Origin of the sequence: Kitasatospora sp. NPDC088391 (genome assembly GCF_044753345.1) — a bacterium.
In the GTDB taxonomy this organism is placed as follows: Bacteria; Actinomycetota; Actinomycetes; order Streptomycetales; family Streptomycetaceae; genus Kitasatospora.
In genome coordinates this window covers 356,348-400,905 of the sequence record NZ_JBIVNB010000007.1, presented here as the reverse complement: position 1 = coordinate 400,905, position 44,558 = coordinate 356,348, and the positions used below count along the sequence as shown (strand labels likewise).

The following is a 44,558-nucleotide window of genomic DNA, read 5'->3' as shown; positions in this document are numbered from 1 at the left end:
TCGGCGGGGGCCCCGCGGGGACCCCCGGCCGGGGCGCCTTTGTGGGGGGGGCCCCCGCGCCCCCCCCCCCCCCGGGGGGTCCCCCCCCCCCGGGGGGGGGGGGGGCGCCCCGGGGGGGGGCCCCCCCCCCACCGTGTTGACGCGGGGTCAGTCCAGCAGGCCGAGGCGGCGGGCGGCCGTCTCGGGGTCGATCGGGACGATCTGCGGCTGCGGGGCGCCGGCCACCGCCCAGTCCGGGTCCTTGAGGCCGTTGCCGGTGACGGTGCAGACGATCCGCTGGCCGGGGTCGACCAGTCCGGCCTCGGCCTTGGCGAGCAGGCCGGCCACCGAGGCGGCCGAGGCGGGCTCGACGAAGACGCCCTCCTGGGCGGCCAACAGCCGGTAGGCGGACAGGATCTGGCGGTCCGTCACCTTGTCGATGAGGCCGCCGGAGTCGTCCCGGGCGGCGAGCGCGTAGTCCCAGGAGGCCGGGTTGCCGATCCGGATCGCGGTGGCGATGGTCTGCGGCTTGAGCACCGGGGCGCCGTCCACGATCGGGGCCGAGCCGGACGCCTGGAAGCCCCACATCCGCGGGGTGCGGGTGGCCAGGCCGTCCGCGGCATACTCGCGGTAGCCCTTCCAGTAGGCGGTGATGTTGCCCGCGTTGCCGACCGGGAGGACGTGGATGTCCGGGGCGTCGCCGAGCATGTCGACGATCTCGAAGGCGGCGGTCTTCTGGCCCTCGATGCGCACCGGGTTGACCGAGTTGACCAGGGCGACCGGGTACTTCTCGGACAGCTCGCGGGCGAGCGTCAGGCAGTCGTCGAAGTTGCCGTCGACCTGGAGGATCTTGGCGCCGTGCACCAGCGCCTGGCCCATCTTGCCGAGGGCGATCTTGCCCTGCGGGACGAGCACGGCGGAGACCATGCCGGCCCGCACCGCGTAGGCGGCGGCGGAGGCGGAGGTGTTGCCGGTGGACGCGCAGATGACGGCCTGCGCGCCGTCCTCCTTGGCCTTGGAGATGGCCATCGTCATCCCGCGGTCCTTGAAGGAGCCGGTCGGGTTGGCGCCCTCGACCTTGAGGTAGACCTCGCAGCCGGTGCGCTCGGAGAGCACCTGGGCGGGGACGAGCGGCGTGCCGCCCTCCAGCAGGGTGACCACCGGCGTGGCGGCGGTGACCGGGAGGCGGTCGCGGTACTCCTCGATGAGGCCGCGCCACTGGTGCGTGTGGGTGCCTCGGGCGGTGCTTTCGGCAAAGGCGTTCATACCGGCTTACTCCCCTTCGACCCGCATGATGCTGGCCACGTCGCGCACGCTGTCCAGTGCGCGGAGCTTGTCGACCGTCGCCGACAGGGCGGCGTCGGCGGCGCGGTGGGTGACCACGACGAGCGCGGCGTCGCCGTCGCGGCCCTGCTGGCGCACGGTGTCGATGGAGACGCCGTGCTCGGCGAAGACCGAGGCGACCTGGGCGAGCACGCCCGCGCGGTCGTCCACGTCGAGGCTGACGTGGTAGCGGGTGACCACCTCGTCCATCGGCTTGGCGGGCAGCGCGGCGTACACCGAGTCGCCGGGGCCGGTGGCGCCGTTGAGCTTGTTGCGGCCGACCGCGACCAGGTCGCCGAGGACCGCGGAGGCGGTGGGCGAGCCGCCCGCGCCGGGGCCGTAGAACATCAGCCGGCCGGCCGCCTCGGCCTCGACGAAGACCGCGTTGTACGCCTCGCGGACCGAGGCCAGCGGGTGGCTGAGCGGGATCATCGCCGGGTGCACCCGGGCGGTGACCGAGGCGCCGTCGGCGGCCCGCTCGCAGATCGCCAGCAGCTTGACCACGCAGCCCATCTGCTTGGCGGAGGCGATGTCGGCGGCGGTGACCTCGGTGATGCCCTCGCGGTAGACGTCCGCGGCGGTGACCTTGGTGTGGAAGGCGATCCCGGCCAGGATGGCGGCCTTGGCGGCGGCGTCGAAGCCCTCCACGTCGGCGGTCGGGTCGGCCTCGGCGTAGCCCAGCGCGGTGGCCTCCTCCAGCGCCTCGGAGTACCCGGCGCCGGTGGAGTCCATCTTGTCGAGGATGAAGTTGGTGGTGCCGTTGACGATGCCGAGCACCCGGTTCACCTTGTCGCCGGCCAGCGACTCGCGCAGCGGGCGGAGCAGCGGGATGGCGCCGGCCACGGCGGCCTCGTAGTAGAGGTCGACGCCGGCCGCGGCGGCCGCGGCGTGCAGCTCGGCGCCGTCCTGGGCGAGCAGCGCCTTGTTGGCGGAGACCACCGAGGCGCCGTTCTCGAAGGCTTTCAGGAGCAGCGATTTGGACGGCTCGATGCCGCCCACCACCTCGATCACCACGTCGATGTCGCCGCGGCCGACCAGCGCCTCGGCGTCGGTGGTGAGCAGGTGCTCGGGCACCCCCGGGCGGGGCCGGCCGGCGCGGCGGACCGCGATGCCGGCCAGCTCGACCGGGGCGCCGATGCGCGCGGCGAGGTCGTCGGCCGTCGTCGTCATGATGCGCGCCACCTCGGAGCCCACCACACCACAGCCCAGCAACGCCACCTTCAGCGGGCGCGTACGCATCATCCGACTCCGCTCTGCATTCTTCGGTCCCCGTCGGGGCGTTCCGTCGTCCCCGGGGGCTTTCCTGTCCGTACCAGTCTCCGGGACTTTCCGCACGGATCTACGGCTGGTCCACGTTCTGAGACGAAAATTTCGTCAGCCGATATCGAGCCGCAGGAGATCCTCCTCCGTCTCGCGGCGGACGATCACCCGGGCGGCACCGTCCGCGACGGCCAGCACGGGGGGCTTGAGGGCGTGGTTGTAGTTGCTCGCCATCGAGCGGCAGTAGGCGCCGGTGGCGGGCACCGCGATCAGGTCGCCGGGGGCCAGGTCGGCGGGCAGGAAGGCGTCCCGGACCACGATGTCGCCGGACTCGCAGTGCTTGCCGACCACCCGGACCAGCATCGGCTCGGCCGTGCTGGTGCGGGAGACCAGCGCCACCGAGTACTCGGCGTCGTACAGCGCGGTGCGGATGTTGTCGGACATCCCGCCGTCCACGCTGACGTAGGTGCGCAGGCCCTCCAGCGGCTTGACGGTGCCGACCTCGTACAGCGTGAACGCGGTCGGGCCGACGATCGCCCGGCCGGGCTCGACCGAGATCCGCGGGGTCGTCAACTCGGCGGCGGCGCACTCGCGTCGGACGATCTCGCGGAGCGAGGCGGCGATCTCGGCGGGCTCGCGCGGGTCGTCCTCGGGGGTGTAGGCGATGCCCAGGCCACCGCCGAGGTCGATCTCCGGCAGCTCCACGCCGTGCTCGTCGCGGACCTCGGCGAGCAGGCCGACCACCCGGCGGGCGGCCACCTCGAAGCCCGCGAAGTCGAAGATCTGCGAGCCGATGTGCGAGTGGATGCCGCGCAGCTCCAGCGACGGCCGGGCCAGCACCCGGCGGACGCCCTCGGCGGCGGCGCCGCCGGTCAGCGAGAGGCCGAACTTCTGGTCCTCGTGCGCGGTGGCGATGAACTCGTGGGTGTGCGCCTCGACGCCGACGGTGATCCGGATCAGCACCTGCTGCCGGACGCCCTGCGCCTCGGCGATCTCCGCCAGCCGCTCGATCTCCTGGTACGAGTCGACCACGATGTGGCCGACCCCGGCCTTCACGGCCTGCTCCAGCTCGTGCACCGACTTGTTGTTGCCGTGCAGCGCGATCCGCCCGGCCGGCATGCCGGCCGCCAGCGCCACGTGCAGCTCGCCGGAGGAGCACACGTCGACGTTGAGGCCCTCCTCGTGCAGCCAGCGCACCACGGCCTTGGAGAGGAACGCCTTGCCCGCGTAGTACACGTCGGCGCTGTCGCCGAAGGCGTCCCGCCAGGCCCGGGCGCGGGCCCGGAAGTCGGCCTCGTCCATGACGTACGCGGGGGTGCCGAACTCGGCGGCCAGGGTGCGCACGTCGACGCCGCCGACGGTGGCGACGCCCTCGGCGTCGCGGCCGACGGTGCACGACCAGACCTTGGGGTCCAGCGCGTTCAGGTCGGCGGGCGGGGCCTGGTAGTGGCCTTCGGGCAGCACGTCGCCGTGCCGGGGACCTGCGGGGTGGGCGGAGCGAGACATCTGCGGTACTTCCTCGACCTATGGCGAGGGGCGGCGACCGGTCTCCGTCGACCGGTCACCGCCCCCTGCTGCGCTGCGCTTCGGGGGTGTGGTGCTTTACATCCGCTCGGGCGCCGAGACGCCCAGCAGGCCGAGGCCGTTGGCCAGCGTCGTTCGCGTGGCGTCGGCCAGCCAGAGGCGGGCGTGCGTGAGGTCGGTGACCTCCTCGTCGCCCTTCGGCAGGATCTGGCAGTTGTCGTAGAACCGGTGGTACGCCCGGGCCAGTTCCTCCAGGTAGGTGGCCACGTGGTGCGGCTCGCGCAGCTCGCCGGCCTTGGCCAGCACCCGCGGGAACTCGCCGAGCTGGCCGAGCAGGTCGTTCTCCCACTCGGAGTCCAGCAGCTCCGGTTTGAAGTCCGCGCTGCGGGTGATGCCCTTCTCCACCGCGTTGCGCTGCACCGAGCACATCCGGGCGTGCGCGTACTGCACGTAGTAGACCGGGTTCTCCCGGGAGGTGCTGGTCACCAGGTCGATGTCGATGGTGATGGTGGAGTCGGTGGACTGCCGGACCAGCATGTAGCGGGCGGCGTCCACGCCGATCCAGTCGATCACGTCGTCGATCGTGATGATGTTGCCCGCGCGCTTGGAGAGCCGGACCTCCTTGCCGTCGCGCAGCATCTTCACGAACTGGCCGATCATCACCTCGATGTTGCGGCCCATGTCGTCGCCGGCGCAGGCCGCGATGGCCTTGAGGCGGTTGACGTAGCCGTGGTGGTCGGCGCCGAGCATGTAGACCGAGACCTCCGCGCCGCGGTCCCGCTTGCTCAGGTAGTAGGCGGCGTCGGCGGCGAAGTAGGTGGTCTCGCCGTCGGCCTTGACCAGGACGCGGTCCTTGTCGTCGCCGAAGTCGGTGGTGCGCAGCCAGATCGCGCCCTCCCGGTCGAAGACGTGGCCCTGCTCGCGGAGCCGTTCGATGGCCTTCTCGACGGCGCCGGAGTCGTGCAGCGTCTGCTCGGAGAACCAGGTGTCGAAGTGCACGCCGAACTCGGCCATCGACCGCTGGATCTCGGCGACCATCAGCTTCAGGCCCTCGGTGCGGAAGGTCTGCAGCTGCTCGTCCGCGGGCAGGTCGAGGATGCCGGGGACGCCGTCGGTGACGGCCTTGGCGATGTCGGTGATGTACTCGCCGACGTAGCCGTCCTCCGGGACCGGCTGCCCGTTGGCGGCGGCCTTCAGCGACTTGGCGAACTTGGTGATCTGCACGCCGGCGTCGTTGAGGTAGTACTCGGTGGACACCTCGGCGCCGGTCGCCTTGAGCACCCGGGCCAGCGAGTCGCCGACGGCGGCCCAGCGGACGCCGCCGATGTGGATCGGGCCGGTCGGGTTCGCCGAGACGAACTCCAGGTTGATCTTCAGGCCCTTGAGCGCCTCGTTGCGGCCGTACGCCTCGCCCGCCCCGACGATGGTGCGCGCCAGCTCGCCCTGGGTGGCGGCGTCCAGCGTGATGTTCAGGAAGCCCGGACCGGCGATGTCGACCTTGGCGACGCCGGCGATCTCTCGCAGCCGCCCGGCCAGGATCTCCGCGACGGCTCGCGGCGGCTTGCCGGCCGGCTTCGCGAGCTGGAGGGCCACGTTGGTGGCGTAGTCGCCGTGGTCCCTGTTCTTGGGCCGCTCGACCGTCACGTGCGCGGGCACGTCGACGGTCAGCTCGCCCGCCGCGACGGCGGTGCTGAGGGCGGCCTGGACTGCCTGGGAGAGTTCTGCGGGTGTCACGGGGCCAAGCCTAGGCGAGACGGGGTACCCGGCCGCCACTCGGTTTGCCGCCGCGCGGGCGCGTCGCGCCCCCGGGCGTGCTTCGTCCCGGCGGACGTCGCCGCTGACGGGCACATCTCACGGGCGGGGCTCCTCCGGCCGGACGAGTTCCTGCGCCTGTTCGCCCAGGGCTGAATCGCGGCCGGTTTGGGCGGGCACCTGGGGCATCGCCCCGAAGTCGTAGGCGAACCGGCGCCGTCCCGGCACCGCCGTCCGGGCCTGCTCGCACAGCCGCCCGACCAGGGCGACCAGGTCCGCCGGGTCGAAGGGCTTCGCCAGGTAGCCGTCCACCCCGACCGACTCGCCGCGCTCCAGGTCGGCCGGCGTGCAGGCGCTGACGATCGCGATCGGCAGGTGCGCGGTGTCGTATGCGGCGCGCAGCCGGGCCGCCGTCCGCAGCCCGTCCAGCCGGGGCATCACCACGTCCAGGGTGATCACGTCCGGGGCGACCCCGCGGACCACCTCCAGGCACTCGGCACCGTCGGCGGCGGTCACCACCTCGAAGCCCTCCAGCTCCAGGTTGACCCTGATCAGCCGGCGGATCACCTCGCTGTCGTCCACCACGAGGACCCGCCCCGACGCCGCCTCCACCCCACCGAGGGTAGTGCGGCCGGGCCGCCCCGTCCGGGCTTTCGGCTACTTGCCGGTCACCTGCTGACGGCGCGTCCGGTCGCCGTCGGAAACCCGTGCACGGACCACGTTGTTTCCCTGGTAGTGTTTTCCCCGCAAGGCCGGGCAGCGCCGCAAGGTTCGCCCAGGCCCCCGTAGCTCAGGGGATAGAGCACCGCCCTCCGGAGGCGGGTGCGTAGGTTCGAATCCTACCGGGGGCACTTCGCGAGAAGTGCGTGAATGAGGCTCAGGTCCCTTGGATCTGGGCCTTCTTCGTCTGTTCGGGATCGTCCGTCCGTGGGGGGCCGACCGTGCCGCTTGTCTGGGAACCGCCGTCGGGGCTGACCGTGCGGGCCGCCGCCTTCCTCCGCGCGCACGGGCGCGCGGGCGTGGTGCCGGTCGCGTACGAGCACGACGACATGGAGCTGCGCCGACGGCTGCTGGAGGTGTTCGGGGCCGTCCCGGGCGACCCGGTGGCCCGGCTGCACGAGCTGCGGGAGCGGTACGCGGGGCTGAGCTGGCCGAGCCCGTTCTTCGGCGAGCAGGTCTTCCTCGACCCGGTGCTGGACCCGGAGCCGGGCGACCCGCGGATCGAGTTCCGGTCCGCGGTGCACCCGACCACGGACGACGTCCCGGGCGCGCGCCTGCTGCTGGACGGCACCGTGGTGATCGGCCGGGACGGCGAGCCCGAGGTGTCGGCCTTCCCCTCCCTGGACCACCTGATCGAGACCGACGCGCTGCTGCACGCGCTGCGCGGCGCGCCGGAGCTGGACCCGGCGGAGGTCGGCGGCCCGGCGGCCCGGCCGATCCCGGAGGCGTCCGGACCGACCTCGCGCTGGTGGACCGACGGCCGGGCGGTCCGGCACCTGGACACCACCTGGGTCGAGCTGGGCGACAGCCCGCTGCCCACCGACCGGGCCTGGGCCGCCCCCGCCGGGCTGCTGGCGGCGGCGTCGGCGGACTCCGGCAGGATGCCCGCATGATGATCTCGCACGAACAGGTGCGCTACGTGTCGGGGGCGTCCGCGCCGATCCTGCTGCTGGCCGGGGCCCCGGTGCACGAGGCGCTGCCGGTGCTGCGCACCGTCGACGGCGCGGTGCCCGCGCTGGACGGCTGGCAGCTGACGGCCCGGCTGACGCTCTGCCTGCTGGACGGGCCCGGCGAGGCGGGCTGCGTGCTGCCGACCCTGGGCAGCGAGGCCGAGCTGGACGCGGTCGCCGCCTGGTGCGCGCAGGTCGAGCGGACCGGCGGCGCGCTGGTGGTCTCGCTCCCCCGGCGGTCCGCCCTGGCCGGCCCGCTGGACTGGGCCGCCCTGCTGGACGGCGGCTCGCACGGCGGCTTCGCCCCCGCCACCGCGCCCTGACGGGCCGTCAGCGCGGCGGGTGCCGCCGGTGCTCGCCGCGCAGGACCAGGGCCGGGGTGCCCGGGTCGTAGGCGCCGCAGGCGGTGGTGGACCACGGGGACCACTGGCGCGGGACGCTGTAGTACGGGACCAGCGCGGGCCCGGTGCGGCCCGGGACGGCCTTGGCGGGGAGCAGCGCGGGCAGCACGTCCGGCTGCTGGTCGGCCAGGATCGCCCGGCGGCAGGACGGGCAGGCGGGGCGGCGGTCGGCGGCGGCCTCCCGGGCGGCGGTCCGGTGGGCCTTCTTGCCGGGGCGGGCGGGGGCGGCGGGGGCCGCGGGGCCGTGCAGCGGGTTGTAGTAGCAGCGGACGGCGAGCGGGTCGGGGCGCTGCCCGGCGTGCAGCAGGTGGGCGGCGGCGAGCCGTTCGACGGCCTGCTCGGCGAGCACCACGGCGGCGGCCAGGTCCGGCAGGTCGGTGTCGTCCCGGTCGGCGGTGTCGAGCAGCCGGCCGGCCGCCTCGTACGCCTCCAGGGCCCACTGGTAGGCCCGGCGGGCGGCCGACTCCTCGGTGAGCAGTTGGAGTTCGGCGGCCCGGAAGACGGTGCCGGCGGTGGCGACCCGTTCGGCGGCGAGTCGGCGCAGCCGGGTGCGCAGGGCCTCCCACTCGCCGAGCACCAGGGCGTTGCGCTCCCGGATCTCGCGGCGGCCGGGGCGCGGGGCGGCGTCCTTCGGATCGGCGGGGCGTAGGGCGTCGAGGAACCACCAGCGGCGGAACACCTGGCCTGCCTCCTGTTCGTGTGCGGCGACGCCCCATTGTGGGAGACGGGACCGACGGACGGGAGGGCGGGGCGGGTTCCTGACGGGCCGTCAGCCCGCCTTGGCGAGCAGGTCGCCGACGGTGTGGTCGAAGGCGGCGCTGTAGGAGGTGTCGTCGGTGTCGCCGCCCTGCTGGTAGCCGCCGATGACGCCGATCACCTCGCCGGTGGAGACCTCCAGGAACGGTCCGCCGCTGGTGCCGCCGGGGAAGGACGGGCAGTCGATCCGGCGCTGGTAGGTGTCCTGCCGGCTGGTGTCGTTGGTGCAGGTGATCGGCTGCTCGCTGCCGGCGGGGTAGCCGTAGAGCCGGCTGCGCGCCGTCCAGCCGGCGTCGGTGCCGATCGGGTTGCCGCCGAGCACGTCCTCGATCTGCCGGCCGTCGGAGCCGGGGGCGACGGCGAGGATCGCGAAGTCCTCGTCGGGGTCGCCGTCGTTCTGCCAGCCGTCCGAGGTGTACACCTTGGTGACCTTCCAACTGCCGTACGGGGCCTGGCCGTCGCGGTAGCCGGGGACGAAGGTGACGCCGCTCGCGCCGGACAGGCAGTGCGCGGCGGTGAGGATCAGGTTCCGGCCGGGGCTGTCGATCACGCTGGCGGTGCAGAAGTGGTTGCCGGGGCCGACGGCGCCGGAGAACAGGGCGCCGACCCGGCGGGACTCGGCGGTGTCGGCGGCGACCGAGGTGACGCCGAGCGGGCCGGCGGGCGGGGCGCTGCTGGGGGTGGAGCGGGCGGTGTCGGCGGTGGGGTCGACGGCCTGCCGGACGTCGGGGGCCGCCGGGTCGCCCGGGGTCGGCGTCGCGGCGGGGCTCGCGCTCGCGCTCGCGGCGGCACTCGGGCTCTGGCTCGGGCTCGCCGGGCGGAGGTCGCCGGCCATCGCCACGCTGTCGGTGCTGGGGTGGTGGGCGGCGCCCGCCAACTGGCCGGAGTACAGGCCGACGGCGGTGGTCGCGGCGACCACCCCGGCCGCGAGGACCGCGGTCAGGGCGAGCGGGCGCCGCCGCGGTGCGCGGTTCTCCCGCGGCCTGGTGTGCCGTCCCATGCTGCTCCCCCGCTCACTGCCCGGTAGGCCCTGCGTGTGCCCGCTCCGTCGGCGCGGACACCTCTCGATCCGTTCCGAGTCTCCGCTCCCGACCTGGGAACGGGGTGATCCCGACCTGGGAATGGGGTGAATGTTCCGACGGCGGACAGCAGGGTCTCACGGCGGGGGCCGCCGGCGGGCACCGACACCCGGTGGGCCGGGTGCCGGTGCGGCCTGGTGCGGCGCGGGGTCAGACGGCGGCGCGGGCCGCGGCGGCGGCGTCCCGGCCCTCGTCCTCGCCGGGGGCGGGGCGGTGGTCGATCAGCAGGAAGGCGACCACCGCGGCGGCCAGCAGGATGCCCATCGCGACGGTGGTGGCGATCACGTAGCCGTGCACCGCGCCCTGGGCCTGGACCAGCGGGTCGGTGGGGTTGCGGGTGGCCAGGTAGGCGGCGGTGACGCTGGCGGCGATCGTGTTGAGCAGCGCGGTGCCGATCGAACCGCCGACCTGCTGGGCGCTGTTGATGATGGCGGAGGCGGCGCCGGTCTCCTCGGGGGCGACCCCGAGGGTGGCCAGGTTCATGGTCGGCATGAAGACCAGGCCCATGCCGAGGCCGAGCAGCAGTTCGGCGGGCAGCACCGTCGTCAGGTAGGAGCTGTCCACCTTGAGCTGGGTGAGCCAGGCCATCCCGGCGGCGCCGAGCAGCAGGCCGGGGACGACCAGGTTGCGGGTCGGGACGCGGGTCATCAGCCGGGAGGCGATCCCGGCGGCGCTGACCACGATCGCGGCGGTCATCGGCAGGAAGGAGACGCCGGCCTTGATCGGCGAGTAGCCCTGGATGCCCTGCAGGTAGTAGGTGAGGAACAGGAACAGGCCGTACATGCCGATCACCGCGAGGCCGACGGCGAGCGCGCCGCCGGCCCGGTTGCGGTCGGAGATCAGGTGGATCGGCAGCAGCGCGTGCTCGGTGCGCCGCTCGACCAGGGCGAACACCGCGAGCAGGGCGACGCCGACGCAGAGCGCGGTCAGCACCAGCCAGTCGCTCCAGCCGCGCGAGACCGCCTCCGAGGTGCCGTAGACGATCAGCAGCAGGCCGCCGCAGCCGAGCACCGCGCCCGGCAGGTCGAGCCGGACCCGGCGGGAGCGGTCGATGTGGTCGCGGACCAGCAGGTAGGAGGCGCCGACGGCGGTGACCACCGCGATCGGCACGTTGACGTACAGGCACCAGCGCCAGGACAGGAACTCGGTGAGCAGGCCGCCGGTGATCAGGCCGATCGCCGCGCCGCCGCCGGCCAGCGCGCCGAAGACGCCGAACGCGGTGGCCCGTTCGCGCGGGTCGCGGAAGGTGACGGAGAGCAGCGCCAGCGCGGACGGGGCGAGCAGCGCGCCGAAGGCGCCCTGCAGGGCGCGGGCGGCGAACAGCATGCCGCCGTTGACGGCGAAGCCGCCGAGGCCGGAGGCGAGGGCGAAGCCGATCAGGCCGACCAGGAAGGTCCGCTTGCGGCCGAACAGGTCGCCGATCCGGCCGCCGAGCAGCAGCAGGCCACCGAAGGCCAGCAGGTAGGCGGTGATCACCCACTGCCGGTCGGCGTCGGAGATGTCGAGCGCCTTCTGGGCGGACGGGAGGGCGATGTTCACGATCGTCGCGTCCAGGACGATCATCAGCTGGGCGATGGCGATGACCGCCAGGGCCCACCAGCGGCGCGGGTCCGCCGCCTGGGTGTCGGGGGTGGTCACCGGGGGCCGCCTTCCGCGATCGGGAGTGGGGCAGCGCGCACGGGGCGCTCCCTCCAGGGAAACCCCCGAACGGAGCAGCGGCAAGGCGGTTCGTCCGGTGATGTCAGCATTCGGGACGTTCGGTCCGGATCGTCCCGAGGGGTGGACGCCTCCCGTCGGAGGTGGACCCGGGTGCCCGGCCGCATCGGCCACCCGGGACGCCCGTCCGGCTACAGCGCGCCGAGCTCCGCCACCAGGTCGTCCAGGCCCAGCGAGCCCTGCGAGAGCGCCGCCATGTGCCAGGCCTTGAGGTCGAACTCGCCGCCGTCCGCCTCGGCCGCCGCCCGGGCCGCGGCCCGGCCGCGCAGCCAGGCGCGCTCGCCGAGCTTGTAGCCGATCGCCTGGCCGGGCAGGCCCAGGTAGCGGACCAGCTCGCTGTCCAGGAAGCCCTTGGACAGGCCGCAGTACGCGCCGAAGAACTCCCGGGCCAGGTCCGGCAGCATCGGCTCGCCCGGGGCGAACGGGGAGTCGGCCGGGAAGTCCAGCTCGGCGTGCATGCCGATGTCGACGATCACCCGCAGGGCGCGCATCATCTGCGCGTTCAGGTAGCCGAGCCGGTGGCCGGGGTCGGTGAGGTAGCCGAGCTCGTCCATCAGGCGCTCCGCGTACAGCGCCCAGCCCTCCAGGTTGGCGCTGACGCCGCCCAGGGTGACCTGGTAGGTGGAGAGCTTGTCCGCGACCAGCGTCCACTGCGCGAGCTGCAGGTGGTGGCCCGGGACGCCCTCGTGGTACCAGGTGGAGACCAGGTCCCACTCCGGGAAGGACTCCCGGCCCAGGGTCGGCAGCCAGGTCCGGCCGGGGCGGGAGAAGTCCAGCGAGGGCTGGGTGTAGTACGGGGCCGCGGCGCTGCCCGCCGGGGCGATCCGGGACTCCACCTTCAGCAGCGGCTCGGCCAGGTCGAAGTGCACGCCCTGGAGGTCGGCGATCGCCCGGTCCATCAGGCCCTGCAGGTACTCCTGCACCGCCTGCTCGCCGCGGATCGACGGGCCGTCGGTCTCCAGCCACTTCATCGCCTGCATCGGGGTCGCGCCCGGCCGGACCTTCTCCGCCTCGACCCGCATCTGCGCGTCCAGCTCGTGGAACTGCTCCCAGGCCCAGCCGTACGCCTCGTCCAGGTCCAGCTCGGAGCCCGTCCAGTAGCGCACCCAGCGGGTGTAGCGCTCCCGGCCGGCCGCGTCGGGGGTGCCCTGGGCGGCCGGGCCGTAGACGTCGCGCAGCCAGTCCCGCAGGCCGGCGAGCGCGGTGGTGGCCTCGACCGCGGTGGCGGTCAGCTGCTCGCGCAGGTGCTCCGGCGCGGTGGCGACCAGTTCGCCGAACCAGCCGCCGGGCCGGTCGCCCTCCAGCCACTCGGCGAGCTGCCCGACCACGGTGTCGACCTGGCGGGGCGCCGACAGCAGCTCGCGCCGGACGCCCTCCTCCAGGCTCTCCCGGTACTGGGCCATCGCCAGCGGGAAGCGGGCCAGCCGGCGGCCCAGCCGCAGCCAGTCCTCGTCGGTGTCGGTGGGCAGCAGGGTGAACATCTCGCGGGCGTTGTGCACCGGCGAGCCCAGGTTGCGGACCGAGCGGTAGCCCTCGCCCGCGTCGTGCACGGCCAGTTCGGCGGTCAGCCGCTCGCGCAGCAGCCGGGCGCAGCGGCGCTCCGCCTCGTCCTCCACCGGGCCGGCCGCCTCCAGGGCGTCCAGGGCGGCGAGGGTGTCGCGGCCCAGTTGGGCGAGGGCCTCGATGCCCGCCGGGGAGAGGTCGGGCAGGCCGTCGTCCTCCGGGTTGAGACCGAGGTAGACCGCGGTCAGCGGATCGGCCGCGGCGAGGGCGTGGACGTAGTCGTCGGCGAGGCGGCGCGGGGTGGGGCCGCTCGGAAGCGCGTCGTTCAGTTCATGAGCCATCCGGCCATCCTGTCGTAGCCGCAGGCGAATTCAACCCCTCTTCGGTATCGCCGTCGTCACCCCCCGCGCCGCCGCAGCGCGGTGACGGTCCGCCACGGGTCCCAGCGCGGCCGCCCCCTGGTGATCGGCCGGAACGCCAGGCCGATCAGCACCGAGCAGAAGTGCCCCAGATCGGTGAAGGTGTGCGAGAGCAGCAGCGGTACCAGGTAGAACCCGATCAGCCCGTAGCCGTACACCGTCCCCCAGACGCCGGCCAGCGCGTACGTCAGCACCCCCTCGACGCCCGCCAGCGCGTACGACACCCCGACGTCCACGGTGGTCGACATGTTCTCCGGCAGCAGGTGCCGGTGCACGCCCCAGGCCACCACGCCCTCGCTGACGAACGTCGCCACCACGTGCGCGGTGAGCGCCACCGTCAGCCAGCGCCGGGTGCCCAGCCAGCGCTCGGCGGGGACGTGGAAGACGTGGAACAGCACGAAGTAGAACGGGAAGTTCGCCTGCTCCGTCCAGATCAGGCTGGCCAGCAGCACCCGGACCGGGTCCGAGGTCAAATGGTCGATGTTGGTGGACCGCTGCTGCAGGAAGAAGTCCAGCGTCCCCGGGTCCGCCCGGGCCACCACGAAACTGGTGAGCGCCAGCAGCAGCAGCCACACGTACGTCCCCGGGGACTTCCCGACCCACTGCCCGACCGCCCGACCGACCGCCCGCACCCACCGCACCGGCCGCTCCTCGCCGCACTCTCGGCTGACACCTCGTCACATTCTGCGACCGATCCCGGCGGACGGCCGGGAGGACCCGCCCGCCGGACGGCCGCCGGCCGGAGAACCCGCCGGTCGGGGCAATGCCGAAGGGGTGCGCCGCCCCGCCCGGCGATTACCCTGGCACCCATGGCAGCGACCTCCCCCTCCGTCGAGGGCCCCGTCGGGGGCCCCGCCGACCAGACCGCCGTGGAGCGCCCGCGGCGGGCCGCCTACCGCCGACTGCCCGTCCAGCAGCGGCGCGAGCAACTCATCGCCGTCGCCCTGGAACTGTTCGCCTCCCGGCCGCCCGAGGAGGTCTCGCTCGACGACGTCGCGGAGGCCGCCGGGGCCTCCCGGCCGCTCGTCTACCGCTACTTCGCCGGCGGCAAGCAGCAGCTGTACGAGGCGGCGCTGCGCAGCGCCGCCTCCGAACTCACCACCCGCTTCACGGTCGAGCCGACCGCCGGCACCCCCACCCAGCAGCTCGGCGCCGTCCTGCACCGCTACTTCGACTTCGTCGGCGAGCACGCGGCGGGCTACGGCGCGCTGCTGCGCGGCGGCTCCGTCGTGGAGACCGGGCGGACCAGCGCGATCGTCGACGACGTCCGCCGCGCCGCGCTCCGGCGGACCCTCCGCCACCTCGGCGTCCGCGAGGCCGGGCCCCGGCTCACCCTGCTGGTGCGCTCCTGGATCTCGGTGGTCGAGGCCTCCGCGATCAGCTGGCTCGACGAGGGCCGGCAGATCCCGGTCGACTCGCTCTGCGCCTGGCTGGTCGACCAGTTCGTGGTGATGGCCGCGGCGACGGCCGTCCGCGACGGCCAGACCGCGGAGGTCCTGCACGGCTGGCTCCAGCTGGAGACCGCGGACAGCCCGGCGGGGGTGCTCCTGACGCGGCTGCGCGACATCGGCTTCTGACGAGGGCGCGCAATCAGGGGCCCGGGGAACTTTGCGGCAGACGCTGAGCAATCAGGGGCCCGGGGAACGGCGGGGCCGAGGGGCTTTGGGTCGGAACACAGTGGGGCGCCACGGGGCTTTCGCCAAGGACCTTCGGCCCGAAACGGGGTAGCCCCTCGCAGCCCGTCGGACACCCGCCACTCGGCACCGCCGTTCCCCGGGCCCCTGGAGCTTCGCTCCCGGACCCGGCGAAGCTCCGCGGACCCGGCGAAGCTCCGCGGACCCGGCGAAGCTCCCCGGGCCCGGGAAAAGCGCAGTCCCGCAGCGCCCTAAAGGCTTTCGGCCATCGTGACCTCCTGGCGGCCGAGGCCGGTGACTTCGAGGGCGACCTTGTCGCCGGGGCGGAGGAAGGGCGTGCCCGGGCGGCCGAGGGTGACGCCGGCGGGGGTGCCGGTGATGACGATGTCGCCCGGGTCGAGGCGCATGAAGTGGGTGAGGTAGCGGACGGTCTCGTGGACCGGGAAGATCATGTCCGCGGTGCTGCCGTCCTGGCGGAGTTCGCCGTTGACCCACAGGCGCAGGCCGAGGGACTGGGGGTCGCCGACCTCGTCGGGGGTGACCAGCCAGGGGCCGAGCGGGGTGAAGGTCTCGGCGGACTTGCCCTTGTCCCACTGGCCGCCGCGCTCGAACTGGAAGGCGCGTTCGGTGACGTCGTTGACGGCGGCGTAGCCGGCGATGATCGCGGCGGCGTCCTCGGCGGAGTCGAGGTAGCGGCCGGTGCGCCCGATGACGACGGCGAGTTCGACCTCGTAGTCGGTCTTCTCGCCGCCGCGCGGCACGAGCACCCGGTCGTGCGGCCCGACCAGGGTGTTGGTGGGCTTCATGAAGACCACCGGCTCGGTCGGGATCGCGGCGCCGGCCTCGGCCGCGTGGTCGCGGTAGTTGAGGCCGATGCCGACGATCTTGCCGGGGCGGGCGACCGGCGGGCCGATCCGCTTCCCGGTCAGGTCGAGCCGCGGGAGGGCGGCGAGGTCGAGCGCGGCCGGGTCGAGGGCGGCCAGGAAGCCGCCGTCGAGGTCGGGGGTGAGCGGGGTGAGGTCGCGGGCGGTGCCGTCGGGCGCCAGGACGGCCGGTCGTTCCGCGCCCGCCGGGCCCACGCGGAGGAGCTTCACTGCCCGTCACCACCTGTTCGTCTCGGGGGCGGGACGTCCCTGCCCCGGAACAAGAGGTATATCAGCGGGTCTCACCTGCGGAACAGTGGTGCAGGATCGGCGGGTTCCTCCCGATCGAAGCGGGCGGCACGGCGGGCCTCTCGGAGTGCCGCACCCTTGACAGGCCCGCCCGGACGGCCCGTCAGGTCTGCCGCAGCGGACGGTAGTCCTTCTCCTCGACGCCGAACGTCCAGGCGACGCCGGCCCGGGCGGTGCGGGTGGCGGGCGGGACGCGCAGGTAGTAGGTGCGGAAGGTGCCGTCCGGCTCGGGCGTGGAGTTGACCACCTCGACCATGACGACGGGCTCGTCGTTCGGGAGCTGGATGCGCCACAGCACGCCGGTCTCGTCCCGGTGCAGGGGTTCGGCGCCGGACTCGGCGAGGTAGCGGTCGTAGCCGAAGTGCTCCAGCATCACCCGGCGCAGCTCGGCGTTCTCCTCGGCGCGGATGCGCTCGGGGGTGAGGCCGGTCAGCCGCTCGGGGAAGTCGGCGGGGACGGGCATGCCGCGCCAGGCGTGCAGGGCGAAGCCGTCGGCGTAGGCGAGCGCGGGGCCGTCGGCGCGGTCGAGCCGGCCGGCCTCGTCGCGGTGCAGGGCGACGGGGCGCTCGCTGAGCAGCACGGTGCGCTCGTAGGGCCACCACCAGCCCACCTGGCGGGCGACGCCGGCCAGTGCGGCGAGCGCCTCGTCGCCGGTGCCGGCGGTGTCGAAGGCGGCGAACCAGGCGGCGTCGTGCTGGCCGGCCACCGCGTCCAGCAGGGCGAGCCGGACGTCGGCGCGGGCCTCGCCGGCCAGGCGGCGGCGCTCCCGGTTGGCGGGCTTGCGGGCCTCGGCCCAGTCGTCGACCGGCTCGGGCTCGGGGGCGATCCGGTCGAGCAGCGCGGTGCGGACCCGTTCGGCGGGCAGCGCGGTGACGGGGGCGAGGGTGGCGCCGGTGGCGGCCCAGAGCTCGGCCCAGCCCGCGGGGCCGAGGGCGGCGAGCGCCCGGGCGCGGGCCCGCTCCCAGGCTGCGGTGCGCACCCGTTCGCGCACGCTCGCCCCGAAGTCCCTTGCGCCGCCGAGCAGTTCGGTGACCGCGGCGAGCGGCGACGGGTACCAGCGGAACTCGGCCGGCTCGGCCAGCCCGGCGGCCCGGTAGGCGGCCCGGACGGCCTGCTCGGCGGTGGCCCGGTCGGCCGGGCCGGTGGCGGCGGCGACCGAGCGCCAGTGCGCCACCGAGAGGTCGGCCGGACGGCCCGTCAGCTGGGTGCTCATCTGTCTCTGTCCTCGTCTCGTACGGGTGGGATCGGTGCGCGGACTAGTCGGCGATCATGCGGACCGAGCCCGGCACGTACTCGCGCTGCCGGGTCACCCGGTACCAGCCGCCGGGCAGCGCGATCTCGGCGTGCTCCTCGTGCACGACCTTGCCGCCCTCCGGCAGGTGCAGCCAGGAGAGCGCGAACGGCCCGCTCTCCCGGACGAGTTCGCCCGGGCCGACCACCGCGTGCGCGTGCCCCGTCACCTCGCCGAGGGCCAGCACCAGCCGGCCCCGGGCGTCCCGCGGCCGGCGGGGCAGCCGGGCCACGGGGGCCGGGACGTCGCCCGGCGCGATCGGCACGATCAGTACGTCACCCTGGCGGTACACGGGTGTCCTCCCGTCCTCGGGCCCGACCCGGCGGCCGGCGCAGCTCCCGACCGGAAAACTAGGCCGCCCCACCGACAACCGCGCCACGGCCGGTGCCCGTGCGGGTGAACGTCGTCTCCGGCTGGTAGACAGGTTCCGGCCCCGCAGGAGCCCCACCACGAGCGCGAGGAGCGGCGCATGACGATCAACCAGCACATCGAGGAGTTCCACGGCCTCCCGGTCACCGACTTCCGGACCGCCGCGGAGAAGGGCGGGCTCCCGGCCGCGGACGCCACCGCCTGGCGGATCGGCCTGGACTGGGACGACGAGACCGGCTTCGCCGAGCTGTGGGAGAAGTTCCTGAGCGCCGTGGACCTGTCCCAGGTCACCGCCCTGGTGCTGGGCCGCTGGTTCGCGGACGAGCCGCAGCCGCTCTCCCAGGCGCTGCCGCTGATCCTCGGCGCGGCCGACCGGATGCCCGCGCTGCGCGCGCTCTTCCTCGGCGACATCACCTTCGAGGAGTGCGAGATCTCCTGGATCCAGATGTCGGACATCACCCCGGTCTTCCGGACCTTCCCGCTGCTGGAGGAGCTGGTGGTGCGCGGCTCCAGCGAGGACTACGACGACAAGGAGCGGTTCGGCCTGGAGCCGGTCGAGCACGCGCACCTGAAGTCGCTGCGCTTCGAGGCCGGCGGCCTGCCCGCGGTGATCGTCCGCGCGGTCGGCGCCAGCACCTTCCCGGCGCTGGAGAAGCTGGAGCTGTGGCTCGGCGTCGACAACTACGGCGGCGACTGGACGCTCCAGGACCTCGCCCCGTTCTTCTCCGGCACCGCGCTGCCCGCGCTGACCCACCTCGGCCTGCAGAACTCCGTCGAGCAGGACCGGATCGCCGCCGAGATCGCGCACGCCCCGGTGGTGCCCCGGCTCACCGGCCTCTCGCTCTCGATGGGCGCGCTCACCGACGAGGGCGCGGCGGCGCTGCTGGAGGGCCAGCCGCTCACCCACCTGAAGTCCCTCGACCTGCACCACCACTACCTGACCGCGCCGATGCAGCAGCGCCTCAAGGACGCGCTGCCGGGGGTCGCGGTCGACCTGTCCGGCGCCGAGGACCCGGGCGACAACTGGCGCTACGTCGCCATCTCCGAGTAGGGGAAGCCGAGTTGACGCCGCCACCGCTGGTCGTCCTGGGCTGTCCCGGGCACCGCAGGGCCGCCCTGTTCGCCGCCGCGGCCCGGGCCGCCGGACTGCCGGAGCCCGCCGTGCTGCCCTGGTCCGCCGTGCTGCGCGGACGGTACGAACTGCCGCCCGGGGCGGTGGTCCGGATCGACTCGCCCGGCGAGGACCCGGAGGCCGACCGGCTGCTGCGCGGCCCCGCGCTGGGCGACGGCTACGCGCCGACCCGGGTCGAGGGCGGCCCCGCCTGGTACGCGGGGCTGCTCGCCGCGCTGCGCGACCTGGCCGCCCGGCCCGGCGTCCGGCTGCTCGGCGACCCCGGCGAGATCGGCGTGATGTTCGACAAGCGGCGCACCCACGCGGCGCTGACCGCCGCCGGGGTGCCGGTGCCGGGCGCGCTGCCCGGCGGACTCCCGTCCTCCTTCGAGGAGTTGCGGGACCGGCTGCGGGCCGCCGGGATGCGCCGGGTGTTCCTGAAGCCGGCGCACGGCTCCTCCGCGTCCGGCGTGGTGGCCCTGGAGTTCGGCCCGCGCGGCCGGGTCCAGGCCACCACCTCGGTGGAGCTCACCCCCGAGGGCCTGCACAACTCGCTGGCGGTGCGCCGCTACCGTTCCGGGACGGAGGTCGCCGAACTCGTCGACCGGCTCGCCCCCGAGGGCCTGCACGTCGAGCAGTGGGTGCCCAAGTCCGGGCAGGACGGCCGGGCGGCCGACCTGCGCGTGGTGGTGGTCGGCGGCCGGGCCACCCACGCGGTGGTCCGCACCAGTGCCCACCCGATGACCAACCTCCACCTCGGCGGCGCCCGCGGCGACCTGGCCGCCGCCCGGGCGGCGGCGGGCCCCGCCTGGCCCGACCTGCTCGCCACGGCGGAGGCCGCGGCCCGCTGCTTCCCCCGCTCCCCCATGGTCGGCGTCGACCTGCTCCCGGTCTCCCGCTGGCAACGCGCCCTGGTCGGCGAGGTCAACGCCTTCGGCGACCTGCTCCCCAACCTCCCCGGCCTCCCCGAGGGCCCGACCCCGGGCCTCGACACCTACGGCGCCCAGATCGCCCACCTGCTGGCCCGGCAGGCCACACCCCCGGGGCCCGCCGGGAGCGAAGCTCCAGGGGCCCGGGGAACGGCGGTGCCGAGGGGCGGGTGACCGACGGGCCGCGAAGCGCCACCCCGTTGCGGGCCGAAGGTCCTCGGCGAAAGCCCCGTGGCGCCCCACTGTGCCCCGGCCCCGAGCCTCTCGGCCCCGCCGTTCCCCGGGCCCCTGACGGGGCTCCCCCGATTGTTCCCGAGCGCTCAGAAAGCAAGTTGATGCAGCATCAGATACCCGACATGAACGGGATCGTCGGCTCGCACGATCTCCTCCTGGTCACCCTCGACACCCTCCGCTTCGACGTCGCCGCCGAGCTGTTCGAGGCCGGCCGGCTGCCGAACCTGGCGAAGGTGCTGCCCGCGGGCGGGTGGGAGCGGCGGCACTCGCCGGGGAGTTTCACGTACGCCGCGCACCAGGCGATCCTGGCGGGGTTCCTGCCCACGCCGGCCTCGCCGGACGGTCCGCATCCGCGGCTGTTCGCGGCGCGCTTCGCCGGTTCGGAGACCACCGAGTCGCGGACCTGGGTGTTCGACGCCCCGGACCTGCCGACGGCGCTCGCGGCGGAGGGCTACCGGACGGTGTGCGTCGGCGGGGTGGGGTTCTTCAACAAGCAGGGGCCGCTGGGGTCGGTCCTGCCGGGGCTGTTCCAGGAGAGCCACTGGGCACCGGAGCTGGGGGTGCCGTCGCCGACCTCGTTCGAGTCGCAGGTGGCGGTGGCAGAGCGGGTCGCCGCCGAGCAGCGGCCCGAGCAGCCGCTGTTCCTGTTCGTCAACGTCTCGGCGCTGCACCAGCCGAACTGGTTCCACCTGCCAGGCGCGACCCGCGCGGACGGTGACAGCCGGGCCTCGCACGCGGCGGCGCTGGAGTACGTGGACGCGCACCTGGGGCGGCTGTTCGCGGTGATGAGCGCCCGCCGCCCGTGCTTCGCGATCGTCTGCTCGGACCACGGGACGGCGTACGGCGAGGACGGGTACGTGGGGCACCGGATCGGGCACGAGGTGGTGTGGACCGTGCCGTACGCGCACTTCGTCCTCCCGAGGACCAGCACCCTTCCGACGAGCAGGCCGGAGAGCCGATGAACACCGTGGACGCCGTGAGCACCGAGTCGCCGTACCAGAGTTACGTCTACGCGTACCCGCACAAGACGGCGTACCGGCCGCTGCCGGAGCGGCCCGCGCTGGCCGGGCTGTGGCGCGGGGAGAAGCAGGACGCGCTCTCGCTGTACCTGCACGTGCCGTTCTGCGAGGTGCGCTGCGGGTTCTGCAACCTGTTCACCCGGATCGGCAGCCCGGAGGGGCTGACCACGGCGTACCTGGACGCGCTGGAGCGGCAGGCGGGCCAGGTCCGGGCGGCGCTGGCGGCGGACGCCCGGTTCGCGCTGGCGGCGTTCGGCGGCGGGACGCCGACCTACCTGACCGCGGCCGAGCTGGAACGGCTGTGCGACATCGCCGAGTCGACGATGGGGGCGGACCTGCGGGCGATCCCGCTCTCGGTCGAGGCGTCGCCGGACACCGCGACGGCCGACCGGCTGCGGGTACTGGTGGAGCGCGGGACGACCCGGCTGAGCCTGGGCGTGCAGTCGTTCCTGGACGGGGAGGCCCGGGCCGCGGTGCGGCCGCAGAAGCGGGCGGCGGTGGAGGCCGCGCTGGGCCGGGTCCGGGACGCCGGGTTCCCGGTGCTGAACATCGACCTGATCTACGGCATCGAGGGCCAGACCGCCGCCAGCTGGGTGAAGTCGCTGGACGCGGCCCTGAGTTGGCGGCCGGAGGAGCTGTACCTGTACCCGCTGTACGTCCGCCCGCTGACCGGGCTGGGCCGGCACTCCGCCGACGGCCCGTCCCCGGAGTGGGACGCGCAGCGCCTGGCGCTGTACCGGGCGGGCCGCGACCACCTGCTGGCCGAGGGGTACGAGCAGGTGTCGATGCGGATGTTCCGCCGGGCGGGGGCGGCGCGGGCGAGCGCGGGCGAGTACGCCTGCCAGACCGACGGCATGGTGGGGCTGGGCTGCGGGGCCCGCTCGTACACCTCGAAGCTGCACTACTCCTTCGACTACGCGGTGGACGCCCGCGAGGTGCGCCGGATCATCGACGACTACGTGGCGGCACCGGACTTCTCCCGGGCCGAGCTGGGCTGGGAGATGACGGACGAGGAGACCCGCCGCCGCCACCTGGTGCAGTCGCTGCTGCAGGGCGAGGGCGTGGACCTGGCCGGCTACCGGGCGCGCTTCGGCTCCTCCCCGCACCAGGACTTCCCGGCCGAGCTGGGCGGCTTCGCCGAGCGCGGCTGGCTGGCCGAGGACGCGGACGGGCGGCTGCTGCTCAGCCCGGAGGGCCTGGCCTGGTCGGACGCGATCGGCCCGCGGCTGTTCTCGGCGGGCGTGCGGGAGCGGATGGCGGAGTACGCGCCGCGATGAGCGAACTGACGATCCTGTACCGGGGGCCGCTGTCCTCCTGCGACTACGACTGCCCGTACTGCCCGTTCGCCAAGCGGCGGGACACCCCGGAGCTGCTGCGCGCCGACCGGGCCGCGCTGGAGCGGTTCACCGCCTGGGCGGCGGAGTACCGGCACGGGCGGCTGTCGGTGCTGTTCACGCCGTGGGGCGAGGGGCTGGTGCGCAGCTGGTACCGGCGGGCGATGGTGGAGCTGAGCCGGCTGCCGCACCTGGACCGGGTGGCGATCCAGACCAACGCGAGCTGCCGGACGGGCTGGCTGGCGGAGGCGGACCGGTCGAAGCTGGCGCTCTGGGTGACGTACCACCCGGGGCAGGTGACGGAGCGGCGCTTCCTCGCCAAGTGCGCCGAACTCACCGCGCTGGGCGTCCGGTTCAGCGTCGGCGTGGTCGGGCAGCCGGAGCACCTGGCGGCGGCCCGGCGGCTGCGGGCGGCCCTCCCGGAGCCGGTCTACCTGTGGGTGAACGCGGCGGACGGGCTGACGTACACCGACGCCGAGGCGGCGGAGTGGACGGAGCTGGACCCGCTGTTCGGCTACAGCCGGCACCCGCACCGCAGCGCGGGCCTGCCGTGCCGGACCGGGGAGAGCGTGGTCTCGGTGGACGGGGACGGCACGGTGCGCCGCTGCCACTTCGTCCGGCCGCCGCTGGGCAACCTGTACGACGACTCGTACCGGGCGCAACTGCGGCCCCGGGTCTGCCCGTTGGGCGAGTGCGACTGCCACATCGGCTATGTGCACCTGGAGCCGCTGCCGCTGTACGACGTGTTCGCGGGCGGCGTGCTGGAGCGCATCCCGCACGGCTGGTGAGGGATGCGCTCCAGCGGGCTTCGCCGCCGGGTCAGTTGGTCCTGGGCAGGCCGGGCGGGTTGATCTCGGAGGTCGGCACGGCCTCGTTGTCCAGGCCCCAGCGCTTGAGCACCTGGCCGTACGTGCCGTTCTTGATCACCTCGTTGACGGCCCCGTTCAGCGCCTTGACCAGGCCGTTGTCCTTCTTGGTGGTGGCGGCGATCTTGCCGAGCACGGTGTCGCCGGCCCCGGAGTAGGTGCCGATGATCTCGGTCTCGCCGGTCTGCGCGGCGTGGAAGGCGCCGGACGGGTTGGGGCCGAGCCAGGCGTCGATCCGGCCGGAGCCGAGGGCGAGGTAGTAGTCGGAGGCGTTCTGGTAGTACTTCACGTCGACCGGCTTGAGCCCGGCCTTGACGTTCTGGTCGTTCCAGGCGAGCAGCAGCTTCTCCTGGTTGGTGCCGGAGGAGACGCCGATGGTGTGCCCGGCGACGTCGGCGGGGCCCTTGACCTTCCAGCTGCCGCCCTTCTTGGCCTCGAAGCCGAGGATGTCGAGCCGGTAGGTGGCGAAGTCGTACTTCTCCTTGCGGGCCTCGGTGACGGTGACGTTGGTGATGCCCGCGTCGTACTTGCCGCTGTCCAGGCCGACGAAGACGTTCTCCCAGGAGACCGGGTCGAGTTCGACCTTCAGGCCGAGCACGTCGCCGATCAGGTACGCGATGTCGGGCTCGGTGCCGATCACGGTCCTGTCGTCGGTGGCGTAGAAGCCGAGCGGCGGGACGGAGCCGACGCTGGCGGCCACCCGGAGGGTGCCTCTTCGGCGGACCTCGTCCGGGACGAGTGCCGCGATCGCGTCGACTTTGGGCGTGCTCACCCGGTTCTGCTGGGGCGTCAGGTTGATCGTGGCGCCGTTCGGGGCGGTGCTGCCCTTGCTGCCGCCGAGCTCGGCGGCGGCGTTCCCGCCGGAGCCGCAGGCGGCGAGCAGCAGGGTGGCGGCGAGGGCGGCGGCGGCCGGGAGGAGGGCGCGGCGGGTCAGGGCCATGGTGACGGGGTTCCTTTGCTGTGGACGGAAGTTCAGAGGACCTTGGCCAGGAAGGCCCGGGTCCGTTCGTGCTGCGGGGCGTCCAGCACCTGGGCGGGCGGGCCCTGCTCGACCACCACGCCGCCGTCCATGAAGACCACGGTGTCGGCGACCTCGCGGGCGAAGCCGATCTCGTGGGTGACGACGATCATGGTGGTGCCGGCCCGGGCCAGGTCCTTGATCACGTCGAGCACCTCGCCGACCAGTTCGGGGTCGAGCGCGGAGGTCGGCTCGTCGAACAGCAGCACCTTGGGCTCCAGGGCGAGCGCCCGGGCGATGGCGACCCGCTGCTGCTGGCCGCCGGAGAGCCGGCGCGGGTACTCGTCCGCCTTGTCGGCGAGGCCGACCCGGGCCAGCAGGTCGAGGGCGCGGGCCCGGGCCTCGGCCTTCGGCACGCCGAGCGCGCCGACCGGGGCCTCCACCAGGTTCTCCAGCACGGTCAGGTGCGGGAACAGGTTGAAGTTCTGGAACACGAAGCCGAGCCGGGTGCGCTGCTTGAGCACCGCGCGTTCGGGCAGTTCGCGCAGCTTGTCGCCGGTCCGCTTGTAGCCGATCAGTTCGCCGTCCACCCGGACGTACCCCCGGTCGAGCTTCTCCAGGTGGTTGACCGCCCGCAGCAGGGTGGACTTGCCGGAGCCGGACGGACCGAGCACCACCGTGACGGTGCCCTCGCGGACGTCCAGGTCGATGCCGCGCAGCACCTCCAGCCGGCCGAACCTCTTGTGCACGCCGCGTACTTCGACCATCGCGGTGCCGGTGGCGCTCATGCTCGCCTCTCCTGGATCTCGGTGACGGCGGCGCGCAGGCGCTGCCAGGGGGTGGGCGGGAGGTGCCGGGCGCTGCCCCGGGCGAAGTAGCGCTCGACCCAGTACTGGACGGCGGAGAGCGCGGTGGTCAGCAGCACGTACCAGACGGTGGCGACCAGCAGCAGCGGCACCACCCGGCCGGTCCGGCCGTAGATCACCTGGACCTGGTAGAAGAGTTCGCCGATCGCCATCACGTAGACGATCGAGGTGCCCTTGAACAGCGAGATCACCTCGTTGGCGGCGTTCGGCAGGATGCCCCGCATGGCCTGCGGCAGCACGATCCGCCAGGCCTGCCGGAACTTCGGGATGCCGAGCGCGGCGGCGGCCTCCAGTTGTCCGGCGTCCACCGCCAGCACCCCGCCGCGGATGATCTCGGCGGCGTACGCGGCCTGGTGCAGGGCCAGGCCGAGCACGGCCGCGCCGAGCGCGCCGAGCAGGTCCATGGTGCCGAAGGAGACGAAGCTCGGGCCGAACGGGATGCCGATCCCGATCCGCTTGTACAGGTAGGCCAGGTTGAACCAGAACACCAGCTGGACGATCAGCGGGATCGAGCGGAACGCCCACACGTACGTCCAGGCGACGGTGCGCAGGACCGCGCTGCCGGACAGCCGCAGGGCGGCGACCACCGCGCCCAGCGCGAAGCCCAGCACCGTTCCGTAGGCGGTGAGTTGGAGGGTGACGCCGACGGCGCGCAGGATGCTGTCGGAGAACACGAAGGCGCGGAAGGTCGGCCAGTCCCAGCCGGGGTTGACGGCCAGGCCGTGGGCGAACTGGGCGACCAGCACCAGCGCGGCCAGGCCGGCCAGCGGCCGCCACGGGCGGCGGTGCGGGACGATGGTCAACTGCTCGTCGGCGGTGGCGGGTTGTCGCCGGGTCAGGGTGGTGCTCATCGGGGGCTCCGGGGGTCGCGGTCGGCTCAGGGGTGCTCGGGCGGGCTGATCAGGGACTCGGTGATCGCCGAGTCGGCGGTGCCCCACTTGGCCAGGATCTGCCGGTAGCTGCCGTCCTTGATCAGCTGGTTGACGGCGGCCTGGAAGGCGGGGGTGAGCGCGGAGCCCTTCTTGAACGCGAAGCCCACGTCGAGCCGGTGGAACTCGCCGACGAACCGGGTCTTCGAGCTCGGCTGGGCGGCCTGGTAGCGCAGGCCGTTGATGGTGGACATCACCACGTCGAGGCGGCCCTGCTGGAGGCCGGTGACCACGGCGCCGTTCTCGGCGAACACCTTCACCTCGTACGGCTTCTTCCCGGCCTGCGCGCAGACGTCCTTCTTGGCGTTCAGGGTGGCCTCGAAGGTGGTGCCCGCGCCGGTGCCGATGGTCAGGCCGCAGAGCTGGGTGAGGTCGGTGACGGTGTTCAGCGCCGTGTTGTCCGCGCGGACCGCGAAGCCCTGGCCGTCGTCGATGTAGGTGACGAAGTCGATGGTCTTCAGCCGGGCCGCGGTGACGCCGAAGTTGCCGGTGCCGACGTCGTACTTGCCGCTGCCGAGCGCGGGCAGGATGGTCTCGAACGCGGCGTCCTCGCGCTGCACGGTGATGCCGAGCACCTTGGCCACGGCGTCGACCAGGTCGACGTCCAGTCCGGCGAGTTCGCGCTTGCCCTCGGGGTAGTAGGCGCCGGGCGGGGTGCCGACCGCGCCGCCGAGCTTGATGCTGCCCGCGGCGCGGACCTCGGGGGGCAGCAGGGCGGCGGCGGCCTCGTTCTTCCGCACGCCCGACAGCACGTCCTGGCCCGGCTGGATGCCGACCGGTGCGGCCTTGGCCCCGGCGGCCGGGTCGGAGCCGCAGCCGGCCAGCGCCAGGACGGCGGCGGTGGCCAGGGCGACGGGGAGGTGACGCTTCATCGGGGCGGTGCCTTTCCGGCCGGCGGGGCGGCCGTGCCAGTGGTGAGCGGGTGTCCCCGGACGGGAGGGGCCCGGGGCCGGGCCGCGCCCGGGCAGCCCGAGGCGGCCCTCGGCGCGGTGACGGGTGCGGTGGAACGGCCCGGGGCGGACCGGCGGGTCGGCGCGTGACGGGGCGCCGGCGGGAGCGGAGCTGGAGGGTGGGAAGAGGCGGCAGCGTGGGCCTGTTCGTCCGCCTGGGCAGGCGGGTTCCCGGCCCGCGACGGGGCGACCGAGGGAGGACTCCCGGGGGAGGAAAGGGCCGGTCAGGCGGCCCGCTGCCGGGTCAGCCGCAACACGCTGCGGACCACACCCGACCGAAGTCGATGTGGCCGCGCGTCACAAGGGCGGGCTGCTCGGCTGTCATGTCGAACAGTTGAACAGTGCCGCCGAGAGTCCGTCAACCTTTCCCCGCAGGACGAAACACCGACGTCACACCGGCGTCCTTGACACCCGCCGCCCGCGCCCGCGTACGATCGGAGCGGAGCGAGTACTGCCCGGGTCCGGGGCCCAACAGCCTTCGGACCCAGCCGCGTTGAGGGACGCGGCGCGCGTGAGTGACGGCATGCGGCCACCGCCTGCCCCGCCGCCCCATGGAGCCCTCAATGGCCTCGCCCGCCGTCCCGTCGCCCGGCGTCCTGCCCGCGCCGAAGACCGCCGCCGACCCGCCCGCGACCACCCCGGCCGTCCCGGTCACCCCGACCACTCCGGCCGCCCCGGTCACTCCGGCCGTCCCCGACCGTCCGCTGTCCGCGCTGCCGATCGTGCCGCGCCGCCGCCCCTGGCGGTACGTCAGCGGCGGCCTGGCGCTGCTCGCCGCCGTGCTGCTGGTGCGCGCGCTGGCCGCCAACCCGGCCTTCGAGTGGACGGTGGTCGGCCAGTACCTGACCTCCGCCTCGATCCTGCGCGGCCTGCTGCTGACGCTCTGGATGACCGCCGCGGTGACCGCCCTCGGCTTCCTGCTCGGCACCGTTCTCGCGGTGGCCCGGCTCTCCGGCAATCCGGTTCTGCAGAGCCTGAGTTGGGGATTCGTCTGGATCTTCCGGGCCACCCCGCTGCTGGTCCAGCTGCTGTTCTGGTTCAACATCGGGGCGCTCTGGCCGACCCTGTCGCTGAGCCTGCCGCTCGGCGGCGAGCTGTTCGAACTGAAGACCGTCAACCTGCTCGGCCCGGCGCTCACCGCCGTCATCGGCCTGACCCTGCACGAGGCCGCGTTCGCCGCCGAGGTGGTCCGCTCCGGCGTCCTCTCGGTCGACCAGGGCCAACTGGAGGCCGCCGCCTCGCTCGGCCTCGGCCGCGGCCGGCTGCTGCGCCGGATCGTGCTGCCGCAGGCCATGCGGGCGATCCTGCCGCCCGCCGGGAACATGCTGATCGGCACCCTCAAGGGCACCTCGGTGATCAGCGTGCTGGCCGTCCACGACCTGCTGTTCTCGGCCCAGTTGATCTACAACCAGACGTACCAGGTGATCCCGCTGCTGACCGTCGCCACCCTCTGGTACGTGGCGGTGACCAGCCTGCTCTCGGTCGGCCAGTACTACCTGGAGCGGCACTTCGCCCGCGGCGCCGGCCGCGAGGGCCCGCCGCCCACCCCCTGGCAGCGCGCCCGGGCCGCCGTCCGCACCGCGACCGGGCGGTGACCGCGATGCCCGTCCTGGTCGTGGTCGGAGCCGGGCCGCGCGGCACCGGCCTGCTGGAGCGGATCGCCGCCAACGCTCCCGAACTGCTCGCCCCCGGCGTCGCATTGGACGTCCACCTGGTCGACCCGCACCCGCCCGGCGGCGGGCGGATCTGGCGGCACGAGCAGTCCCCGCTGCTGCGGATGAACTCGATGGCCGAGGACGTCACCATGTTCACCGACGAGCGCACCACCATGGACGGCCCGGTCCGCCCCGGCCCCTCGCTCGCCGAGTGGGCCGCCGACCCGGCCGCCTTCCCGCCGCACCTGCCGGTGGACGACCCCGAGGTCGACCGCGAACTGCGCGCCCTGGCCGCCACCGACTTCCCCACCCGGCGCGCCCAGAGCGCCTACCTGGACTGGGTGTTCCACCGCTCGGTCTCCGAACTGCCGGACAACATACGGCTGTTCGTCCACCAGGGCACCGTCCTGCGGATCACCGGCGAGCCGGACGGGCCGCAGCGCGTCCACCTCGCCGACACCGTGCTGCTCGCCGACCGGGTGGTGCTCGCCCTCGGCCACCTCGACGCCGCCCCCGGCCCCGAGACCGCCGAGGCCCGGGCCTTCGCCGCCCGGCACGGCCGCCGCTACCTGCCGCCCGCCTTCACCGCCGACTCCGACCTGTCCGGCCTCGCCCCGGGCGAGCACGTGGTGGTCCGCGGCCTCGGCCTGGCCTTCGTCGACCTGGTCGCGATGCTCACCGAGGGCCGCGGCGGCCGCTTCACCCCGCTGCCCGGCGGCGGCCTGCGCTACCACCCCTCCGGCCGCGAACCCGTGCTGCACGCCGGCTCCCGGCGCGGCGTCCCGTACCACGCCAAGACCGGCTACCGGCTCCAGGGCCCGCCCCCGGCACTCCCCCGCTACTTCGGACCCGACCTCGAACTCCCTGACGGGCCGCTGGAGTTCCGCCGCGACCTGTGGCCCGCGATGGCCAAGGAGATCGGCTACGGCTACTACCACGAACTGTTCCATGGCCACCCCGAGCGCACCGCGCTGCCCTGGTCCGGGTTCCTGGCCGACTACGACCGGCACGACTGGTACAGCCCGGAGCGCGAGGAGCTGGTCGCCGCCGCCGTCCCCGACCCCGCGGACCGGCTCGACCTGGAACGCCTGGACCGCCCGCTCACCGGCCTGCGGGTCGGCAGCCCCGAGGAGCTCCGCCGGCACCTGCACGCCCACCTGCGCGCCGACCTGGCCCGCCGCTCCGACCTGCGGCACAGCGCCGACCTCGGCGCCTTCTTCGCCCTGCTCTCGCTCTACGTCCAGCTGATCCGGCTGCTCCCCGAGCACCCGCTCACCGCCCGCTCCACCGCCGCCGAACTCGACGGCTGGTGGACCGGCTTCTTCTCCTTCTACGCCTCCGGCCCGCCCGGCTTCCGGCTCGAACAGCTGCTCGCCCTCTCCGAGGCCGGACTGCTGCACTTCCTCGGCCCCGACACCCGGGTCGACCTCGACGAGGAGCACGGCACCTTCCGCGCCTCCTCCCCCGCCTTGCCCGGCCACGAGGTGCACGGCACCGCCCTGGTGGACGCCTTCCTGCCCCGGCACGTCCTCGACCGCACCGCCGACCCGCTGCTGCGCCAGCTCCTGCGCGACGGCCGGATCGCCGAGGAGCGCCTCACCGACCCCGACGGCCACCGCTACCACTCCGGCCTGCTCCGCACCGACCCCGACGCCCGGGTCCTCGACCCCGCCCTCGACGGCCTCCCGCACCCCCGGCGCACCGCCCTCGGCGCTCCCACCACCACCCGCGCCCCCGCCGCCTTCGCCCGCCCGCGCACCGACGCCCCGTCCTTCAAGCAGAACGACGCCGTCGCCCGAAGGCTCCTGACGGAGCTTCAGAAGGAGGTCTGACCCGGGCCGCCGTCCCGGCCGGTCCCGCCCCGGACCGGCCGGGACGCCGCCGCACGACACCCCCGCCCGCACCGGATACGCTCCCATCACCCCGAGCCCTCCGGAGAGTCCGCCATGGCCAAGCAGCCCCCGCACCGCGACCCCGCCCAGGACGCGCCGCACGTCGCCCCGCCGGCCCACGCCGCCGCCGGACTCCCCGCGATCGGCCACACCCTGCGGATGGCGTCCGAGCAGATGTCGCCCGGCCGGGTGCTCGCCACCCTGCGCAAGGTCAACCAGCCCGGCGGCTTCGACTGCCCCGGCTGCGCCTGGCCCGAGCCGGACAAGCCGCACCTCGCCGAGTTCTGCGAGAACGGCGCCAAGGCGGTCGCCGAGGAGGCCACCGAACGCCGGGTCACCCCGGCCTTCTTCGCCGCGCACCCGGTCGCCGAACTCGCCGACCGCTCCGGCTACTGGCTCGGCCAGCAGGGCCGGCTCACCACCCCGATGCTGCTCGACGAGGGCGCCGCCCACTACGCGCCGATCGGCTGGGACGACGCCTTCGCGCTGATCGCCGAGGAGCTGACCGCGCTCGGCTCCCCGGACGAGGCCGCCTTCTACACCTCGGGCCGCACCTCCAACGAGGCCGCCTTCGCCTACCAGCTGTTCGCCCGCCGGCTCGGCACCAACAACCTGCCGGACTGCTCCAACATGTGCCACGAGTCCTCGGGTTCGGCCCTCACCGAGACCCTCGGCGTCGGCAAGGGCAGCGTCTCGCTCAAGGACCTGTACCAGGCCGACCTGATCATCGTCGCGGGCCAGAACCCCGGCACCAACCACCCCCGGATGCTCTCCGCCCTGGAGCGCGCCAAGCGGGCCGGCGCGAAGATCGTCAGCGTCAACCCGCTGCCCGAGGCCGGGCTGGAGCGCTTCAAGAACCCGCAGACCCCGCGCGGCCTGGTCGGCGGCGGCACGAAGCTCACCGACCTGTTCCTGCAGATCCGGCTCGGCGGCGACCTCGCCCTGTTCCGCGCCCTCAACCACCTGCTGCTCACCACCCCGGGCGCGGTCGACGAGGCGTTCGTCGCCGAACACTGCGCGGGCTACCAGGAGTTCGCCGCCGAGGCCGCCGAGCTCGACCGGGCGGCCGTGCTGCGCGCCACCGGCCTGCCCTGGGAGCAGATCGAGGAGCTGCACCGGCTGGTGCTCGGCTCGCCGAAGATCATCGTCTGCTGGGCGATGGGCCTCACCCAGCACAAGCACTCCGTCCCCACCATCCGCGAGGTGGTCAACTTCCTGCTGCTGCGCGGCAACGTGGGCCGCCCGGGCGCCGGCGTCTGCCCCGTCCGCGGCCACAGCAACGTCCAGGGCGACCGCACCATGGGCATCTTCGAACGCCCCTCCGCCGCCTTCCTGGACGCCCTCGGCAAGGAGTTCGCCTTCGAGCCGCCGCGCGCGCACGGCCACGACACCGTGGACACCATCCGGGCCATGCGGGACGGCCGGGTCAAGGTGTTCTTCGCGATGGGCGGCAACTTCGTCTCGGCGAGCCCCGACACCGACACCACCGAGGCGGCGATGCGCAACTGCCGCCTCACCGTGCACGTCTCCACCAAGCTCAACCGCTCGCACCTGGTCACCGGCGCCCGTGCCCTGATCCTGCCCACCCTCGGCCGCACCGACCTGGACCGCACCGCCGCCGGGCCGCAGTTCGTCAGCGTCGAGGACTCGATGGGCATGGTGCACGCCTCCCGCGGCGGCCTCCGCCCGCCCGCCCCCGACCTGCTCTCCGAGGTCGCGATCGTCGCCCGGCTGGCCCGCGCCGCCCTCGGCCCCCAGGACCCCACCCCCTGGGAGGAGTTCGCCCTCGACTACGACCGGGTCCGCGAACGCATCGCCCGCGTCGTCCCCGGCTTCGACGACTACAACACCCGGGTCCGCCGCCCCGGCGGCTTCGCCCTCCCGCACGCCCCGCGCGACAGCCGGACCTTCCCCACCGCCACCGGGAAGGCCAACTTCACCGTCAACCCGCTGACCGCCCCCGAGGTCCCGCCCGGCCGCCTGCTGCTGCAGACCCTGCGCTCGCACGACCAGTACAACACCACGATCTACGGCCTGGACGACCGCTACCGCGGCATCACCGGCGGCCGCCGCGTCGTCCTGGTCAACCCCGCCGACGCCACCGAACTCGGCCTCGCCGACGGCCAGTACGTCGACCTGGTCGGCGAATGGGCCGACGGCGCCGAACGCCGCGCCCCCCGCTTCCGGGTCGTCCACTACCCCGTCGCCCGCGGCGGCGCCGCCGCCTACTACCCCGAGACCAACGTCCTGGTCCCGCTCGACTCCACCGCCGACATCAGCAACACCCCCACCTCCAAGGCGGTCGTCGTCCGCCTCGAACCGCAGACGCCCCGCTAGGGGCCCGGGGAACGGCGGCGCCGACCACGCGGGCGGCCGACGGGGCACGGAGGGCCGCCCCGGGTCGGGCCGCCCTCCACCCCGGCCCCGCTAACTCCCCGACGGCGACGGCACCTTGGAGCCCGCCGCACTCGCCGACCCCGCCCCCGAAGGCGCCCCGGAACCGGACGGCGTCCCCGACCCGCTCGGCTGCGTGCTCGGCGCAGGCGTGCTCGGCACGGTCGTCCCCGGCGTCGAGGGCGCGGGCGTCGAAGGCGCGGGCGTGCTCGGGTCGGGCGTCCCCGGAGTCGGCGTCCCGGGAGTCGGCGTCCCCGGCGCGGGAGGCGCCGGCGGGGTCGGCAGCGTCGAAGGCTTCGCCGGGGCGATCCGCACCGCGCCGATCTGCACGTCCGGCACCTTCCACGCACCGCCCGCGTCGTCCGCCGCGTCGTCCCCGTCCGGGCGCACCGCGCCCAGGATCGGCATCGCCCCGATCTGCGAGACCTTGACCACGTCGCCGGTGCGCGGCGCCTGCACGATGAGGCCGCCGCCGATGTACATCCCGATGTGGGTCGCGCCCACGTAGTAGACGATCAGGTCGCCGGGCCGGATCTGGTTCAGCGGGACGTGCTTGAGCTGGGCCCACTGCTCCTGGCTGGTGCGCGGGATCGCCCGCCCGGCGTGCAGCCAGGCCTGCGAGGTGAGCCCGGAGCAGTCGAAGACGTCCGGCCCGGAACCGCCCCAGACGTAGTCCTTGCCGAGTTGCTGGAGCGCCCAGGCGACGGCCTTGCGGCCCTGCACGGAGGGGGTGCGCTCGCCCTTGCCGAGCGCGCCGGAGGCCAGGAAGGCGAGCTGGGCCTCGTTGGCCTCGGCCTTCTCCAGCTCCTCCAGTTCGCCGCGCTGGGCGCCGGTCAGCGAGCCGACCAGCTGCTCGACCTCCTGCAGCTTCTTGGCGACGTCGTTCTTCGCGGTCTCCTGCTGGGTGGCGAGCGTCTTCGACTCGTCGACGGCCTGCTGCGCGGCCAGCCGGAGCGCGGCGAGGGTGTCCCGGTCGGCCTTGAGCCGGTCCAGGAACGCCTTCTGCGAGCGCCCGGCGGAGTCCAGCAGCTGGGCGATGACGACCGCCTCGTAGGGGTCGTCGGCCAGCAGCAGGTCGGCGTAGCCGGAGATCTGGTTGTTGCGGTACTGCGCGGCGGCGAGCTGCGCGGCCAGGTTGCTGCCGGTCTCGACGGCGTCCTGCTGCCGGTCGGCGCGGGCGTTGAGGTCCTGGACGGTGGCCTGCTGCTCGGCGAGCCGGGCGACGGTGCCGTTGTACTGCTCGGTGGCGGTCTCGGCCTGCTGGTACAGGTCGTGGACCTGCTTGAGCAGCGGCCCGAGGGTGCGCTTGGCGTCGGCCAGCGGGTCGGCCCCGGCGGAGATGCCGATCAGCGCGCCCGGTTCGGGGGCCGCGTACGCGGCGGTGGCGAACGGCAGGGTGAGCGCGGCGGCGGCCAGCACCGCTCCGCAGCGCAGCGCGGCGCGCACCCACGGCCGCAGCCCCGTCGACTCCGTGCGCTGCCCAGCCCCCATCGACCGGCCCTCCCCTGATTGTCCGTCGGCGATCGGTCGATCCTGCCACGGGAGGGGGCTCCAGCGGCAGGTGCTTTACCGGCCGCCCGGTGAATTCTCATCGGTCCGGGGTGTGACACCCCTCTCACCCGGGGTGCCACGGGCACGTGGAATCAACGCTCCGGCAACTCCCGGGCCACGAACGGAACCGCGACTCCGTGTCGAGTTAACCTCCCGTTCACCGAGGCTTCCTACCGTCACCGAGGACAGCAACGTCAGTCCGACCACTTCGACGATTGTTTGGGTATGGAACACATCACGTTCCTGGTGGCCGTTGTGATCATCACGGCGCTCGCCTTCGACTTCACGAACGGCTTCCACGACACCGCCAACGCGATGGCCACCTCCATCGCCACCGGCGCGCTCAAGCCCAAGGTCGCCGTCGCGATCGCGGCGGTGCTGAACTTCGCCGGGGCCTTCCTCTCCGTCAAGGTCGCCACCACCATCTCGGGCGGCCTGGTCAACGAGAAGTCCGGGCTGCAGCCCTCGATCATCTTCGCCGCCCTGGTCGGCGCGATCCTGTGGAACCTGCTGACCTGGCTCAAGGGCCTGCCCTCGTCCTCCTCGCACGCGCTGTACGGCGGCCTGATCGGCGCCACCGTGGTCGGCGTCGGGATGCACGGCGTCAACTTCACCACCGTGGTCTCGAAGATCCTGATCCCGGCGGTGGCCTCGCCGATCATCGCGGGCCTGGCCTCCTGGGGCGCGACCAAGCTGGCGTACCTGATCACCGGCGGCGCGCCGAAGGCGAGCACCGAGAAGGGCTTCCGCCGCGGGCAGATCTTCTCCTCGTCGCTGATCTCGCTGGCGCACGGCACCAACGACGCCCAGAAGACGATGGGCATCATCACGCTGACCCTGATCTCGGCCGGCCAGCTGCACAAGGGCGACGGCCCGCCGACCTGGGTGATCGTCAGCGCCGGTCTGGCGATCGCGCTGGGCACCTACATGGGCGGCTGGCGGATCATCCGCTCGATGGGATCGGGCCTGGCCGACATCCGGCCGCCGCAGGGCTTCGCCTCGGAGACCGCGGCCGCGGCCGTGATCCTGACCTCCTCGCACATGGGCTACGGCCTGTCCACCACCCAGGTCTGCTCCGGCGGCATCATGGGCGCCGGCCTCGGCGGCCCGTCCGGCAAGCTGCGCTGGGGCATGGTCCGGCGGATGGCCTACACCTGGGGCCTGACCCTGCCGGCCGCCGCGGTGGTCTCCGGCGCGGCCGCCTTCGTCGCCGACAAGGGCGACTGGGGCGTGGCGCTGGTCGGCCTGGCGCTGGTGCTGGGCGCGGGCTCGATGTGGCTGATCTCCCGCCGCCAGCCGGTGCACGCGGACAACGTCAACCAGCCCACCCAGGTCGAGGTCCCGGTCACGGCCGGCCCGACCGCCCCCGCCACCACCATCGCGGCCTGAGAGGACGTCCGCCATGAACATCAAGTGGGCCGCACTGGCCGAGACCGCGGGCGTCAGCCTGCTCGTCACCCTCGCGGTGGTGGTCGTCTTCGCCCTGGGCAACCTCGCCCTCTCCCGCCGGGAGGCCGCCGTCGCGGCGGGCACCGGCGGCCGGGGCGTCCCCGCCCTGGTCGCCGCGGGCGTCTGCTTCGCGGCCTGCGCGGCGGCGGTGCTGTACGGCATCTCGCTGATCGCCTCGAAGTAGCACCCCCGGCACGCGTACGACGAAGGCCCCCGCCGGTGCGGCGGGGGCCTTCGTCGTACGCGCCGCGGGCTACCGGACCGCGGCGGGGGCCTTCTCGGCCGCCGGGGCGACGGGCGCGTCCTGCGCGGTGCGCAGCGGCACCTCGCGGATGAACAGCACCAGCAGGAAGCCCACCGCCGCGAACGGGGCGGCGATCAGGAAGACGGTGCCGACGCCGTGCCCGAACGCGTCGGTGATCAGCGGGACGACCTGCGCGGGCAGCTTCTTCAGGTCGGGGATGCCGTCGCCGCCCGCCCCGGCGGCGGGCAGGCCGGCCTTGGCGAAGTTCTCGGCGGTGTACGAGGCGACCCTGTGGCCGAGCAGCGCGCCGAGCGCGGAGACGCCCATCGCGCCGCCCATGGTGCGGAAGAAGGTGACGGTCGAACTGGCCGCGCCGAGTTCGTGGCGCGGGACGGTGTTCTGCACCGCCAGCACCAGGTTCTGGCTGGTCAGGCCGAGGCCGACGCCGGCCACCGCCATGTAGAGGGCGAGCAGCGGGTAGGGGCTGTCGGCGCGGGCGGTGCCCAGCAGGCCGAGGCCGACGGCGAGCAGCGCGGTGCCGCCGACCAGGTAGCCCTTCCACTTGCCGTACTTGGTGATCAGCTTGCCGGCCACGGTGGAGGAGGCGGCCAGGCCGAGGATCATCGGCAGGGTGAGCAGGCCGGCCTGGGTGGGGGTCTTCTCCTTGGCGAGCTGGAAGTACTGGCCGAGGAAGGTGGTGGTGCCGTACATGCCGACGCCGACGAAGGCGGAGGCCACCGCGGCGAGCGTGACGGTGCGGTGCCGGAACAGGTCGAGCGGGATCAGCGGTTCGGCGGCGCGCTTCTCGACGGCGACGAACAGCCCGGCCAGCGCGAGGCCGCCGAGCACCATGGCGGCGGTCTGCCAGGACACCCAGTCGTAGTTCTTCCCGGCCAGCGAGATCCAGATCATCAGCAGGCTGACCGAGGCGGTGATCAGGGTGGCGCCGAGGTAGTCGATCTTCGGCTTGCGGACGGGGGCCTCGGGCAGCTTGAGGGTGCGCTGCAGCACCAGGATCGCGACCAGCGCGAACGGGACGCCGACGTAGAAGCACCAGCGCCAGCCGAGCCAGGGGGTGTCCACGATGACGCCGCCGATCAGCGGGCCGCCGATGGTGGCGAGTGCGAAGACGGCACCGAAGTAGCCGCTGTAGCGGCCGCGTTCGCGCGGCGGGACCATCGCGGCCAGGCAGATCTGGCCGAGCGCGATCACGCCGCCCGCGCCGATGCCCTGCAGCACCCGGCAGAAGATCAGCATGCCGATGCTCTGCGACAGGCCGGCCAGCGCCGAGGAGAGCACGTAGATCACCATGGCGATCTGCACCAGCAGCTTCTTGCTGACCAGGTCGGAGAGCTTGCCCCAGAGCGGGGTGGCGGCGGTGATCGAGAGCAGCGCGGCGGTGACGATCCAGGTGTAGGCGGACTCGCCGCCGTGCAGGTCGGTGAGGATCCGCGGCAGTGCGTTGGAGACGACCGTCGAGGAGAGCACGGCCACGAACAGACCGAGCAGCAGTCCCGAGAGGGCTTCGAGCACTTGGCGGTGGGACATCCGGTCCTGGGGCGGTGCGGGTACGGGCGTCGACATGCGCTTCCTTCGACTGGTCCTTCGAGCGAGAATTCGTTGCCTCAGGCAACTATACGCTGATAGTTGACTAAGGCAACCTTCTTCAAGCCCAGGCAAAGACCCCGCGCCTCAGACGCCCTCGGTCAGCTCGTTGAACCGCTCCAGCAGCCGGGCGAACTGCTCCAGCTCGGCGAGCTCCCAGCCCGCCAGCGAGTCCCGGAACCGCCCCATCCGCACCGCCCGGGCGGCCGCGAAGCGGCGCTCGCCCTCCTCGGTCAGCGACACCAGCGAGGCCCGCCGGTCCAGCGGGTCGGTCTCCCGCCGCAGCAGCCCCAGCTCCTCGATCGCCCGGATCTGCCGGCTCACCGTCGCCTTGCCCACCCCGAAGTGCAGCCCGACGTCGGTCACCCGGGCCCGCCCGGCCTCCCGGATGAACGCCAGCAGCACGTACGCCCCGGCCTCCAGCTCGGGGTGGACCAGTCGGGAGACCTCCGCCGCCCGGGTCCGACTGCGCCGGAACAGCGTCGCCACCTCGCGCTCGACCGCGAGGAAGGCCGGCTCGGCGGCGTTCCGCTCGCCCACGGGGTCGTCCATGGCGCTCAGTATCGCGCAGCGCGCCTCCCCCGCGCGGCAACTGTTTCATGATATGAAGTTTCCGTTTTCACACCTATTGCCGCATTGCCCTGCCCGCCAGGCAGTGCCCGGACCGACGAGGGAGACGCCCCACCATGGCCACCACGGCAGAGCCGCGGAAAGGATTCGCCGACGAACTGAGGGACGCGGTGACACCGCGCGCCTTCCTCCTGGTCGTCGCCGTCCTGCTGCTGCAGCTGGGCTTCATCACCTCGTACGTGGGTGCCCTGCACCAGCCGAAGCCGCACGAGCTGTCCATCGCGGTGGTCGCCCCGCCCGAGACCGCCCCCAAGCTGGTCGGCGCGCTGGACGCCGTGCCGAACGACGCGGTGCGCGCCTCCACCGCACCGGACGCGGCCACCGCCGAGTCCCTGATCAAGGACCAGAAGATCTACGCGGCCTGGGTGGTCGACCCGACCGGCACCGAGGACCGGCTGCTGGTCGCCGAGGCCCGCGGCCCGGCCGCCTCGACCGCCGCCGAGACCATCGTCACCAAGCTGGCCGCCTCCCAGCACCGCACCGTCGTGGTGGACGACGTGATCCCGCTGGCGTCCGGCGACGCCAAGGGCCTGTCCTCCTTCTACCTGGTGGTCGGCTGGTGCGTCGGCGGCTACCTGGTCGCCTCGATCCTCGGCATCAGCGCCGGCTCCCGGCCCGCCAACACCGGTCGGGCGCTGATCCGGCTCGGCACGCTCGCGCTGTACTCGGTCGCGGCCGGCCTGGGCGGCGCGCTGATCACCGGCCCGATCCTGGACGCGCTGCCCGGCTCGATCGCCGCCCTCACCTGCATCGGGGCGCTGGTGGTGTTCTCGGTCGGCGCCGTCACGATGGCCATGGAGTGCCTGTTCGGCGTGGTCGGCATCGGCCTGGCGGTGCTGGTCTTCGTGGTGCTGGGCAACCCCAGCGCGGGCGGCGTCTACCCGGCGCCGATGCTGCCCGCGTTCTGGCGGGCGATCGGCGAGTGGATCCCGAACGGCGCGGGCACCTCGGCCACCCGCTCGATCGCCTACCTGGACTCCACCCACCTGCTGGGCCCGATCATGGTCCTGCTGGTCTGGGCGGTGATCGGCGTCGCGGTCACCTTCGCCGCGGTGGCCCGGAAACCGCGACTCGGCCGCCCCGTCCCCTCCGGGACGTGACGGCCGAGCGGTGAGCGCGGACCGGGGGCGGGGGGGGTCAGACCCGCTCGGGCTCCAGCCCCGGCTCCTGGTCCTGCTGCTCGCCGGCCACCCGGTCGGAGAACTGGGTGAACACGAAGCGGTTCATCGCCCAGAAGCGGAACGCCATCGCCAGCAGGGTGCCGATGATCATGCCGCTGAAGAAGTCCGCGACCTCCTGGGCGAAGTGCGTGACGTCCGGCTCACGGAAGTCGAACAGGTACCGGGAGGCCACCAGCGGGAGGTCGTTCACCCCGATCGCCAGGGCGCTGACCACGAAGAAGCCCGCGGCCTCCCGCTTGCGGCCGGCCGCGCGGAACGACCACTGGCGGTTGAGCACGTACGAGACGACCGTGGTGATCACCGTCGCGATGGTGAGCGCCACCACGGGCTTGCTCTCCAGGACGGTCATCTTCAGGGCGAAGTTGATCAGCATGGTCAGCATGAAGCACGTTCCTCCGACCACGAGGAACTTGACCAGCTTGCGGTGCTTGACCAGGAACGGGCGGTAGCGCTCCGGGACCACGGCCAGCGCGCGCTGTGTAGGGGACGGCATGCGGGAAGTGTCCCATGCCCCCGGATCGGCAACCACCAGGGGCCTCGGAGCGGAACCGCTCCGAGGCCCCCGGTGTCGGATGCCGCCGGTCAGGCCGCCGCGACCAGCACCTCGGCCGGCTCCAGGGCCAGCCGCAGCACCTCGCGGACGTCCGACACCAGGTGCACCGTCAGGCGTTCCAGCACCTCGGCGGGCAGATCGTCGAGGTCCGGCTCGTTCCGGCCCGGCAGGATCACGGTGGTGATCCCGGCCCGGTCGGCGGCCAGCAGCTTCTGCTTCACGCCGCCGATCGGCAGCACCCGGCCGGTGAGAGAAACCTCACCCGTCATCGCCACCTCGGCCCGCACCCGGCGGCCGGACAGCAGCGAGGCCAGTGCCGTGGTCATCGTGATGCCCGCGCTCGGGCCGTCCTTCGGCACCGCGCCGGCCGGCACGTGCAGGTGGATGCCCCGCTCGCGCAGGCCGGTCACCGGCAGCTCCAGCTCGGCGCCGTGCGAGCGCAGGTAGGAGAGCGCGATGTGCGCCGACTCCTTCATCACGTCGCCCAGCTGCCCGGTCAGCGTCAGCCCGGTCGAGCCGGTCTCGGCGTCCGCCAGCGAGGCCTCGATGTAGAGGACGTCGCCGCCGGCCCCGGTCGCCGCCAGCGCCGTCGCCACGCCCGGGACCGCGGTGCGCCGCACCGCGGGCTCCTGCGCGGACTCCGGCACGTGGTGCGGCCGCCCGAGCAGCGCCCGCAGGTCCTCGGCGCCGACCGCGGCGGGCAGCTCGCGCTGCCCGAGCTCGGCCTGCGCGGCGACCTTGCGCAGGATGCGCTCGATCGACCGCTCCAGCGTCCGGACCCCGGCCTCCCGGGTGTACTCGGCGGCCAGCTTGCGCAGCGCCGCCTCGTCCACCGTGAGGTCCCGCTCGGTCAGCCCGGCCCGGGAGCGCTGCCGGGGCAGCAGGTGGTCGCGGGCGATGGCGACCTTCTCGTCCTCGGTGTAGCCGTCCAGCCGAACCAGGTCCATCCGGTCCAGCAGCGGTCCGGGGATCGACTCCAGCACGTTGGCGGTGGCCAGGAAGACCACGTCGGACAGGTCGAGCTCGACCTCCAGGTAGTGGTCCCGGAAGGTGTGGTTCTGCGCCGGGTCCAGCACCTCCAGCAGCGCCGCCGCCGGGTCGCCCCGGTAGTCCGAGCCGACCTTGTCGATCTCGTCCAGCAGCACCACCGGGTTCATCGTCCCGGCCTCCTTGATCGCGCGGACGATCCGGCCCGGGATCGAGCCGACGTACGTCCGCCGGTGGCCGCGGATCTCCGCCTCGTCCCGGACGCCGCCCAGCGCGACCCGGACGAACGAGCGGCCCATCGCCTTCGCCACCGACTCGCCCAGCGAGGTCTTGCCCACCCCGGGCGGCCCGACCAGCGCCAGCACCGCGCCCCCTCGCCGGCCGCCGATCTGCCCGAGCCCCTGCTCGGCCCGGCGCTTGCGGACGGCCAGGTACTCGACGATCCGGTCCTTCACGTCGGCCAGGCCGGTGTGGTCGGCGTCCAGCACGGCGCGGGCGGCGGCGATGTCGTACGCGTCCTCGGAACGCTCGTTCCACGGCAGTTCGAGGACGGTGTCCAGCCAGGTGCGGATCCAGGAGCCCTCGGGCGACTGGTCACTGGACCGCTCCAGCTTGTCGACCTCCTTGAGCGCCGCCTCGCGCACCTTCTCCGGCAGCGCGGCCGCCTCCACCCGCGCCCGGTAGTCCTCCTCCTCGGTGCCCGTCCCGCCGTTCAGCTCGGCCAGCTCCTTGCGGACCGCCTCCAGCTGGCGGCGCAGCAGGAACTCCTTCTGCTGCTTGGCCACGCCCTCCTCGACGTCCTTGCGGATGGTGTCGTTGACCTCCTCCTCGGCGAGGTGGTCGCGGAGCAGGCCGAGCGCGTACTCCAGCCGGGCCGGGCGGTCGGCCTCCAGCAGCACCTTGAGCTTCTGCTCGGCGGTGGCGAACGGCGCGTAGCCGATGTTGTCGGCCAGCTCGCCGATGTCCTCGATCGCGGCCACCCGGTCGACGATCTGCCAGGCCCCGCGCCGGCGCAGCCACTGGGTGGAGAGCGCCTTGTACTCCTTGACCAGCTCGGCGGCCCGGCCGGCCACGGGCAGGCCCTGGTCGGACTCCTTGAACGGCGTGGTCTCCACCCAGAGCGCCGCGCCGGGGCCGGTCGTTCCGGCCCCGATCCGGACCCGTCGGACGGCCCGGACCAGCGCCGCCGGGTCGCCGTCGGCCAGCCGGCCGACCTGCTCGACCGTCGCCAGCGCGCCGACCGCCGCGTACGAGCCGTCCAGCCGGGGCACCAGCAGCACCTGCGGCTTGCCGCCGCCGCTGCCCGCCCGGGCCGCCTCCACGGCGGCCCGCACCTCGGGGTCGGAGAGCTCCAGCGGCACCACCATGCCGGGGAGCACCACCTCGTCGTCGAGCGGCAGCACCGGCAGAGTGAGCGGAACGGACGTCGATGCCATGATCTCTCCCCAGTCAGTGAAGTTGAGTTGACCTGACTAAGGTTCGGCGCGCGGGGATTGTTCCCCGGCCGGTGTTCACCGTGGGAGAACACCGGGGCACGGCGGAGAACAGCCCGGAACGCGCCGGAACCGCGGCGCCCGGGGGAGGTCCGGGAGGCCGCGGTTCCGAAGGGGGCGGGGCTCAGCCCTCGGCGGGCACCGCCTGCGGCCGGGACTGCCACGCCGGGGCACGCCCCGGACGGCGCGGGCGGCGCGGCCCGCGCCCCCGCAGCAGCGGCCAGAGCGCGACGCCGACCGCCAGCGCGGCCGGGTGGCCGACCGAGGTGACCAGGTCCGGGTCGGAGGCCAGCTGGTGCGCGATCAGGGCGACCCCGCCACCGAGCGCGAGGGTCCGCCCGGTCGGGCCGAGCAGCCCGGCCAGCGCGCCGAGCGAGGTGAGGACGCCGTACGAGACGCCGATGTCCATCGCGTCCAGCACGCCGGGCTCGGCGCCGCCCGCGGCCACCGTGGCCACCGCCACGCCCTGCGAGAGCAGCGTCGCCGCGACGTGGCCGGCCCCGAAGACGCCGAGGGCACGAAGGCCGCCGATCCGTCGTTCCAAGGGGGCGACGGTGACGGCGAAGGCCCAGAAGTAGGGCATCCACACCGGGCCGGCGACCCACAGGCCGCTGCCGACCAGGGAGAGCGCGGGGTGGACGAGCAGGTTGTGCGCGTCGGTGGAGGACAGCTCCTGGAGCCGGTGCACCGTCCCGGGGTCGCCGAAGCGCGCGTACAGGGTGGTGCCGAGCAACAGGGTGAGGTAACCGAGGGCGAACGGGTTGCCCCGCGGGGTCGGCAGGGCCCGCAGCCCCGGCCGGAGGAGCCGCCTCCGCAGTTCCGCACTGGTCATGGTGCCTCCCGGGCTGTCCGTCATGCCCAAGATACGGGTGGCGACTGAGAGGTGTCTGAGGAAGTCCTGTGAAGACCTTTGTGCCCCCATGCCTCGCTCGCACACGTACCGTTACAGGTCGCGACCGCTGCGGGTAAGGTAGCGGCCCGTGCCCGTCCGATCGGGGACCTGCCAAACGTGACCTGGTCGCGGGCCGGGCACACTCATGACGGAACCAACGGAAACAAGACGACTACGAGCGGCGCCCGCTGTCCCACAGGCAGTCGGCCCGCAGGCCCTGGGGGCGGTGGCGTGACCGTGACAGAGATCCAGCAAGAGACGAACAGCGGTGGGCAGGTGGGCACCCAGCGACGGGTGCTCGTCGTGGAGGACGAGCCGACGATCGCGGAGTCGATCGCCGCCCGGCTCGGCGCCGAGGGCTTCAAGGTGGCGGTGGCCCACGACGGGCCGGGCGCGGTGGACGGCTTCCACACCTGGCAGCCGGACCTGGTGGTGCTCGACATCATGCTGCCGGGCTTCGACGGCCTGGAGGTGTGCCGCCGCATCCAGGCCCAGCGCCCGGTGCCGGTGCTGATGCTGACCGCGCGGGACGACGAGACCGACCTGCTGGTGGGCCTGGGCGTCGGCGCGGACGACTACATGACCAAGCCGTTCTCGATGCGCGAGCTGGCGGCCCGGGTGAACGTGCTGCTCCGCCGGGTCGAGCGGGCCCAGCAGGCCGCCCGCACCCCCGCCCTGGGCTCGCTGCGGTTCGGCGAGCTGGAGATCGACCACGTGCAGCGCCGGGTCCGGCTGGGCGCCGGCGACGTGCACCTGACGCCGACCGAGTTCGACCTGCTGGCCTGCCTGGCCGCGCAGCCGCGCGCGGTGCTGACCAGGGAGCAGCTGCTGGCCGAGGTGTGGGACTGGACCGACGCGTCCGGGACCCGCACGGTGGACAGCCACGTGAAGGCGCTGCGCCGGAAGATCGGCGCCAGCTGGATCCGCACGGTGCACGGCGTGGGCTACGCGCTGGAGGCCCCGCTGTCCTGACCGGGCACCGCCGGCA

The 44,558-nt window shown here is 73.8% G+C and carries 38 protein-coding genes and 1 tRNA gene; 16 read left to right on the top strand and 23 right to left on the bottom strand.

Going from position 1 to position 44,558, the window contains the following annotated elements:
• Positions 1–147: 147 nt before the first annotated feature.
• The 5 genes from thrC to ACIQBJ_RS23030 form a co-directional block, all read right to left on the bottom strand.
• Complete coding sequence (thrC, locus tag ACIQBJ_RS23050; RefSeq protein ID WP_400713572.1) at positions 148–1,245, bottom strand: threonine synthase; 1,098 nt, start codon at positions 1,243–1,245, stop codon at positions 148–150.
• 6 nt (positions 1,246–1,251) lie between these two features.
• Positions 1,252–2,544: a homoserine dehydrogenase gene (locus ACIQBJ_RS23045; RefSeq protein ID WP_400713569.1), complete on the bottom strand. Its 1,293-nt coding sequence runs from the start codon at positions 2,542–2,544 to the stop codon at positions 1,252–1,254.
• Positions 2,545–2,676: 132 nt separating this feature from the next.
• Positions 2,677–4,068 (bottom strand): diaminopimelate decarboxylase, encoded by a 1,392-nt coding sequence (gene lysA, locus ACIQBJ_RS23040; protein WP_400713566.1) that lies wholly within the window; start codon positions 4,066–4,068, stop codon positions 2,677–2,679.
• 96 nt (positions 4,069–4,164) lie between these two features.
• The gene (argS, locus tag ACIQBJ_RS23035) at positions 4,165–5,820 is read right to left on the bottom strand and encodes an arginine--tRNA ligase (RefSeq protein ID WP_400713563.1); all 1,656 of its coding nucleotides are present in this window, start codon (positions 5,818–5,820) and stop codon (positions 4,165–4,167) included.
• A gap of 117 nt (positions 5,821–5,937) precedes the next feature.
• Entirely contained in the window at positions 5,938–6,450 is a 513-nt protein-coding gene (locus ACIQBJ_RS23030; RefSeq protein WP_400713560.1) for a response regulator, read from the bottom strand.
• 167 nt (positions 6,451–6,617) lie between these two features.
• On the opposite strand from ACIQBJ_RS23030, the gene ACIQBJ_RS23025 reads away from it, so the two are divergent.
• The 3 genes from ACIQBJ_RS23025 to ACIQBJ_RS23015 all read left to right on the top strand — a co-directional run bounded on the left by ACIQBJ_RS23025 (position 6,618) and on the right by ACIQBJ_RS23015 (position 7,831).
• Positions 6,618–6,689: transfer RNA gene (locus tag ACIQBJ_RS23025), tRNA-Arg, on the top strand.
• 90 nt (positions 6,690–6,779) lie between these two features.
• Positions 6,780–7,451, top strand: coding sequence for a hypothetical protein (locus ACIQBJ_RS23020; protein WP_400713557.1), 672 nt, complete (start codon positions 6,780–6,782; stop codon positions 7,449–7,451).
• Positions 7,448–7,831 carry a hypothetical protein gene (locus tag ACIQBJ_RS23015; protein WP_400713554.1) on the top strand — a complete coding sequence of 128 codons (384 nt, stop codon included), beginning with the start codon at positions 7,448–7,450 and terminating at the stop codon, positions 7,829–7,831. The genes ACIQBJ_RS23020 and ACIQBJ_RS23015 overlap by 4 nt, the downstream gene beginning before the upstream one ends.
• A gap of 7 nt (positions 7,832–7,838) precedes the next feature.
• On the opposite strand, the gene ACIQBJ_RS23010 is transcribed toward ACIQBJ_RS23015, so the two are convergent.
• From ACIQBJ_RS23010 to ACIQBJ_RS22990, 5 genes are all read right to left on the bottom strand, one after another.
• A complete protein-coding gene (locus tag ACIQBJ_RS23010) occupies positions 7,839–8,588 on the bottom strand; it encodes a hypothetical protein (RefSeq protein ID WP_400713551.1) in 750 nt (249 codons plus the stop codon).
• Positions 8,589–8,678: 90 nt separating this feature from the next.
• Complete coding sequence (locus tag ACIQBJ_RS23005; protein WP_400713548.1) at positions 8,679–9,665, bottom strand: trypsin-like serine peptidase; 987 nt, start codon at positions 9,663–9,665, stop codon at positions 8,679–8,681.
• Between the two features lie 229 nt (positions 9,666–9,894).
• Entirely contained in the window at positions 9,895–11,382 is a 1,488-nt protein-coding gene (locus tag ACIQBJ_RS23000; RefSeq protein WP_400713545.1) for an MFS transporter, read from the bottom strand.
• A 209-nt stretch (positions 11,383–11,591) separates the two neighbouring features.
• Complete coding sequence (locus ACIQBJ_RS22995; RefSeq protein ID WP_400713542.1) at positions 11,592–13,304, bottom strand: DUF885 domain-containing protein; 1,713 nt, start codon at positions 13,302–13,304, stop codon at positions 11,592–11,594.
• A gap of 56 nt (positions 13,305–13,360) precedes the next feature.
• Positions 13,361–14,023 (bottom strand): rhomboid-like protein, encoded by a 663-nt coding sequence (locus ACIQBJ_RS22990; RefSeq protein ID WP_400713538.1) that lies wholly within the window; start codon positions 14,021–14,023, stop codon positions 13,361–13,363.
• Positions 14,024–14,191: 168 nt separating this feature from the next.
• Between ACIQBJ_RS22990 and ACIQBJ_RS22985 the strand changes: the two genes are divergently transcribed.
• Positions 14,192–14,959: a TetR/AcrR family transcriptional regulator gene (locus ACIQBJ_RS22985; protein WP_400713535.1), complete on the top strand. Its 768-nt coding sequence runs from the start codon at positions 14,192–14,194 to the stop codon at positions 14,957–14,959.
• Between the two features lie 308 nt (positions 14,960–15,267).
• Here the strand turns inward: ACIQBJ_RS22985 and ACIQBJ_RS22980 are convergent, their stop codons facing one another.
• From ACIQBJ_RS22980 to ACIQBJ_RS22970, 3 genes are all read right to left on the bottom strand, one after another.
• A complete protein-coding gene (locus ACIQBJ_RS22980; RefSeq protein WP_400713532.1) occupies positions 15,268–16,110 on the bottom strand; it encodes a fumarylacetoacetate hydrolase family protein in 843 nt (280 codons plus the stop codon).
• A 181-nt stretch (positions 16,111–16,291) separates the two neighbouring features.
• Entirely contained in the window at positions 16,292–17,401 is a 1,110-nt protein-coding gene (locus tag ACIQBJ_RS22975; RefSeq protein WP_400713529.1) for a DUF6745 domain-containing protein, read from the bottom strand.
• 43 nt (positions 17,402–17,444) lie between these two features.
• The gene (locus tag ACIQBJ_RS22970; protein WP_400713526.1) at positions 17,445–17,771 is read right to left on the bottom strand and encodes a hypothetical protein; all 327 of its coding nucleotides are present in this window, start codon (positions 17,769–17,771) and stop codon (positions 17,445–17,447) included.
• Between the two features lie 177 nt (positions 17,772–17,948).
• On the opposite strand from ACIQBJ_RS22970, the gene ACIQBJ_RS22965 reads away from it, so the two are divergent.
• From ACIQBJ_RS22965 to ACIQBJ_RS22945, 5 genes are all read left to right on the top strand, one after another.
• A complete protein-coding gene (locus ACIQBJ_RS22965; protein ID WP_400713523.1) occupies positions 17,949–18,899 on the top strand; it encodes an STM4015 family protein in 951 nt (316 codons plus the stop codon).
• An 11-nt stretch (positions 18,900–18,910) separates the two neighbouring features.
• On the top strand, positions 18,911–20,062 hold the full coding sequence (locus ACIQBJ_RS22960) for an STM4014 family protein (protein WP_400713520.1): 1,152 nt from the start codon (positions 18,911–18,913) through the stop codon (positions 20,060–20,062).
• 182 nt (positions 20,063–20,244) lie between these two features.
• Positions 20,245–21,084 carry an STM4013/SEN3800 family hydrolase gene (locus tag ACIQBJ_RS22955; protein ID WP_400713616.1) on the top strand — a complete coding sequence of 280 codons (840 nt, stop codon included), beginning with the start codon at positions 20,245–20,247 and terminating at the stop codon, positions 21,082–21,084.
• On the top strand, positions 21,081–22,418 hold the full coding sequence (locus ACIQBJ_RS22950; RefSeq protein WP_400713517.1) for an STM4012 family radical SAM protein: 1,338 nt from the start codon (positions 21,081–21,083) through the stop codon (positions 22,416–22,418). The genes ACIQBJ_RS22955 and ACIQBJ_RS22950 overlap by 4 nt, the downstream gene beginning before the upstream one ends.
• Positions 22,415–23,263, top strand: a complete 849-nt coding sequence (locus ACIQBJ_RS22945) for an STM4011 family radical SAM protein (protein ID WP_400713514.1) — start codon at positions 22,415–22,417, stop codon at positions 23,261–23,263. The genes ACIQBJ_RS22950 and ACIQBJ_RS22945 overlap by 4 nt, the downstream gene beginning before the upstream one ends.
• Before the next feature lie 31 nt (positions 23,264–23,294).
• Here the strand turns inward: ACIQBJ_RS22945 and ACIQBJ_RS22940 are convergent, their stop codons facing one another.
• From ACIQBJ_RS22940 to ACIQBJ_RS22925, 4 genes are read right to left on the bottom strand one after another with little or no spacing between them, the layout of a single operon-like run.
• On the bottom strand, positions 23,295–24,281 hold the full coding sequence (locus ACIQBJ_RS22940; RefSeq protein WP_400713511.1) for an ABC transporter substrate-binding protein: 987 nt from the start codon (positions 24,279–24,281) through the stop codon (positions 23,295–23,297).
• 32 nt (positions 24,282–24,313) lie between these two features.
• Positions 24,314–25,087, bottom strand: a complete 774-nt coding sequence (locus ACIQBJ_RS22935; protein WP_400713508.1) for an amino acid ABC transporter ATP-binding protein — start codon at positions 25,085–25,087, stop codon at positions 24,314–24,316.
• On the bottom strand, positions 25,084–26,016 hold the full coding sequence (locus ACIQBJ_RS22930) for an amino acid ABC transporter permease (RefSeq protein ID WP_400713505.1): 933 nt from the start codon (positions 26,014–26,016) through the stop codon (positions 25,084–25,086). The genes ACIQBJ_RS22935 and ACIQBJ_RS22930 overlap by 4 nt, the downstream gene beginning before the upstream one ends.
• A gap of 26 nt (positions 26,017–26,042) precedes the next feature.
• Entirely contained in the window at positions 26,043–26,966 is a 924-nt protein-coding gene (locus ACIQBJ_RS22925; RefSeq protein ID WP_400713502.1) for an ABC transporter substrate-binding protein, read from the bottom strand.
• Positions 26,967–27,607: 641 nt separating this feature from the next.
• On the opposite strand from ACIQBJ_RS22925, the gene ACIQBJ_RS22920 reads away from it, so the two are divergent.
• The 3 genes from ACIQBJ_RS22920 (at position 27,608) to ACIQBJ_RS22910 (ending at position 32,928) form a co-directional block, all read left to right on the top strand.
• Positions 27,608–28,639, top strand: coding sequence for an ABC transporter permease subunit (locus ACIQBJ_RS22920; RefSeq protein WP_400713499.1), 1,032 nt, complete (start codon positions 27,608–27,610; stop codon positions 28,637–28,639).
• Positions 28,640–28,644: 5 nt separating this feature from the next.
• Positions 28,645–30,531 carry an FAD/NAD(P)-binding protein gene (locus ACIQBJ_RS22915; protein ID WP_400713496.1) on the top strand — a complete coding sequence of 629 codons (1,887 nt, stop codon included), beginning with the start codon at positions 28,645–28,647 and terminating at the stop codon, positions 30,529–30,531.
• Between the two features lie 114 nt (positions 30,532–30,645).
• Positions 30,646–32,928 (top strand): FdhF/YdeP family oxidoreductase, encoded by a 2,283-nt coding sequence (locus ACIQBJ_RS22910; protein ID WP_400713493.1) that lies wholly within the window; start codon positions 30,646–30,648, stop codon positions 32,926–32,928.
• Between the two features lie 90 nt (positions 32,929–33,018).
• Here the strand turns inward: ACIQBJ_RS22910 and ACIQBJ_RS22905 are convergent, their stop codons facing one another.
• Positions 33,019–34,476, bottom strand: coding sequence for a C40 family peptidase (locus tag ACIQBJ_RS22905; protein ID WP_400713490.1), 1,458 nt, complete (start codon positions 34,474–34,476; stop codon positions 33,019–33,021).
• A 285-nt stretch (positions 34,477–34,761) separates the two neighbouring features.
• Between ACIQBJ_RS22905 and ACIQBJ_RS22900 the strand changes: the two genes are divergently transcribed.
• Positions 34,762–35,925 (top strand): anion permease, encoded by a 1,164-nt coding sequence (locus ACIQBJ_RS22900; protein WP_400713487.1) that lies wholly within the window; start codon positions 34,762–34,764, stop codon positions 35,923–35,925.
• Positions 35,926–35,938: 13 nt separating this feature from the next.
• Entirely contained in the window at positions 35,939–36,169 is a 231-nt protein-coding gene (locus ACIQBJ_RS22895; RefSeq protein WP_400713484.1) for a hypothetical protein, read from the top strand.
• A 69-nt stretch (positions 36,170–36,238) separates the two neighbouring features.
• Here the strand turns inward: ACIQBJ_RS22895 and ACIQBJ_RS22890 are convergent, their stop codons facing one another.
• Positions 36,239–37,813 (bottom strand): MDR family MFS transporter, encoded by a 1,575-nt coding sequence (locus ACIQBJ_RS22890; protein WP_400713481.1) that lies wholly within the window; start codon positions 37,811–37,813, stop codon positions 36,239–36,241.
• 108 nt (positions 37,814–37,921) lie between these two features.
• On the bottom strand, positions 37,922–38,386 hold the full coding sequence (locus ACIQBJ_RS22885) for a MarR family winged helix-turn-helix transcriptional regulator (protein ID WP_400713478.1): 465 nt from the start codon (positions 38,384–38,386) through the stop codon (positions 37,922–37,924).
• A gap of 134 nt (positions 38,387–38,520) precedes the next feature.
• Here ACIQBJ_RS22885 and ACIQBJ_RS22880 point away from each other — a divergent pair, with 134 nt between their 5' ends.
• Positions 38,521–39,564 carry a DUF3533 domain-containing protein gene (locus ACIQBJ_RS22880; RefSeq protein WP_400713475.1) on the top strand — a complete coding sequence of 348 codons (1,044 nt, stop codon included), beginning with the start codon at positions 38,521–38,523 and terminating at the stop codon, positions 39,562–39,564.
• 37 nt (positions 39,565–39,601) lie between these two features.
• On the opposite strand, the gene ACIQBJ_RS22875 is transcribed toward ACIQBJ_RS22880, so the two are convergent.
• From ACIQBJ_RS22875 to ACIQBJ_RS22865, 3 genes are all read right to left on the bottom strand, one after another.
• Positions 39,602–40,138, bottom strand: a complete 537-nt coding sequence (locus ACIQBJ_RS22875; RefSeq protein WP_400713472.1) for a GtrA family protein — start codon at positions 40,136–40,138, stop codon at positions 39,602–39,604.
• Between the two features lie 89 nt (positions 40,139–40,227).
• Positions 40,228–42,621, bottom strand: coding sequence for an endopeptidase La (gene lon / locus ACIQBJ_RS22870; protein WP_400713470.1), 2,394 nt, complete (start codon positions 42,619–42,621; stop codon positions 40,228–40,230).
• A 181-nt stretch (positions 42,622–42,802) separates the two neighbouring features.
• Positions 42,803–43,510 carry a rhomboid-like protein gene (locus ACIQBJ_RS22865; protein ID WP_400713468.1) on the bottom strand — a complete coding sequence of 236 codons (708 nt, stop codon included), beginning with the start codon at positions 43,508–43,510 and terminating at the stop codon, positions 42,803–42,805.
• A gap of 297 nt (positions 43,511–43,807) precedes the next feature.
• Between ACIQBJ_RS22865 and ACIQBJ_RS22860 the strand changes: the two genes are divergently transcribed.
• On the top strand, positions 43,808–44,542 hold the full coding sequence (locus ACIQBJ_RS22860; RefSeq protein WP_400713465.1) for a response regulator transcription factor: 735 nt from the start codon (positions 43,808–43,810) through the stop codon (positions 44,540–44,542).
• The last annotated feature ends 16 nt before the right edge of the window (positions 44,543–44,558 follow it).

Coding starts and splice junctions, on each gene's coding strand:
- ACIQBJ_RS22950 (WP_400713517.1), top strand. CDS start 21,081: ATGAACACCGTGGACGCCGTGAGCACCGAGTCGCCGTACCAGAGTTAC.
- lysA (WP_400713566.1), bottom strand. CDS start 4,068: ATGTCTCGCTCCGCCCACCCCGCAGGTCCCCGGCACGGCGACGTGCTG.
- ACIQBJ_RS22925 (WP_400713502.1), bottom strand. CDS start 26,966: ATGAAGCGTCACCTCCCCGTCGCCCTGGCCACCGCCGCCGTCCTGGCG.
- ACIQBJ_RS22875 (WP_400713472.1), bottom strand. CDS start 40,138: ATGCCGTCCCCTACACAGCGCGCGCTGGCCGTGGTCCCGGAGCGCTAC.
- ACIQBJ_RS23005 (WP_400713548.1), bottom strand. CDS start 9,665: ATGGGACGGCACACCAGGCCGCGGGAGAACCGCGCACCGCGGCGGCGC.
- ACIQBJ_RS22965 (WP_400713523.1), top strand. CDS start 17,949: ATGACGATCAACCAGCACATCGAGGAGTTCCACGGCCTCCCGGTCACC.
- ACIQBJ_RS23015 (WP_400713554.1), top strand. CDS start 7,448: ATGATGATCTCGCACGAACAGGTGCGCTACGTGTCGGGGGCGTCCGCG.
- ACIQBJ_RS23045 (WP_400713569.1), bottom strand. CDS start 2,544: ATGATGCGTACGCGCCCGCTGAAGGTGGCGTTGCTGGGCTGTGGTGTG.
- ACIQBJ_RS22905 (WP_400713490.1), bottom strand. CDS start 34,476: ATGGGGGCTGGGCAGCGCACGGAGTCGACGGGGCTGCGGCCGTGGGTG.
- thrC (WP_400713572.1), bottom strand. CDS start 1,245: ATGAACGCCTTTGCCGAAAGCACCGCCCGAGGCACCCACACGCACCAG.
- ACIQBJ_RS22890 (WP_400713481.1), bottom strand. CDS start 37,813: ATGTCGACGCCCGTACCCGCACCGCCCCAGGACCGGATGTCCCACCGC.
- ACIQBJ_RS22955 (WP_400713616.1), top strand. CDS start 20,245: ATGAACGGGATCGTCGGCTCGCACGATCTCCTCCTGGTCACCCTCGAC.
- ACIQBJ_RS22930 (WP_400713505.1), bottom strand. CDS start 26,016: ATGAGCACCACCCTGACCCGGCGACAACCCGCCACCGCCGACGAGCAG.
- ACIQBJ_RS22940 (WP_400713511.1), bottom strand. CDS start 24,281: ATGGCCCTGACCCGCCGCGCCCTCCTCCCGGCCGCCGCCGCCCTCGCC.
- ACIQBJ_RS22975 (WP_400713529.1), bottom strand. CDS start 17,401: ATGAGCACCCAGCTGACGGGCCGTCCGGCCGACCTCTCGGTGGCGCAC.
- ACIQBJ_RS22885 (WP_400713478.1), bottom strand. CDS start 38,386: ATGGACGACCCCGTGGGCGAGCGGAACGCCGCCGAGCCGGCCTTCCTC.
- ACIQBJ_RS22900 (WP_400713487.1), top strand. CDS start 34,762: ATGGAACACATCACGTTCCTGGTGGCCGTTGTGATCATCACGGCGCTC.
- ACIQBJ_RS22935 (WP_400713508.1), bottom strand. CDS start 25,087: ATGAGCGCCACCGGCACCGCGATGGTCGAAGTACGCGGCGTGCACAAG.
- ACIQBJ_RS22865 (WP_400713468.1), bottom strand. CDS start 43,510: ATGACCAGTGCGGAACTGCGGAGGCGGCTCCTCCGGCCGGGGCTGCGG.
- lon (WP_400713470.1), bottom strand. CDS start 42,621: ATGGCATCGACGTCCGTTCCGCTCACTCTGCCGGTGCTGCCGCTCGAC.
- ACIQBJ_RS22910 (WP_400713493.1), top strand. CDS start 30,646: ATGGCCAAGCAGCCCCCGCACCGCGACCCCGCCCAGGACGCGCCGCAC.
- ACIQBJ_RS22880 (WP_400713475.1), top strand. CDS start 38,521: ATGGCCACCACGGCAGAGCCGCGGAAAGGATTCGCCGACGAACTGAGG.
- ACIQBJ_RS22995 (WP_400713542.1), bottom strand. CDS start 13,304: ATGGCTCATGAACTGAACGACGCGCTTCCGAGCGGCCCCACCCCGCGC.
- ACIQBJ_RS22985 (WP_400713535.1), top strand. CDS start 14,192: ATGGCAGCGACCTCCCCCTCCGTCGAGGGCCCCGTCGGGGGCCCCGCC.
- ACIQBJ_RS22945 (WP_400713514.1), top strand. CDS start 22,415: ATGAGCGAACTGACGATCCTGTACCGGGGGCCGCTGTCCTCCTGCGAC.
- ACIQBJ_RS22920 (WP_400713499.1), top strand. CDS start 27,608: ATGGCCTCGCCCGCCGTCCCGTCGCCCGGCGTCCTGCCCGCGCCGAAG.
- ACIQBJ_RS22915 (WP_400713496.1), top strand. CDS start 28,645: ATGCCCGTCCTGGTCGTGGTCGGAGCCGGGCCGCGCGGCACCGGCCTG.
- ACIQBJ_RS22895 (WP_400713484.1), top strand. CDS start 35,939: ATGAACATCAAGTGGGCCGCACTGGCCGAGACCGCGGGCGTCAGCCTG.